The sequence below is a fragment of the Micromonospora sp. NPDC005173 genome, assembly GCF_040608515.1.
Classification (GTDB): domain Bacteria; phylum Actinomycetota; class Actinomycetes; order Mycobacteriales; family Micromonosporaceae; genus Micromonospora.
This window is the reverse complement of sequence record NZ_JBEXIK010000055.1, coordinates 1-43,139: the sequence shown is the minus strand read 5'-3', so window position 1 is coordinate 43,139 and position 43,139 is coordinate 1. Positions and strand designations below refer to the sequence as shown.

Here is a 43,139-nt window from a genome sequence, read left to right as displayed (position 1 = left end):
CTCGCGAGTGCGGCGATGACGACTGGGACGACGTGGCGCGTGATGCGTGGGAAACGGGCTGGGACTCGGGTTACCCGCATGGGGGCCTCCTCGGCGCTGGGTGGACGGCAACCGTCTCCGACGATCATGTCCATCGATGGGCGTGTTTGTGAAGGGGTGAGGAAGCACCTACGAAACTTCGAAGCGCTTCGTTGGCCTGCGGGCGCGAGCTAGGCGGACCCCGGCGGGAGCTCGTCCCGCCTCTCGTTGTGCATACCGCCATCGAGCGTTCGGCATCTTCCAGCGAGACCCCCGTGCGCCCCTCAACCATGAGAGCGGAGGTGAGCGAGATTCGGTTTCGATGTCGTGGGTCGGTCCTGCGGTGACTCCAGCCCGCCGGCGTGTCGGCACCACCGAGGGGCTGCGTCCGCCGCTCACGCCGATGCTGGCGAAGGCCGTCGAGGCTGTACCTGAGGCATCGGATCTGGCTTACGAGCCGAAGTGGGACGGCTGGCGGGCACTGGCCTTCCGCCGGCCCGACGGGGTGTACCTGCAATCCCGAGCCGGCCGGGGCGTCACCAGCTACTTTCCCGACATCACCCGGGCTATCACCGAAGCCGTCGAGCCGGGTGCCGTCCTCGACGGTGAGCTGGTGGTGTGGGAAGGCGAGCGAACCAACTTTGCCCACCTGCAGCGACGAGTTACCGCCGGCGCGCAGCTTCCCGACATCGCCCGACGGCACCCCGCTCACTACGTCGTCTTCGACCTGCTCAGCGCTCCACCGGGTCGACCACTGCTGGACCGGCCGCTGCACGAGCGACGTGCCCTGCTCACAGCGCTGCTCGCCGACGCACCCGCTCAACTCACGCTGTCCCCACAGACGAGCGACCTCGACCAGGCCGCCGAATGGTTGACCACCTGGACCGCCGCGGGCATTGAGGGCGTCGTGATCAAACGCCTCGACGGGCGCTACGAGCCGGGTCGACGTGGCTGGCAGAAAGTCCGGGCCTACCGCACCACTGAAGCAATCATCGGCGGCGTCTCCCCCAGCATCGACGATGCCGAGACCCTTCTGCTCGGCCGTTGCGACCAGCACGGACGGCTCCGCTACACCGGCCGAACCAACCCTCTACGACCGGGACAGCGCGCCGAACTGGCCGCCCTGCTCACGCCCATGAACCCGGACGGGGCACACCCGTGGCCGCAACCTCTCCCCGCCGCGTGGACCGGACAACTTGACCGGCCCCAACCCCTTCCGTACAGCCCCGTGATCCCCACCATCGTTGCGGAAATCGACGTCGACACCGCCTACGAACATCACCGGTGGCGACACCGCGTCCGCTACCTACGCCCCCGCCTTGACCTCTCTCCCGCCGACGTGCCAGCGGCCAACGGCGAACGTTGACGGTGCGAGGACCACCTGCATCCGAATATCGCAACAGACAAAGTGCCGTTCCGGTTTTCGCAGTCCGCCCTCACCTGGAACAGGCTGACCGGTCGCCACACCAGTTGCCTGGGAACCACTACCGTCGCTTGAGTGGACGTGTTGCTGCGCGGCGTGCCGGGTGATGGCCAAGTGGTCCGGATGCCCTGGTATTTGTGCCAGCCCTGCCAGGCAGCCGCGCGCCGTCGATCTCGGCGAGCGCGGCGAGCGCGGCCAACGGCAGGGTACAGATCCTCCGGCTGGATACACGGGCCAGGAGCATGGAACCAGAAGAGCTGTCTCGGGTTGCGGATGCTGCCGGTGACGCCGCCGATGATCGCCTCCGTGGTGGCACGGGCCCGGGAACTTCGCCCACCCTCGCTGGCCAGGCTCATATCGGCTGTCGGTGCGTCTAATCAGAACCTCTTCGACGCCGGCCCCGGTCCAGGTGGTCAGCCATTCGCTGATCTCGGTGACGTTGGGGCTCTGCGGGGTGGCCGCCAGCTGCGGCGGAGCACCGTACCAGCTGGGCCCGACGCTCGATCAGTGGAGCGTCGAGCATCGGCTCTCCGCCAGCATCGAACTGAATTCCAGTGCTACGGCTAGGTGGGTTTCACACGGGCGGGTCGAGGCCGATGCGTTCGGCGACCATCGCCTGGAAGTGCGCGCATCGGGTGATGTCATCGTGATCGCAGGCGAGTGCGCAGTCGATCAGTTCCAGTGATGCCTGGGCTTGCGCGATGCGCTGGGCCAGCTCGGCTCGGTGCCGCCGAAGGGTTGCTGTGCGCTGGGTCGGACTGTGTGCGACGAACATCTGCCGGGTGTCGTGCAGGGCGATCCCGGCCTCCTTCGCGCGCAGGATTACCGCGATCTGGTAAAGGTGGTCCGGGCCGTAGCGGCGACGGCCGGCCACCGCACGCGACGGCAACAACAGCCCTACGGACTCCCAGTACGCCACTGAGTGGTTGCGATCCTCGCCCGGTCCGGGGACCGGGCGCAGCACGACACCGTGGCCCTGTCCGTCACCGCCATCGAGACGTTGCGATCCTTGCCCGGTCCGGGGACCGGGCGCAGCGCTCCCGGGGCGGTCGCGCCTGGCATCGGCAGCATGATGTTGCGATCCTCGCCCGGTCCGGGGACCGGGCGCAGCGTCCCGGCGACGGTTCACGATGATGTTCGACTGCAACTGTTGCGATCCTCGCCCGGTCCAGGACCGGGCGCAGCGGGGGCCATGACGGTCAAGGCCGCTTCCACGCCCTTGTTGCGATCCTCGCCCGGTCCAGGGACCGGGCGCAGCGCGGTCGTAGTCCGCCTGATCACCCCGCCGAACGTGTTGCGATCTTCGCCCGGTCCAGGGACCGGGCGCAGCGGGGTGGTCTGGCAGCAGACCGCCCACGCCTACGCCGTTGCGATCCTCGCCCGGTCCAGGGACCGGGCGCAGCGCCATGGGCGGCGCATCAGCTCCAGGCCGTCGCCGTGGTTGCGATCCTCGCCCGGTCGAGGGACCGGGCGCAGCACCACGACCCGGCGCCGTACACGATCCGGTTGCCGAAGTTGCGATCCTCGCCCGGTCCAGGGACCGGGCGCAGCCTCGCCGAGCTGGAGGCCAACGGGGGAAAAGCCCCGACGTTGCGATCCTCGCCCGGTCCAGGGACCGGGCGCAGCCGCCCGCCTGGTCCGGCGGGATCGACTCATCGGCGGTGTTGCGATCCTCGCCCGGTCCAGGGACCGGGCGCAGCAAGCGGCGCGGCTGGACGGAGTACCGGCCGGTGGAGTTGCGATCCTCGCCCGGTCCAGGGACCGGGCGCAGCAAGCGGCGCGGCTGGACGGAGTACCGGCCGGTGGAGTTGCGATCCTCGCCCGGTGCATGACTTGTTGGAGACTGGCGGCCGAGATCGTAATGGCCGATTTTTGTCTCTTTCGAGGTTCGGAACATCAGGGCGTTCGGTGGCCGCTGGGGGTTCCTAGATCACGAATGGGCCGCGTGGGTCGACGTGTCGTGGCAGCCCCAGGTGTTCGACCCTGTCGAGTGCGTTGGCCGGGAGGCCGTAGATGCGGATGCTGTCGCGTGCGGGATCGATGGCAGCCTGCAGGGCTGCGACGAGTTTCACTTTGTCGGCGTCGCGGCAGACGACCTCGAAGACGGACTTCTGAACGCGGTGCCCGTACGCTTCACAGATTTTGGCGATCTTCCTCAGCCGCCTCTGGCCCGCTGGGGTGACGGTCTCGACGTCGTAGGTGATGAGGATGTCCACGTCAGTTAACCGTCCAGGGACGGTAGTTGGCGAGGTCGCCTCGAAGGTGACGGGCGAGCAGACGTGCTTGCACGAGCGGGAGAACGGCGCCTTCGATTTCGCGGTTGAGTTGGGCGTGTGGCCAGAGGCGTCGTCGGGCGGTCTGCCATGCGTTCAGGGTGCTCTTTCGGCCGGATTCAGTGAGCCGGTATACGCCGTTCGGGAGTAGCTCGAAGTCGTCGGTGGCGAGTTCGCGTCGGTTGAGCAGGGTGCAGGCGAGCCGATCGGCGAGGAGGGGGCGGAACTCCTCCATCATGTCGAGTGCGAGTGCCGGCTTGGCAGGGCGGGCGCCGTGGAGGAATCCGATGTAGGGGTCGAGGCCGACTTGTTCGAGTGCGCCGTGCACGGCGACTCGGAGCATGCCGTAGAGGAAGGACAGGAGGCAGTTGACGGGGTCGGTGGGTGGTCGCTTGGTCCGGCCGGTGCCGCACCATTGTTTGTCGGTGACCAAATTTGGCAGAGCGGCGAAGTAGTCGCGGGCAGCGATGCCTTCTACGCCGAGCACTCCGTCGATGTTCTCGGCGCTCTTGAGCAGTTCGAGTCGTTGGGCGATGAGTTCTGCGGATGCCCGCAGAGCTGTCTGGCGGTGGCCGGATGTGTCGCGGCCGGCGCGGAGCAGGACCTGGCGGTAGTTGTGTATCTTGCCGGCGACCATGGCGGTGGCGATGCTGATGCGGTGCTCGTGGCTGTCTACAGCGCGGTGTTGGGCTTGCCGAAGCAGTGGGTTGCCGCTGGTGGGGCCGGCGACGCGGGCTCTGAAGCGGCCCATGCCGGTGAGCCAGCTGACGGATCGACCGTCGTCGGCGCAGCGCAGAAGCAGGTCGTCGGTGATGGTCACGCCGGCGAAGAGCACCAGGTGGTCGACTCGGGTCAGGGGCAGCAGGCGCCGCCCGGTCTGTTCCGGGTGATAGACGCCTACGGTGTCGCCGTCGAGGTGCAGGCTGGTCCCGGGTGTTTGCACATAGAGGGTGTTGAGTAGTTCAGTCACGCCACTGTCCCAAAGGTCTTGGGGTGAATGGGTCGGCGGCCGGTCGGACCTGTCGACCGTCGGTCACGTCCGGTAGGCAGTCGTCGCGTAGTGAGCATTTGCGGCAGCGGGTGTCGTTGCGCGCGGCGGGTAGGCGTTGGGACGCGAGGAGGCGCCGGATGGCTTCGGCCGCGTGCACCACTTGGGCAGGAGGTCGGGGTTGATGGTGACCGGGTGGCGGCGGCGTTCGGCGACGGAGTAGATGTATCCGACGGACACGTCGAACCCGGATTCAAGGAGGCAGAGGGCCTGACCGGCGAGTTGCAGGTCAGCGGGCCCGTCTGGCTGGTAGCGGCCGACTTTGTACTCCACCGGGGTAGCAGTGGTACCCACGAATTCAACGACGTCGCAGATGCCTCTGAGTCCGTGATCGCCACTGGACACGGGTAGGGAGCGGATGATGGTGAGACCTGCCCGCCGTGTCAGGCCGGGCAGGTCCACCAGCCGATGGCTCAGATCTCCGCGTACCGTCTGAGCGCTGTCACCCCAGATGCCCTCGATGTGAATGAGCGCGGTCTGCCGGTGGCAGTAGGCGTAGTGCTCGAGAGCGGAGAGCGGGATCTCGACACGCGCGCCATCGCCGTCGGTCGTCGGGGTCACGGCCAGAGATTCACCAGTGGGCTGAACTCGACGCCCTCGGGCAGGTTGTGGGTGGCGAGGTTCAACTGGTAGTCCAGGTGGTGCCGGGCGGGCTTCTCCGTGTCGGCGCGGTCGAGGGATACCCGGCCGGTGAGGCTGGCCGCTGGAGCGACACCGAGAGCGTCGGGGTGGCTGAAGACGTACAGACCGCAGAGTTTCATCTCGCCGCGGGTGGCAGATCGGTCGTGGTCGAACATCAGGGTGATTGCCCGCCAGAAGACCGCGAGGTCGTCGGAGGTGACGCCAGTCTTGGCGGCCCGGGGGGCAGAGTAGAAGATGCGCGCTTGGTAGAGGCCGTAGGGCACGGTCCACTTCGAGCCCATCTCGGTCCGCTCGCCTTTGTCGATGTCGTCCTGGCGGGTTTGGGTTACCCGGGTGATCGCGTGATCGGTGGGTAGGACCGCTTCGATGCTGCGGGCGAAGGTGAGCTGCAGAGGGCCGCGTACCTGCCCAGCGCCACCCTTCGTGGTGCCGGTGCTGAGCACGGCGCCGAACATGCGGATGTCGAAGTAGTGCTCGCGGAGCCAACGCTGTGCCTCGTCGGCGCGACCGGGGTTGGCTTTGAGGCCCTCCTCGATGCGGGTGTTCAACGCATGGCCCGCCTCGACGAAGATCCCGTACCTCGGGTCGTCGCCGCGAATCAGGGCGACGGTGTCGCGGATCTTGCGTTTGATGGCGACGTCAGTGACCAGGCCCTGACCGGTTTCGTCGTCGGTTCGCGGCTGGTTACCGCCGTCGGGGTCACCGTTAGGGTTGCCGTCGGTAACGTCGAACAGGAGCACGGCGTCATGGCGGCGGGACGGGTCGAGGTGGGCGTCGCTCATTCGGCGTCTCCTTCGGTGGTGGGCTGGTCGTCCGAGGCGGGCGGCAGATCGGTGCTCTTCTTCTTGGCGGCGGCCTCGATGCGCTCGGCGCGCATGGCGGCGCGTTGCTGGTGGTAGCCGAGGACAAACTGGGCCTTCTGCGCCAGGACGGCGGTGCTCGGGATCGAGTCCCGGCTCGTGTCGATCTGGGCGAAGATGTCGTCGAGACGGTTGGCGTATGCCTTGGCCCAACCCGGTTTGCGCAGCGGTCCGCGTAGCCGGCGTAGCCAGGCGGTCGAGGTCCGCTGGCCGTTGACCAGGACCACTCTCGGGTTGGTGATCGCGCGGCCCATGTACCGCTCGGCGAAGGTGGTGTTCAGCGTCTGGCCGGCGGCGCGGGAGACCGCCTGTTGGAGGTCATCGAGTACGGCAAAGGCCCGGCCGGACAGGTAGGCGGGGTCCTTGTTGTCCAGGTTCAACGTCGGTGTCAGCCTCTCTAGCTTGTCGGTTTGGCCTGGGCTTCGGGTGGGATAGCTGGCGGGTTACCCGGATCAGAGTTGTCCCCGACTGGCGGGTTGGCCACGCCGGCGAGCCGGGCGATCGCCGTCCGATTTGCGGACTCCCCGGCAACGGGCGGCGCAGCGGCCTGCCGGACCGCCGTCGATTCCCCGACCAGCGGCCGCGGCGGGTTGGTCCGCAGGGTGAACGCCGCCGTCTCGCGGCTGTTGACGACAAGCCGGCACGCCGCCCGGTAGGCGTCCAGGTGCGACAGGTCGTGCTCGTCGAGCTCTGGCATCGTGTGCCGGGCCAACTGGTGGGCGTCCTCGGGAGCGCAGGAGAAGAACACCTTGTTGCGGGCGTTCGCGGAGATGGCCAGTTGCGTGTCCCGCGGCATCTGCGACAGGTTCTGGTGGGCCAGGACGAGGCCGAAGTGGTAGCCGCGGGCCTCGGCGAGCATGTCGCCGACGGAGCCCGGCAGGTTGAGGAAGTTGTGGGCTTCGTCGATGTAGGCGAAGGAGTCGCGGCGATCCGCTTCGGGTAACCGGGCTCGGCCGGTGGCGGTCTGCCAGGCGGAGGCGAGGACGAAGCTGCCCATCAGCCGGGCCGTCTCCTCACCGATCTGCCCCTTGGGCAGACGGGCCAGCAGGATGCCGCCGTCGAGGACACGGCGCATGTCGAAGCTCGACTGCGGCGCGCCGAGGGTGCGGCGGACGAAGTCGCGGAGCAAGAAGGCGCGCAGCCGGGAGAGCACCGGGCCGATGACCTGGGCCCGCAGCGGCGGCGGGGTCGACTCGAACCATTCCCAGTAGCCGCGCAGACCCTCCGGGTCGTCGAGGTCCTGGGTGAACGCGTGGCGGAACTTTTTGTCGTTGAGCAGCGGTGGGATCAGCGTCAGCGTGGCGTTGGCCTTGCGGAGCAGGGTCAGGCATGCGACGCGCAGTGTGTCGTCGATGCGGGGTCCCCAGTGCTTGGCGAAGATCCGCCCGAAGATCGACACGATGTTGTCGACGACCAGATCGTGATCGTCGCCCTGCAGTGGGTTGAGGGTGGTGCCGGCGGGCTGGTTCGGGTCGATGATGGTCAGCCGGTTGGCGTGGCTGGTGGGGATCCGGTCAAGGAGGTCGAGGACCAGGTCGCCTTTGGGGTCGATGACGACGACGCCGCGGCGGGCGTGGATGTCGTCGAGGATCATGTTGAGCAGCAGGGTGCTCTTGCCGGAGCCGGTGGAGCCGAGCACGTGGAGGTGCTGGCGGGCGTCGGTGACGTTCACGGCCACGGAGTGGCCGCCGACGTCGGCGCGGCCGAGGACCTTCGTGCCGCGTCCTCCGGCGGGGACGGCGACGGGTGCGGGCATCGGCTTGGCGCGGGCCCGGTCCAGACCGGGTACGGCGATGTCCTGCGGCAGTGCCGCGATCGTGGCCAACTCGGCGGCGGAGAGCAGGAATCCGCGACGCAGCACCCGGGCGGCCAGGACGCGGGCCGGATGTTTCATGGACAGCCGACGCAGCCGGTTGCGGCCGGTCCAGGATCCGAACGCCGACGCGACGCCGTGGGAGACAGTGACCAGCCGGGGCATGAGGTTGCCGGGGTCGTTGCCGCGGGGGTTGGTGTGCGCGACACCGAAGCGCAGCGCGACCTCCCACTGGCTGCTGGCGAGCTTGTCGATGCCGGCGCGGCCGTCACGCTCGCGCCGCGGGTCGCTGCCCAGTGTGGGTGTGTGCGGTGCACTTGCCGAGGGGCGCCGGCCCGTGGTGAACAGCTCCAGGCTGAGGTCGAGGACGGCGCGCAGCCAGGTGGCGGGGTCGAGCAGGTCGCGCGGTGCCCGCCCGGTACGCAGGCTCTGCACGCCGCGGCGCAGGACTCGGATCTGCCGAGCGGTGGCGGGTCGGGCCAGGACTTGCACGCAGGCTGACTCGACGGCGCGCAGGCTGGACGCGGCGGCGATCAGGGTACGCAGCGGGTCGTTGTCGTGATCGGTGTGCAGGGGGTACCAGGGCGGCAGGGTGGGGGCGAGGGCGCCGCCGACGTCGAGCGCGTCCAGGGGCAGCGGCGGGGTGGTGTCGGTGACGGTGCACGCCGCGCCAGGCCAGGCGCCGCGGATCGCGGTCTGGATCGGCGCGTGGTGGATGGTGCGGGGCACCCAGAGTGCGATGGTGAGTTCCCGGCCGTTCCACCGGTACTCGATGGCGATGTGCGGGCGGCCCTCGCGTAGCCGGCGTCGCCAGCCCGTGTGCAGGACCTCGGCGAGGGTGGCCCAGAGCGTGGCGGCGCCGTCCGGGTCGACCTGCGGCGGCGGGATGATGGTGATCAGCTGGGCGTGCCGGGCCATCTGGGCGTGCCGGCGGCCGGCCACGACGGCCCGCGCGGCGTAGCCGGCGGGGATGAGCAGCACGGCGACCAGCGCGAGCCAGGGTCGGTCCCGGCACCAGTCGACGGCAGTGGCGGCGACGTCTTGTAGCCACTGCGACGGGCCGGGCAGCGGCGGGGCCGGTGGTGAGGTGGGAGCGGGCGCGAATGTGGCGGTGGGAACGAATACGGGGATGAGCGCGAAGACGAAGCTTGTTGTCATCGATCGGATCCCTCTGAGAGCTTGGAAAGAAGGGCCGGGCGCCGCCGTTGCTGGCTGGCGGCCCGCGGGCCCCTCGGATGGGTGGTCGTGTCGCGGCCGGTCCAGGCCGGTCGGGTGTCACTCGTCGTCGGGCAACTCCAGGTCTCCGATGCACAGTCGGTGCTCCTGCTGGGAGGCCACCGCTTGGAAACCCACTCGGTGGGTGCCCGAGATCAGCAGGCCTTCGCCGCGGCGGGCGCCGAGCAGTATCCGGGCTTCGCCTGCGGTCAGGCCGAACACGTCGGCGATGATGTCGATCGCCTGAGGTGCCTGCCGCAGCAGCACCTGGGTGGCGGCGTTCGCGATGACGACCTGCCCGAGTTCGGAGCCGAGCAGGTCCCCGACGTCCTGGGTGATGACCGCCAGCCCGGCCCGACGTTTGCGGGCGGACTTCGCGAGGCGGGACAGGAACCTGGCGCCCTCACCGTCGCGCAGCAGGGTCCAGGCTTCGTCGACGACGACGAGCCGCCGGGGCGTTTGCGCGGACCGGATGGCCGGGGTGTCGACCTCACGCCAGATAGCGTCCAGCGCGAGGAGCATGCCGGGGGCGCGGAGTTCGTCGGCGAGGTGCCGGGTTGACCAGCACACCAGCTGTCCGCTCGGGACGGTGGTGGTGGGGCCGTCAAAGAGGTCCTTAAACGATCCAGTGGTCCACGGCGTCAGCCGGGCGGCGAGGGTGTCGGCGGCGTCGGTGCGCTGGTCGGTGAGCGCGGCGGCGACGTCGCGGAGCAGCGGAGCTTGCCGGCGCCAGGTGTCGGGGTCGTTGGAGATGCCGGCCTGGTGGTAGGCGTCGTTGATCGCCTTGTCCAACGCGGCTCGCTCCGACGGCGGTGGTTGCTGTCCCAGCAGCACCGCGATCAGGGTGTGCAGGAACAGCGCCCGATGGGTGCGCGCCTGCGGGCGGCGGTCCTCGGGTGGAATGTCGAGGGGGTTGAGCCGGACCCCGCCGACGCCGAGGGCGATCGTGACGCCGCCGACGGCGTCGGCGAGGCGGATGTACTCGTTGTCGGGGTCGATCACCGCGACGTGCACGCCGTCGGCGAGGGAGCGGAGCACTTCGAGCTTGACGAAGTAGCTCTTGCCGGCCCCGGATCTGGCGAGGACGACGCTGTTGGCGTTGTGTTGCGCCCATCGGTCCCACCAGACGATGCCGTTGCTGGCGGGGTTGAGGCCGTAGAGCATGCCGCCGGTGGCGCCGGGTTCACCGGGCAGCGGCGCTGGCAGGTCCGCCGAGGCGAGGGGGAACGCCGAGGCGATCGCGTCGGTGTCCATCACCCGCCGCATGTTGAGTCCGTCGGTCGCCAGGGGCAGGGTGGTGGTCCAGCCTTGCAGTTGCCGCCACGTCGCCGGCTGGGTGTCGAGCAGGAGGGAAGCGGCGGTGGCCCTGACGTGCGCGACTGCTTCGTCGAGGTCGTCGAGGGTGGTGGCGTGCACGCACAGGTACAGGCCGACGCGGAATAGTTTGCTGTGGCCGCGGGCGATTCGGTCGGCCAGCTCCGCGGCGTCGTCGGCGGCGGCGTCGGCGATCGGGTCGGTCAGGCGGCCCTTTTCGGCGTCGGTGCGCCGGTTGGATTCCAGCCGAGCCCGCTGCTTGCGCAGCCGGGCGGCGGCGGTCTGCGGCGCCAGCGGGTCGATGTAGACGACGACGTCGAGCCGGCCCGGCCAGGCCAGCAGCGGATCCAACCAGGCCGGTCCGACTTCGGCGGGGTAACCGGTCACGATCAGCGTGGCCACGTACCCGTCACCGATGCGCAGGTAGCGGGGCGTGTTCTCGATTCCGGCCGGGCCCAGAACGGCCGCGAGCCCGGCCGATTCGGCCGGGCTCGCGTCAGCGGTGGTGGGCTTACGCCGTTGCAGTGGGGGCATGTCAGTCTCCTGCTCCGGTGATGGCCGCGTCAGGCAGGGCACGGGCCCAGGTGACGTCGGCCGGGGTGTAGGGGTCGGTGGCGCAGGTCAGCACCGCTGCGGTTCGACCGCCATCGAGGACGGTGGTCTGTGCCCCGAGCGCGGACAGCGCCGACGCGGCGTGCGCCGTGCGGCGCAGGACCTCGGTGTCGCGGCCCTTGTCGCCGGTCGCGGTGACCGCCACGGTGACGGTGCGCCACAGCGGGTCCCGTCGTGCGGCGAGGTCGTCGAGGAAGCCGGCGTAGTCCCGAGCCGCGCCGGCCAGTGCCGGGTTCGCGATCGTCTCGGTGTTGTCGGCGATGCGTTGGGCGTGGCTGGACAGATCGACCCGCTGCGCGGAGATCACGATTTGCACCGGCCCGGACAGCGAGTTGAGCCACCGTCCGTAGCTGCCGATCAGGGCGGCCTGCTCCTCGCCGGTGCGCAGCCCGATGTTCACGGTGGTGCAGGCGACCAGCGCCACCGCGTGCGTCCCCACGTCGACGACACCCGTGCCGCTGATTGCCGTCGCCGGCAGCCGTAGCAGCGGCACCGCGGCGCTGGGTGTCTCGGTGGCCGGCGCCCAGGCCGGCACCGTGGCCGGTCGACCGGCCGCGGCCGGGGCCAGCCGCTTGGAACTGCGGGTGTGCCGCACCGCCGCCATCAGCCAGGCGTCCATGGACAGGCCGTCGCGGCGTCCCAGGGCCAGCACGATCGCCGCACCGGCGAGCGGGGTGAGGACCGCGATCAGGACCGGCTGCGGCAGCAGCGTCCCCACCGTACGAACGATGCCGTAGCCGAGCACTGCGGCCACAGCCAGGATGGCCAACTGCCGCGCGGTCAACCCGTAGACGATCTTGTCCGGGGTGTCGACGTCAGCGGGAATGCGGGCGTGCGGGGTGGCGTCGTCACTCGGGCGCATCGTGGTTCCCCTGTTGTCTGGTGCCAGCGGCGCGGGCCTTCATCGCCTGGGTGTAGAGGTCCACGCCGTCGGCGATCTCAGCGGCGGTGTATCGGTAAATCGGCCGACCAGTGGGCCAGGCGATGGCGACGACGGTGGACGTGTCGAGGGCAGCGTGGGATGGGTCGGTGACCTCGGCGGCCGGACGCGAGACATGGTGGGTGGTGGTCATCAGGGTGCCTTTCGAGAGGGCGAGGCGGCGCGGGCCTTCATCGAGCGGGTGTAGAGATCAACACCGCCGGCGATGTCGTCGCGGCTGTACGGACGCACGGAGCGGCCCGTTGGATAGGCGGTACCGGCGCGGCCGGGACCGGCGCCAGACGGACGCGGTAGCGGTCGAGGTGCGGATCCGCCGAAGTACGGTGATGCGGACGACGCGGCGGGGCGAAGTCGAGCTCCTCCTCCCCCACCTGAGCTCACCGGCCACGGCCGGGTAGCCGCGCCCGCCCCGCCCACGCCCGGGCCGCCGCCTCTTCCGCCGACGGCGCGGGCGGCCCCGCCTCTGGAGCCGACCGCGCGGGACAGGCCCCGGGTCAGTTGCTGCACGAGCACGACCCGCAGGACCGTGCCCATCGGGTTCGGTCGGCTCTGCGTGACGTACCGCCTCATCAGCGCGGGGATCTTGACCACGCCCCAGAGCAGGCAGACGACGATGAGCAGGTTCATCACCGCGCCGGGATCGCCGGGCAAACCGAGGACCGGAAGGTTCGCGTCCGGGGCCAGGAAGATCCTCAACGTGGTGTGCAGGGCAACGGCCTGCAGGGTGACCGTCCCCAGACAACCGAGCAGGGTCCGCCACCACAGCTTCGCCGCGCCCTCAGTCTGTGCAGTGCCATGCAGGGCCAAGGCGATCGGGGCGATGCCCACGGTGATGACCAGCAACCCCAACCGGATGATCCACTGCATGACGAGCATGCCGAGAAGGACCGTGATGAGCAGTCCGATCAGGATGAGGAGGAACCCGACTGGGCTCATTCCCGTCTGCCCGGTCAGCGCGGCGGCCGTGATGGCGCGCAGCTGCTGCAGCGAGCCGGGCGCGGTGATGTCCTGCCCGGTCAGGGCCGCGGTGAGTGCGTTGACCAGCTGGATCGCGGTGGAGCAGATCGGGATGGCGAAGTTGGCCGCGATCAGACCGATGACCAGCCGAGGGATGAGTTCCCCTGGCCCCACCCGGGACTGGATGGTGTCGCGGCCCATCACCAGGACCGCCATCCACAGGAACGCCAGCACGTAGCAGGTGTTCACGATGGCCAGCGACGTGTCAGCGAACGCCGTGACCTGCGGCAGCTGCGTGACGTCGGGGCTGACGAACACCGTGGCGGCCAGCAGGTCCCACAGAACGTTCAGCGCGCCGAGGATGGTCTCGGCAAACCACCCGATGACGGGGTTAATGAATTGACTGACGAGCCAGTCGTCCACCTCAGCCCCCGACCCAGCCCTGCACGATGGCAAGCAGGATGGGCGCGAGCACGGCCAGGGCGTAACCGATCAGCGCGCTCTTGAGCGCGGACTTGGCCTTGTCCACCTCGGTCGGGTCCCCGCCTGCCGCGAGGTAGCGAAGCCCGCCGATGGTCAGGAACAGGGTGGCGACGCCGATGAGGATCCCGACGATCCAGGTGGTGATGTTGCTGATGACCACGGGCAGCGAGTTGGCGGCCAGGATGTGCGGCTCGGCCGCATACGCCGGGGCCGAGCCGGTCACGGTCGCGAGGAACGCGACCATGACCGCGATGGTGCGATAGAGGATGCGGCGGACCATGGTGAGCACCTCCCGCCCCGCATCTGCGGGGCTCGATTGGGGTTGAGGTGCGCCACCGGGGATCGGGACGGGCCGTGGGAGCATCGCTCCTTCCAGCCGTGAGGTGATCGGGTGCGAACACGGCCACTCAGGCCGGCCGCGCCCCGATCCCTGGGGCGCCGACACCGGCCGACTCTCGGTCCGATGTCTTACCCACTAAGGCCCGCTGTTGGGTGGCCAACACGGCGTCCGCCGCGTCGCTGCGACCCAACAGCGACCCAACAGGCCGTCCCTGTTGGGTCGCACCCGCGGCAACGACTCGTTGTTGGGCGAGGGCCGTGCGCTGGTCGGTCGTGGCGACCTGACGTTGAGTCGCGGAGGCCGTGGGAGTGACGCGCTGTTGGGCGGCGGTCATGCGTTCGTGAATGGCAGCGACCCGCTGTTGAGTCGCGGCGACCCGGTGGTGCGTCACGGCAGCGCTGTGGCGCCGGCCAGGCCGCAGCGACACGAACGCGAGGTCGCCCGCGCGGATCGCTTCCAGAAGTCGGCGTTCGGCCTTCAACCGCCACGACGAGGCCAGGCTGGCGGTGATACCGAGGCGTGCCGCTGCCTGCGTGAGCGTGGCGCTCTCCAAGCGAGTCGCGGCGATCAGGTTCGCCTCGTCGGCGTCGATGACCCCGGCCGCGACGGCCCTGGCCAGGACCAGGTCCGGGTGATCCCACGGCTGCACAGGCGCGATCGGCCCGGTCGCGTCGATGTGGATGAGCTGGGCATCGGAGTCTGCGTCGCGGGCCTTGCGGGCGGCGCGCAGACCAGCGTCGATGAGCCGACCGACCACCCGCGGCGGTTCCACGTCGATGGTCGTGAGTCGTTCGATGAACCCGACCAGCAGCTCCGCGTCCAGGTCACGGGTGTCCCCGCGCCACCCCGACGCGAGGAGTCCGGCGATGTGGCGTAGGCCCGGCAGGGCAATGCCGACTGCGGCCACGACCCAGGCTGGGCCGTCCCGGCGAGCGCGGATGACCAGCTCACGCCACACCGCGTCGCGGACCTCGACGGTGGTCCGCGGCTCCAGCAGCAGCGCGCGGAGCCGTTCCAGCGGCAGGATCTCGTCCGGCAGGCCGTCGAATCCTCGACCATCGAATCCGACATGGGTGGGCGGCTGGACCAGCAGGGTGAAGGCACGGGCGGCCGCGGACAGCGGCGACGACGGCCAGGATCGAGCAGACATGGCATCCCTTGCGAGGCGCTCGGGCACCGCACCGTGACGGCGGCGCGAGACCTCTATCCGCGCACGGCTACCGAACAGTCCACGATCACACGAGCGCGGGCGGGAGCCTGTTGCGCCTGCTCACAGGGCATCTCTACCCAACACCCAACAGGAGGCGCAGGCCGGCGTCGGCAGAGTAACGGCACCCCACCAGCCCAGCTCACGGTCCTGTTGTGTGCTGTTGGCCAGGAAAGATCCGCGAGTCGCCGACGACCCAACCGGGCCTCGGGAGGTGCCCATGGGGTGATTCGGAGCATGCTCGGCGTCGGCCCAACAGGTCCGAACGCTGTTGGGTGCCGTTGGGTAACCGACCCCGTTACCGGGTGCTCTGAGCCGGCCCGGCGAGGCCATTCGTAGACGCGAACACGGCCAGTCAGCGCGGGAGCCACCCGCACATGACTGCTTCACCTGACCCCACCCCGAACGGCTGGACCCACCCGAACCCGTTGCACTGCGAGGCACGACAGCACACCGACGAGGCGGTCCTCGTCGGTGCTGATGTCCCGATCGCCGTCTGGCGCCTCGACGACCGCGACGACACCGAACCCGCCGCCCTCCCGGGCAGCCGGCTTGCGTCGCGCCTGGCGCAGCGACTCATCCTCGTGTACACCCAACGCGGCGACACGATCGTCGACTTCGACAGCGACCCGCAACTGGAGAACGCCAGCTGCCGCACGTCCCGCACGTACCTGCCCATCACCGATCCCACCGCAGTCGCCGACCTCGACGCGCTCACCGACCCGATCAGCCTCGTCGTCCTGCGATGGCCGCCACGGCATAACGTTCGGACACCGGCCAGCATCAGCGACCTGTTCGCCGCCTGCCGGCTCATCATGACCGCCGACACCTGCGCCATCGCCGCCGTCAGCTCCGCGGCACCCGGCCAGCCAGGCACGACGCACGCCGAACACATGAGCGAGCTCCTGCCCGCCGCCCGCGCCGCGGGCCTCACCCACATCCTGCACATTGTCGCGGTCACGGGACCCGGCGACCACGACGAGTTCCTCTACTACACGACGCGGGCCGAAGCCGAGGCGGCACGGCGGGGCTGGCCGACCGGCGACAACGAATCGAGCTACGGCGTCGACCTCCTGGTCTTCACCAACGGGAGTCGTCATGGCTGACCGCGACTCGAGTCAGCATGCGGTGCTCCTCTCCCTGGCAGAGGGTTGGATGAGCGAGAGGTCGGCGTCCCCGGCCCGCCTGCTCGGCGCGTCTGGTGTCGCCCACGCCGGCCGTTCGCAGGGTCAGTTCCGGTTGTCGGTGGCGATCACGGTGCGGCCCGGCTCGACCGGCGTGACGACGAGCCGCCCGTCGGCCACGGAGCTGCGCGGCGGCCGCCCCTCGGAGCGCACGTGCAGTGCCCGGGCGTCGGCCACGCCCAGTTGGACCAGGTCGAGTTCGATGCGTCCGGACACGTTCGGGGGAAGAGTGACGGCCAACTGGAGCCCGTCCCGCCGGTCGAGGGCGACCTCGACCGGTCCGCGCACCGTGGGCACCTTCGACCGCAACCACTGCAGCGGTCCGGGTTGCGGGGCGACCAGCACCTCGCGGGCGCCGGGTGCGAGCGGCCGGACACCGGCGACGAACCGGGGCACGATGTTGGCCGGCGCCGATCCCCAGGCGTGGGAGAACGTCGTGTTGGGCTTGATCGAGGGGTCCCAGGCCTCCATGACGATGGTGGCGCCGAGGTCGTCCATCATGTGCAGCCAGGAGAACTGTTCCCGGCTGGTCAGCAGGCCGTGGGCAGCGTGGCCCAGCCCAGCACGGTAGAGCGCCTCGAGCAGGAACTGGGCGCCGTAGACACTGACCCGCATGCCCCTTGCGGAGAGCCACTCGCCGAGTGCGCGCACGTCGCGGTCCTCTGCCACGCCGAGCGCCAACGGGAACGCGGTCGCGTGCTGGGCGTGGTGGTCGGTGCCCACCCCGTCGCGGTATGCGCCCGCGACGGGGTCGAGCAGTTGGGCGTTGAGTGCCGCGCGGAGCCGGGCGGCCAGTTCGGCGTACCGTTGCTCGTCGGCGGCGCGGCCGAGCACCCCGGCGATGCGCGACAGGGCACCGAACGCTGCGTACTGCCAGGCGTTGATGACGGTGTTGACCCGGGTGAAGACGTAGCCGTCGCGGTTGCTGGTCGGCCAGTCGACGAGGTCGGCGTTGCTCTGGCTGGAGCTGCCGGGATTCTTTTCCACCAGGCCGGAGGCGTTGAGCGCCTCGTCGAGCTGCCGGTTGACGAAGAAGTCGTAGTCGGCCGCGAGGTTCGACGGGTCACCGGTCGCGAGATAGTCCTCCCAGGCGGTGATGACCGTCTGCAGCCGATACTCGGCGGGCCAGGTCGGGCGGCGGGCCAGGTACGACGTGGAGTACCGGGCCAGCGCGAAGGACCGCTGCGTGCCGTACTCCGAGAGCTGGTTGATGATGGCGTCGCCCTCGTAGGGGCCCCGCTCGCGGGTGGGCGTGTCCTGGTAGAGGTCCTGGCGGGTCGCCTCGATGGAGTACCGGCACATCTCCCAGACCCTGTCCAGGTCGGGGTCCGAACTCTCGAATGCGGCATCGTCGTCGTTCCAGGGCAGCTTGAGCACCGCCGCCTCGACGGCGTCGCTGAGGTCCAGCGTCGGGTCGGCGACGAGTTCGACCCACCGGAAGGCCCTGTAGCCCCAGTGCTCGAGCTGCTGCTGGCCGTCGCGCAGCGTCCAGACTTCGCGGTAGGTCTGCCCGGCCCGCAGGTTGTAGCGGGCGCCGGTGGGAGTGCGTTCCTCCCCGAGCCGGACCTCCACCGTCTGGCCCGCGGTGCCGGTGACCGAGAGCCGGATGCCGCCGACGACAGCGCGGCCGAGGTCGAGCAGCCACCGGCCCGGTCCGAGCTGCTCGACCGCGGTTGGGCGCAGGTAGGTGTAGGCCATGTTCGTGACCCACGCGGGTTCGAGCCGGCGGGTCAGCGACCCGGCCGCTGCCGGTTCCCAGCCGCGATCGTCGAAGCCGGGTCCGGTCCAGCCGACCGGTTCCTGCCGAGCGTCGATGTACTCCTGCGGCGCCTGGTAGTAGCCGCCCCCGGTGAAGCCGGCGGGCGGCCGCCAGCCACCTGCCCTCCTGGTTCGCCAGCCGTCGCCGGTCGCGACCACCTGGCGGGTGCCGTCGGCGAACACGACGACCAGTTGGGCGAGGAAGCTGCGCTCCTGCGGCGAATAGCACAGCGCCGCGAGCGCGTTACGCCCCGGTACGAGCAGGCCGGTCACGTCGTGGGTCTGGTATCGGGCCTCGCCGGCCATTGCCCGGACCGGACCCACGCCCGCGACCGTGTCGTTGAGCCACAGCTTGTAGACGTACTGCCGGGTCGGCTCGGGTGACTGGGCGGTGGCATAGACGAGCGCGGCGGCGACCGGTTTGTCGGGCAGGACCAACTCGGTACGCAGCAGTGCCCAGTCGTTGCTCTCCCCGAGCGTCGCCAGCAGCGACTGGCCGCGGTCGAGGACGAGGTCTCCGCCCTGGACCGTGCCGCTGGTGAACACCCCCGGACCGGAGGAGAAGTCCTCGTCGATGACTCGTGTGCCGCTAAGGTCGGTGAAGGACGCCGAGTGGAACCGCTGCGACTCGGTGCCGCCGTTGCGGAATCCGACGCCGCCGGATGCGTACGTGGCATCGACGGTCGTGTCGACCAGGGTGTCGCCGAGGTAGGTCCGGATGGTGGAGCCAGCGAGTTCGATTCGCACTCTGAGCTCGGTACCGGTCGCCAGGGGCAACCCGATCGACCGCTCATTCAGGACGGTGTAGGTGCCGTTGCGCTGGACGTGGGTCTTCAGCACGCCTGGTGAACCGGCACGGAGTTGCCAGAGGTAGTTGTTGGCCGCGTTCTGCGCCCGGAACCACAGGCTCGCGGCGACCGAGGCGATGGTGACCGACACCTCGAAGGTGCCGTCACCGAGCGTCCTGGTGCCGTCCTGCGCCCAGATGGGCTCGGAGATCCACGTGTCGCCCGCCTCGGTGACAACGGCCTGCGGCGCCGACCAGTGCGAGACGAGGCCCGGCGTCATCCAGGTGCGGACCCGCCAGTGGTAGAGCGACGCGGGCTGCAGCGGCGGACCGGCGTACTCCACCGCGGTCGAGTCGCTGGAGGCGACCCGACCGCTGTCCCAGACCAGGCCACCCCTGGTGAGCAGCTCGTCCCGGGTATGCGCGACCTGCACCTGGTAGGCGACCTGCCGGGGTGCCGGGCCGAGCGCCGGCACGATCCAGCTGAGCCGGGGCCGGTCCGGGGTCACCCCCAGCGGGGTGTCCAGCAGGGACGTCAGCAGGCCGTCAGGTATGGGACTCCCCGCCGGTACCGCCGCCGCGGGCGTTCCGGGGACGGCGAGCCCGGCCGCGGACGAGGCGGCACCGAGCGCGACGGCGCCGCTCGCGGTGATGAAACGCCGCCGGGAGAGACCCGCGGCGGGGCTGGCGACAGGTTTGCTCACACCGGCACCTCCGGTCTGAATCGTTTCAGGCAGGCTACACCCGGGATACGTCCACGTGAAGACAGTCGCCGTGGCCGGATCCGGTCCCGGTCAACCGATGGCAGCCTTCCTGCACTGTGGGCCCGGGCTGCCAGCCCGGGCCTATTCCACGGCGATGCCACGCCAAGCGGAAGGCGCGCGCGTCCGGCCGCGGTGCTCAACCCGTCGACCACGAACCGGCGCACCACGCTCATCGCCCCATCGGTGTCCCACACCGCCCGGTTCAACAACCGCTGCACACGATCCGGCTACGGTCCCCGACGTACTCGGCGATCGTCCACCCGTTGCGCTTCGGCAGGTCACTGGCCAACGCGGACACATACTTCGACGCCTGCTGCCAAGTCTGCGTCCGCACGAAACACGACCGCAGCCGCTCCACCAGCCCGGCCCGCAACCGCTGCACCCGCCCAGCCGCTATCCTGGCAGCCGCAGCCGCCCTCGATTTTGTTGTCTTCACACACACATGATCATCAGGGCGGCTGCACCCGTTCACCCGCCCCACCCGCAGTGTCCACGCTGGTCAGACCGCTAATGGCGGCTGCCGTACTAGCGAGGGTGCTGTCAACGGCGTCCCGTTAGGATGACCGCTACCGGACAACCTACGGGGAAAGGGTGCAGGCATGTCGGCGATCCTCCTGGGTTGGAACCCGCAGCGGTGGGCTTGGGCCGATTACGACGAGTGGGCCGCGCAGGTGCGGCGCGATGGGACGAGACGCGACACATGGAGCGTGGGTCGACGGGTCAACATCGCTGCAGGATCTGACGCGTGGTTGCTGCTGCAGGGTAAGCACCGCGGTCTGATCGGACGTGCCATCGTCCGGTCCGAGCCGTACGAGGGCCGGCATTTCTCGGATCCGGCGAAGACCGCCAACTATGTAGAGATCGACTGGCTGAGCCTGCTGCCGATCCCGGATCGAATCCCCCCGTTCGTGCTGAACACAGAGGCTCCGGGTGTGCCGTGGGACCACGTCTACGAATCTGGAAGATCGGTCCCCGCCGAGTCTGAAGCGGCCGTTCACGCCTTGTGGGAGCGTTTCGGCCCGCAGCACGAGGCCCGTGACCCAAGCGAGCTCCCCCAGGGTCTGTTCCCAGAGGGCGCGGTACGGACCATCATCGTCAATCGTTACGAACGCGATCCACGTGCCCGCGCGGCGTGCGTCGAGCACTGGGGCTTGGCCTGCGTAGCGTGCGGGCTCGACTTTGCGTCCGTCTACGGCGAGCTGGGCAAGGGGTTCACCCACGTCCACCATCTCACGCCGGTGTCACAGCTCGGACCCGACTACCAGGTTGACCCGATCGCGGACCTACGGCCGCTATGCCCCAACTGCCACGCGATGGTCCATACCCAAGACCCGCCGATGTCACCAGATGATCTGGCCGCCAGGATCCGGGCATCGCGGACAAGCGTCGGCTTGAGACGGACCGTGCCCAACGTGACTTCACCAGCGTCCACCTGCCCTGACTGTGGTCGGCCTGGCGTACCGATCATGTACGGGGAGCCTGGCCCGGAAATGATCGCCGCGGCGAAGGAGGGGCGGATCGCACTCGGTGGGTGCGTTCTCTACGACGGTCAACCAAGTTCGACCTGTTCTGAGGGGCACGAGTGGCGCGTAGATGAGTCTGCGCGGACGTAGGTGATCTTGCTGTCGCCGGACGCGCGGATGGGGGCCACCCCAGGTGAGTCTTCCGCTGATCGGGCTCACGACATCCGGTCGTGCAGAATGGAGTGTGACAGAGCTTCTGTAGCTCCAGCTGGCGGTGGACGGCCATCCTCCCGCCACTCCATCCGCTACGCCGCTTCTTCGCCCGGGCTGAGAGCCCAGTCCTGCCAGGTAACAGGGGCTGGGAGGCCCCGGCACCACCCAACATTCGCTGGATCTCGTTGGCGCTACGTAGCGCGTCGCGGCGGCGAGCAACGTCAAAGACATCACCAAGGCGCCGGGCCGGCGCGAGCGCCTGGCGGCGAGCTGGAAATGTCGGACCCCCGTTTTAAGGTCGGCCACGAAGGTGCCCGGCGGTGCTGCGAACACCCCGGGCTTGGCCGACTGTAGGGGTCGACATGACGAAGCCCAACGGCTTGTTGCCGGTTGAGCGCCTTCGGATAGATTTGAAACTTGTTGGGTACGGGCCATGCTCGAACTGTCGCGGACCTGTCCGTCAGACCGTCGACGGGCACCAGGTCCGCTGCCGCCGGCGCAGCTGCCAAGATATCCCGTTCGCCGCGTGTGTCTTCCCGGGCTGCGAGCAAGAGCGCAACGGTGGCTTCTTGTGCAGCAGCCATGACAACCAGCATCGCAAGGGACGCGGCCTTACCCAGCTGCGTGCCAAAGCTTCCAGCGCTGCGCTAACGGCTCGCGATCAGAGCGGACGCAAGCGGTGCGCGAGGTGCAGCCGGTGGCTTCCGGTGGACGTCTTCCAGAAGCGGATGACGGCGGCCGGCGGCCTCAGCTCCACGTGCCGCGACTGCCTCTCTCTGGCGAGGGTGACCAAAGCCCACAACCTGCCTGTGATCGCTTATCTGGATCTTCTCGCGAGCCAGGGCGGCGTCTGCGCAATCTGCAAGGAGCCTCCGGGCGCCAGTACGCGACTGGTCGTCGACCATCGCCACTCGTGCTGCCCGACCAGGAACAGCTCCTGCGGCAAGTGTGTACGCGGGCTTCTGTGCGGAACCTGTAACGCTGCGATTGGCCTGTTCCGCGAGGATCCCGAAATCTTCCGCCGAGCCATCGCGTACAAGCAGCAGTGGTCGGCGCCGCGCGGTGGCTAAGGCGACATGCGTTCTCTGCGCCGATCCCCACGTCGCCTTGGGCCTGTGCTACACGCACTACTGGCGCTACAGAGCCATCGGAGATCCGCTCTGGGAAGAAGATCTCTGTTCCGGCTGCGGGAAGCGGCGCGGTCTGCGAAACGGCGAGCTTCTCCGCTGCAGGTTTTGTCCAGGTGTGGCACGAGAAGAGTGTACGTTCGGAGGCTGCTCGGAGCCGGTGCGCTGGAACAGGCTCTGCAATGGGCACGCACAGCAGTTCCGCAAGCGCAAAGGGTCGGGTCGGCCGCTGGAGCCCTTGCGGCCGCGCCGGCGCAACCCTTCGGGCGTGGGCACTCGCGATATCGCTGGGCGAAAGCGGTGCGTAACCTGCGAGCAGTGGAAGTCCGAATCGGAGTTCTCTCGGCAGGCACTGGTTTCCGACGGGCTCGATCCGCGGTGCCGGACCTGTGCGAACCGACGCGAGGTTGAGCTGAAGTACAAGATGCCGGAGGGCGGCTACGTGGCCATGGTCGCGGCTCAGAACGGACGCTGCGCCATCTGTGCCAGCCCTCCGGCCCAGGGTGCGGGACTGGTCGTAGATCACGATCACTCCTGCTGTCCGTACGGCGTCCGGCGTACGTGCGGCCGATGCGTACGGGGCTTGCTATGCGGCGCCTGCAACAGTGCGCTCGGCATGCTTCGCGAGGACGTCGCGATGATCGCGCGCGCGAGCGTGTACGTCTCGGGCGGTCCAGCAACTAAGACCCAGACCAGCCGCGAGTCTTGTCCGGGGGTCGGTCGCCCGACCAAAGCCCCAAGTAGCCGCCGTCCATTAGAACACGCTCACCAGTGGGACAGGTGACCTCGCCGAGCACAACCTGTTCTGCCATGGGCGCGGAGTCTACGGCCAACGGCCGTTGTGATTGGCCGCTACACATCGCCGCATGCGCCTCGCGCCAAGCTCACTGATCTGCCGCCGAGCGCGCGGTCGGTGGCCATGGTGCGGTTACCGCAGACTCGAAGTGACGGTGACCGAAACCAGCGACGGCTGAGCGTGTGGGGCACACTCGCTGCATGGAGGAGATCGTGTTGTCGGTGCCCGGCTACGGCAGCGCGCGTGGCGTTGTGGCGCCCGTGGCGGGTGGCACAGTGTCCGTAGAGATCGTGGACGGCTCGGTTGAGATCTGCGGCGACCGAGCCGGGCTGCGGGATCTCGCACGATGGTGCCTCGCCCTTTCCGACGAGCGGGCACCGTCTGGGGCCCACATCCATCTCGACGCAGGGACCCTCCCGCTGAGTCTTGACTCGGCCCCTTTGATGCTGGCCCGCGACCCGCGGGAGGGCTATTAGGAGGATCGGTCCGACGGCAGCGGGCGGCGAGCCACCCCCACTGGCTCGCCGCCCGCTTGGCTGCGCGGCCCCCTACCTCCCGGCGGCCGTCAGCTCGTCGACGCCGAGGAAATCCCCGACGATCTGCCGCACCGGTTCGTGGTGCCGGCGGGTCGCGTGCACGTAGACGTTCATCGTCGTCGACACGCTCGCGTGCCCGGCCATCGTCCGCAGCGCCGCCAGGTCCACGCCCTCCGTCGCCAGCAGCGTCAGCAGCGAGTGCCGCAGCCCGTGCATCGTCATCCGGCGCGGCAGGCCCTTCTCGCGTCAGCCGATCCAGTCCGCCCCTGATCAGCTGCGCGTGGCCAGATCGCGGATCTTCACCCACCGGTCCGTGTAGAAGTCCTCGTACCGCCAGTGGTTCCCGCGCGGCGCCACGAACACGAACTCGCGCCCCGGCTCCCGGCTGGCCGCCGCCACCCGGTCGGCGATCATCCGCATCACCTCGGCGGTCAGCGGCACCTCTCGGTAGCCCTGCTTCGTCTTCGGCTTGGGCTCGACCACCCACCGCCGGTTCACCTTCCGCAGCACCTGCACGATCGACAGGGTGCCCCGGGCGACGCTCACCGCCCGAGGCGGCAGTGCCGACACCTCGCCCCAGCGCAGCCCGGTGGACAGCTTGCACAGCAGCAGGTCCGCCGCCTCCGGGTCCACCTCGTACGCCGCCGCCAGGAACAGCGTCGCCTCGTCGGGGCTCTCCAGGATGTCCCGCTCGGCGCGCGGACCCTCCGGCAGCGGCAGCCCATCCATCGGGTTGTACATCCGCACCGCCGGCTCCTCATCCTCGCCCGGCCGGCACGCCGCCTTGAAGATCGGCACCACGCTCTCGCCCCGGATGTTGGCGATCGTCTTCGCCGACAGCCCGGCGTCGCGCAGGCCCCGCTGCCACTCGCGCATCTCCCGCCGGGTGATCTCGGCGATCGGCCGGTCGCCCAGCCGCGGAAACACGTGCTTCTCCATCCGCTCCCGGTACTTGCGCACCGTCTCCGGGTGCGGCCTCACCAGCTGGCCCAGCCACTCCTCGGCGTAGGCGCGAAACGTCAGCTTCTTCTGCGCCGGCTCCGGTGCCGGGGCGGCCACGCCGGCGGGCACGAGCTGGGCGAAGCCGTGGGCGACCAGTTGCTCCGGCGTCGGCATCTGCTGCCCGGCCGCGTCGACGAGCGTCTTGAACCGCTTCGCGTCCGCCTGGTAGTCGAACGTGCGGCTGTCGAACCCGTTCTCGCGGCGGCCGCCCTCCCGCCACTTCACCCGCCACCGGGTGCTCTTGCCGTCCTTCGTCGTCCTCTTCTCGACTGACGCCACGGTTCCTACACGCGAACGTGGCGGCCTCGACCCGGTGTCTGCGGGCTCTGCCGCCGACGCACCTGTATGCGCAACAGTGGGACCGTAACCGTCTCGCCCGCCGGGCACAAGATCGCGCCACCCGCTGGCGCGGACGACCCGACTCCGAGCCCGTGTTCCCACGGTGTTCCCACGGCGGATCTTGCCCGAGAAACGATGAAGGCCGCCGACCTGAGTAATACCAGGTCAGCGGCCCAATGCCTGCGTCGTTCTGCTGGTGTCCGAGGGGGGACTTGAACCCCCACGCCCTATACGGGCACTAGCACCTCAAGCTAGCGCGTCTGCCATTCCGCCACCCGGACCTGCACGTTCAGCCTACCTCGCCGACCTGGATGATCTTGACACCCGAGGGTCGGCCCAGCGGGCCGCACGGGGAGTTACTGTACACGGCACTCGTGGATCATGCACATCGCCTTCCGACCCCTCCTTGAAGGCGCTCCCACCGCTGCTCAGACCGCCTCACCAGCCGTCTCCGAAGCACCGCCGGAGGCGTGTCCGGGTAGCGTGCGGCGGCCCTCTGGCGGCAGCATTGCCACGTGCCCCAACCCTCTCCCCTGGCAGCCGCCCAACAGCGGGCCCTCGCCCTGCGTACCGCTGGCGACCTCAGCTCCGCCCGGCAGCTGCTCGCGGAGGCCGTCGGTTCCGCCCGCCCGCCGTACGGCCAGGACCACCCCGAGGTGCTGCACACCGCGCACCTGCTGGCCCGCCTGCACCGGGAGGCGGAGGACCCGCTCGCCGCCCGTCGGGTGCTGGAGGAGGCGTTCGCGGCGGGCGAGCGGCGCTGGGAACACTCCGACCCGGTGATGCTCGCGCTCGCCTTCGAGCTCGCCGAGGTCGCCGAGGAGTTGGGCAATCGGCACGAGGCCCGCCGCAACTACACCCGCGTCGCCACCGCGGGGCCCGCCGCACTCGGGGAGCACCACCCGGCGGTACGTGCCGCCCGCCACTACCTCGGTGAGGCTGCACCAGGGCCGGCCGAGCGGCACGGCTCGCCGCCGACGCCCCACCCGGTCCCGGCCACCGCCGCGACTGATTCCGGCACCCGGTCAGCGCTGTCCGGCCCGACCCTGTCTCTGGCGACCCTGGCCGCGATGCGGCCGGGAGCGGGCGGCCCGGCCGCCGCGTCACCGTGGGCTCCGCCGCAACAGCCGCCCACGCCCCGGTCAACCCCACCGGTGGTACGCGCGCCCGCCGCGTCCACCGGCGCCGGCGCACCATCGGCAGCGGCTCCCGCCCCCCGGGTTGCGCCGGCCCAGCCGCCGGTGCGGTCAGTGTCGACCTCCGTCGCGCCACCGCAGCCCGGCCCGCCACCCACGCCGCCCGCACCTCCCGTGCCGCCGCGCCAGCGCGCCGTGGAGCAGCAGCCCCGGCCGGCGGTAGATCCAGCACCCCGGCCACAGGCGGAGGGCCAGCCGACGAAGCCGGCGTACCAGGTCGGACAACAGCCGCCACCTCGGCAGCCGTCCGGCTCGGCGATGCCGCCGCGTCAACGGACAGGCGACCAACCGACCCACTCAACGGTCGACGCGCCGCCGTCCCCGCCGCCGACGTCCTCCGCCCAAGCGTCAGCCGCCGCACCGCCGGGTCCGGCGCCCCGCTGGGACAACCCGACGATCCGGGTCCGGCAGATCGAACCGCTGCTGGCCGAGGAGGCCGCTCGCATCGCGGCCATCCGCGTCGACGCGAGCGGGTCGGGCGGCGCAAGCAACACCGGGGCGGCACTGCCCCAGCAAATCCAGCCCGTCTCCGCACCGCCCGGGCACCCCTACCCGGTCTCCGGACCGCCGGCCCAGCTCTACCCGGTATCGGGGCCTCCTGGCTACGCCCAACCCGTCTCCGCACCACCCGGGCACCCCTACCCGGTGTCCGGACCGCCGGCCCAGCCTCACCCGGTGTCGGGGCCACCTGGCTACGGTCACCCCGTCTCCGCGCCACCCGGCCAGCCGTACCCGGTCTCCGGACCGCCGGCCCAGCCCTACCCGGTGTCGGCGGCGCCAGCTCAGCCCTATCCGGTGTCGGGGCCTCCCGGCTACGCCCAACCCGTCTCCGCACCGCCCGGGTACCCGTACCCGGTGTCCGCGCCGCCCGGCTACGGCCAGCCAGTCTCTGGAGCAGGCCACCCCTATCCCGTGTCCGGACCGCCGGGCCAGTCCTATCCGGTGTCGGGGCCGCCCGGTTACGGTCACCCGGTCTCCGCGCCCCCGGTGAGCGCGCCGCCCGTACCGCCCTGGGGGTTGACCGCGCCGCCGTGGAGCCGCACCGCGCCGTCGCAACCACTGCCCACAGCGGACGGCGAACGGGCCGGCCGGTCCCCCATGGACACGGACGGGACCGACGGTGAGGTCGAGCCCGGCACGGTAGCTCCGGCGAGCGCGCCGCCGCACCAGGCGGGCGTCGACCCTGCCCAGAGCGAGGTGTTCCCGCCCGTCCGGTCGTTCAGCAGCGACCCGGCCAGACCAGACGTAGGCCCGGGCCAGCCGACCGCCGCCCCGTCGAACCAGGCCGTCCGGCAGCCCGGCCCCGTCGCGGCTCCGGCCGAGTCGGCACCGTCGTCCTGGCCGCCGGGCGCCGACCCGGCCCCGATGACGCCGACCGCACCAGGCCCCGGGGGGTACGCCGAGCCGGTGTCGACTCCACCGGCGGCCACGGGGCCTCCCCCGGGTCCGTTCACGTCACCTGCCGACGCAGCCTCGCCCTACCCTCTGCCGCCGACCGCCCCGGCGTCCCGACCGACCCCAGAGCCCTATCCACCTCAGGAGCAGTACCCGGCCCAGGAGCCATACCCAGGCCAGCTGTACCACCCCGGCCAGGAGGCGTATCCGGCCCAGCAGTACCAGCCGGGTCAGCAGTACCAGCCAGGCCAGCAGTACCAGCCGGGTCAGGACGGGTACCGGTCGGCGGCGTACACCGATGAGGGCGGGTCGACGGGCCGCAGCCGGGCGACGCTGATCGCCGCGGTGGTGGCGGCCGGTGTGGCCGTGGTGGGCGTGGCCGGCCTGGGCGCGCTGGTCCTGACCCGCGACGACTCGCCACCCTCGACCGGGACCGCGCCGGCGGCCACAGCTCCGGCGCCGGCCGGGCCTCCGCCGGGCGACCTGAAGCTGCGGGACGACTCCGTCACGATCACGCTGAGCTGGACGGACCCGTCCGGCGGCTCGGTGCCGTTCATGGTTGCCGGTGGTCGGGCGGGGCAGGCGCTGGGAGTGATGGCCACCGTGGACCCGGGCCGGCTCAGTTACACGGTCAACGGGCTGAACTCTCGGGTGGACTACTGCTTCACCGTGCTGGCGGTCTACTCCACCGACAACTTCGCCACCTCGGGACAGGTCTGCACCCAGCGGGAGCGCGCCACCCCAACGAGCTGACCAAGCCAGACCGGCCGTCACCGAGCTGAGCTGGGAGTCCACAACGCACACGCTCGGTATCCACAGGGGTGACCGTGCGGGTTCCCCCGTCACCGGCAGAGCCATATGATGGCACCCGGCTCAGGGGAGGGGTCGCCGCGAGGCGCGCCACCTGCCACGACTCAGGGGAGGCAGCCGGCTGTGGCCAGCATCGACGATGCCGTGGAGACCGACACCCCCCGTTCGCGGTCCAGGCTGCGCGGCGGGCTGGTGACAGTTGGCACGGTGACCGCGCTGCTGGCCGCCATGGGGCTGACCGTCCTCGGGCTGGGCGCGGCCGACAACGCGGTCGCCAACTACGACGCGAGTTCCTGGCTGTGGAGCGCGGCGCGCAGCGAGCTGGCCCGGGTCAACGGGGTCACCGCCCGGGTCGACACCCGCACCGAGGTCGCCGGTGCCCGTCGGCACCCGATGCAGGTCACCCAGACCGACCGGCTGCTGATCCTGCGTGACCTGCAGACCGGGCAGGTCAGCTCACTGGACCTGGCCACCCTGCAGCTCACCGCGACCACCCGGACCACTCCCGGCCTGGGCGTGAGTGTCGCGCTGCACGAGGACGCGGCGTTCGTCGTCGACGCCGTGCAGGGCATCGTGCGGCAGCTCGATCCGCGTTCTCTGACGCCGGTCGGCGAGCCGGTGCGCTATCCCCCGGGCATCACCGGCGGCACCTTCGACGGGGAGGGCCGGCTCTGGATCGCGGTGCCCAGCGAGGGCACCGTGTCTGCGGTCACCGCCGCGAAGCTGCCGTCCGCGCCGGCCTCGGCCGCGCCCGCCGGCGGCGGGCTCAGCCCGGAGCGGGTCGAGACGTACGAGGTCGCGGAGGCCAGCCACGATCTGGTGGTCTCCACGCTGGACGATGGGGTGGCGGTGCTCGATCGCACCGCCGGGAAGCTGGTGCGGGTGCAGCGCGGCGAGGTGCGCCCGACGCCGCTGACGTTGACCGGGCCGGCGGCTCTGCCGGCCCGCACCAGCGGGCCCCGCATCCCGGTCACCGTGCCGGCCGAGCGGCGGGTGCTGGTGGTGGGCGATGCCGGCGAGGAGCGGGCGTTCACCGTGCCGGGCACCGGCGAGCGGCTCAGCCCGGCGGTGGCCTGGGCGGACCGCTTCTACTGCGCCGACGAGGCCACCGGCACCATCTACTCCTTCGACGCGGCCGGCCAACTGGTCGACACCGTCCGCGGTCGGGCGAACGGGCCGCTGGAGCTGGAGGTACGGGAGAACCACCTGTTCATCAACTCCCCCGACTCAGCGACGGCGCGGGTGGTGGACGACAAGCACCAGGTGCGCGAGGTCAACAAGTACGCCAACGACGTGCTCGGCGGTGACCCGCCGCCGACTCCCCCACCGCCGCCTCCGCCGAAGAAGCCCCGGGTGGGCAAGCCGAGCGCGCCGCGCAGCGTCACCGCCGCCGCCGGCAACGCCCAGGCTCGGGTGAGCTGGCGGCCGGCCGCCGCGAACGGCGCCGAGATCATCAAGTACGTGGTGCAGGGTGCCGGCCAACGCCTGGAGGTGGGCGCCAACCAGCGTGCGGTGGAGGTCAAGGGTCTGACCAACGGCGAGACGTACCGGTTCGCGGTGCACGCCGTCAACGCCAAGGGCGACGGCCCGTCGCGCAGCAGCAACCCGGTGACGCCGACGGCGGCGGTGCCCGACGCGCCGGCCAGCGTCACCGCCCAGGAGCGGCCGGACGGCACGGTGCTGGTGAAGTGGCCGGCCGCGAACGGGCAGGGCAACAAGATCGCGAAGTACGCGGTGACGGCCAGCTCGGCGGGGACGAACGCGCCGGCCGGTGAATCGACGAAGACGGAGCTGGTGGTGCCCGCCGGGGAGCTGGAGTTCGGCACCCAGTACGCGTTCACCGTGGTGGCGGTCAACGACAAGGGCGCCGGCTCGGCGGCCTCGCCGGTCAGCAACACGGTGGTGCCGTTCGCGGCACCCGGACGGCCGGTCGACCTGCAGGCCGGCACGGTCGCCAACCAGCCGGGCGCGGTCACGGTGCAGTGGGCGCCGGCCGAGGCGAACGGCCGACCGGTGACCAAGTACCTGGTGGACGTCGGTGGGCGCAGCAGCGAGGTGACCGACACCAGCACCACCGTCACCGGGCTGGGCAACGGCCAGAACGTCACGGTGAAGGTGAAGGCGGTCAACGAGGCCGGGCCCGGCCCGGAGGCGACCGCCACGGCCCGCACGGTCGCCGAACCACGGGTCACGGTGACCGGCTCGTCGGCGACCGCCACCTCGGCGACGGTCACGTTCACCGTGGACGCTGGCGGCGGTCAGGCCACCTGTTCGGTGAGCACGCCGGGCGAGCCGGCGAAGGCCGGGGCGTGCTCCAGCATCACGGTGCCGGGCCTGACGCCGGGCACGGCGTACACGTTCACGGTGACCGCGAGCAACGCCGCCGGCAAGGGCACCGCGACCAGGGCGCAGGGCACCGACGCGCTGTACGGGATCGCGACCTGCAACAACGGGCCGAGCGGCGACCAGCGGACCTACTGCGACAGGGAGGTCGACGGCCGCAACGGCAACGAGATCTTCAGGGTCACCCGGCAGGACAACGACCAGCAGGAGGGTTGGGCGAAGCCTGGCACCCGGCTGAGGGCGTACTGCAAGAAGTCCGGTGAGAACGTCGACTCCTGGATCTACAACAACCAGAAGCAGAGCACCTGGTGGGTGCAGGTCGAGTACAGCGGAAAGAACTACATCCCCTGGGCCTGGCTCAACCTGGAGGGCGGCGACAACATCAACGTCCTGCCCACCTGCTGAACCAGCCAGGCAAGGAGCACCACCAACCGTGAACACCCACGAGCCGCTCACCCAGCCGGAGGTGCAGGGCTTCGCCGCCCTGGCCGCCCGGCTGGCCGAGAACATCAACGCGGTGGTGCTCGGCAAGCCGCAGGTGGTCCGGCTGGCGCTGACCGCGCTCTTCGCTCAGGGTCACGTGCTCCTGGAGGACGTGCCCGGCGTCGGCAAGACGACCCTGGCGCGGGCCATCGCCGCCACCGTGAAGGGTCAGTGGCGCCGGATCCAGTTCACCCCCGACCTGCTCCCCTCGGACGTGTCCGGGGTGACCATCTTCAACCAGGCGACCCGTGACTTCGAGTTCCACCCGGGGCCGGTCTTCGCCAACATCGTCATCGCCGACGAGATCAACCGGGCGTCGCCGAAGACCCAGTCGGCGCTGCTGGAGGTGATGGAGGAGCGCACGGTCACCGTGGACGGGGTCCGGCACCCGGTGCCGGAGCCATTCCTGGTGGTGGCCACCCAGAACCCGGTGGAGATGGACGGCACCTACCGGCTGCCCGAGGCGCAGTTGGACCGCTTCCTGGTCAAGCTCTCCATCGGCTACCCGGACGAGGCGGTCGAGGTGGAGGTGCTGCGCGGCGCGACCGTCCGCTCCCCCGAGGCGCTGACTCCGGTCACCGACACCGCGACCGTCGGGGAGATGGTGCGGATGGCCCGCCGGGTGCACATCGCCGAGCCGCTCTACGCGTACGCGGTCCGGTTGGCCGCCGCCACCCGCACCCACCAGCACGTGCGGGTCGGGGTGAGTCCCCGGGGCGTGATCGCGCTGACCCGCGCGGCGTGCGCGTACGCGCTGATCGACGGACGGGGTTGGATCATGCCGGAGGATCTGAAGGCGCTCGCCGAATCGGTGTTCGCGCACCGGCTGCTGCTCACCCCGGACGCCCAGGTGCGCGGGTTGACCGCCGTGGAGGTGCTGCGCCAGGCCATCGCCTCGGTGCCGGTGCCGCTGCCGTCGGGGCAGCCGGCGCCGGTGCAGGGCTGACCGGCGGCAGCGCCATGGGGATCACCGCCCGCGGGGTCGGGCTGCTCGCCTCTGCCGTCGTGCTGCTGGGCGTGGGTTTCCGGTTCGCGTACCCCGAGTTGACGCTGCTCGGCGCGGCGGCCGGCGCGGCCGTCGGCTACGCCGCGCTGACGGCGGCCTGGCGGCCCCGGCTGACGGTGACCCGTCGGGCCGACCCGGACCGGGTGGCCCGTGGCGAGGCGGCGAGCATGACGCTGACCGTCCGCAACACCGGCCGGCTGCGCTCGGCGAACCTGCTGGCCGAGGACCGGTGCGGGGCCCGCACGGTGCCGGTGCCGCTGCTGCGCCTGCGACCCGGCCGGGACACGGAGGTCCGCTACGAGGTGCCGACACATCGCCGTGGGGTCGTGCCGGTCGGGCCGCTGCGGGTGACCCGGCGCGACCCGCTGGGCCTGGTGGCGCTGGCCCGCCCGTACGGTGCGACGGCACCGGTCTGGGTGCACCCCCGGATCCACCCGCTGACGGCGGTGCCGACCGGCGCGGGGCGCAGCCTCGACGGCCGGGTGGACGGGGTACCGCACGGGTCGATCACGTTCGACTCGCTGCGGGAGTACGTGGTGGGCGACGACCTACGCCGGATTCACTGGCGGACCAGCGCCCGGGTCGGCGAGCTGATGGTGCGGGAGAACGTGGACACCAGCCTGCCCCGCCTGGTTGTGCTGCTGGACAATCGCGCCGCCGCACACCAGCGGCGGGTGGATGGGGTGGCGGAGTCGTTCGAGTCGGCGTGCGAGGCGGCAGCCTCGGTCGTCACCGCCGCGCACCGCGCGGACCTGCCGGTGCTGTTGCTGCTGGTCGCCCCGGAACCGGCCACCCCGGCCGAGCGGGGGCACGGCGACCGGACCGGCGATGAGACGGGCGAGGACCCGGGCGGCGGGCACCCGCTCGGGCCGCTGGACCGGCTCGCCGCCGCCGAGCTCTCCGGCGACGACGACGCGCTGCGCGCGGCCACCACCCGGCTGCGGCAGGACCGGCTCGGCGACACGTTGATCTTCCTGACCGGGCCGGGTGGTCGGGGCGAGTTGGGCCACGTCGGCGCGCTGCGCGGCGCGTACCCCTCGGTGGTGGTCGGGGTGTTCGGCGCGACGGAGCCGACGCCGGCCGGCGCGTCCGGCCTGGTGGTGGTTGACGCGGCCGACGGGGCGCAGTTCGCCGCCGAGTGGGACGGGGTGCGCAGGTGGTGACGGACGTCGGCCAGCAGCGGCACGGTGGTGCGAGCACCGTCGGCCCGGGGGGCCCTGCCACGAGCCCGGAGCCGGGCGCACCGCAGCGGAACGCCGGGCGGGTGTTGCGGGTGCTGCGGGCGTCCGTCGTCCCGCTGGCGTTGATCGGCCTGACCGCGCTGGCCGGGGTGGTGCTCGGCCGGGTGTACGCCGGCGACCTGCTGACCCGGCTGGTGATCGGTGCCGCGGCCGGGTCGGTGCTGGTCAGCGTTGCCGCCCGGCGGCTGCCGTCCTGGCTGGTGGCGCCACTGTCGGTGGCCGCGATGGCCGGCTGGACGCTGTGGTCGCTGCGGCTGGCCGCCGCTCGGGCGGATCTGCCTGGCGGCCTGCTGGAGGTGACGGCGGATGCCGCGCGCAACGGCATCCCCCGGCTGCTCACCGCGATGATCCCGGTGGAGCCCACGCCGGACACGGTGCTGGTGCCGGTGGTCGCCGCCTGGCTGGCCGGGCTGGCCGGCGCGGAGGTGGCGCTGCGCACCGGCCGGGTGCTGCTGGGCTACCTGCCGGCAGCGGGGCTCTACGCCGCCGCCCTCTACGTGGTCGGCCCGAACGCCGAACCGGCGATCGGGGTGACGCTGGCGTTCGTCGCGGTCGCGGCGGTCGGCCTGGCGACGCCCACCGGTGTACCGGCGGCCGGGGGTGATCCGAGCGCTGACCTCGCCCCCCGGGTACGCGCGGCGGTGCGGGTCCGGCTCGCCATCACCGCGACGCTCGGGGTGGCGCTGGTGGTCGGGCTGGTCGCGCTGCTCGGCCCGGTGCTAGCCGGTCAGGTCGACGGCCGGCCGGTGGACCCCCGCCGGTACGTGGAGCCGCCGCAGGTGCAGACGCTGGACGAGAACCCATTGATCCGGATCTCCGGTTGGGCGCTGCACCCGGAACAGAAACTGCTCGACGTGAGCACGGTTCGTTCCGGCGCCCCGACACCGCCGGTCGGTGGCGTCACGCCGAGCGCCGACAGCACCGGGCCGGACGGCGGCACCGAGGACGGGCCGGAGGCGGCGGACGGCGCCGGGGGCAGCGTGCGGATCCGGCTGGCGGTGCTCAGCGACTACGACGGGGTGACCTGGCGGGTTGGCGCGACGTACCGCAACGCCGGTCGGATCCTGCCAGCCTCGACGCCGGCCCGGGACAGCGTGGTGGAGACCGTCCGGCAGCAGATCACCGTGGCTGAGCTGAGCGGCCAGTTGCTGCCCGCCGTGGCCACGCCCCGTGAGGTCAGCGGCGCCCGGGTGGCGTACGACCCGGCGACCGGGACGCTGATCCGGCCGGAGGGGCTGACGCCGGGGCTGCGATACACGGTGGCCTCGGCCCGGGAGCGCCCGGACGCCAACCTGCTGGCGACCGCGAACGTGCCGGCCGGTGCGGAGGTGGCCCGGGTGCTGCGGGTCGCCGACGGGGTGCCCGACCCGCTGCGACGGCTGGCCGCACAGCTCGCCGAGGAGAACGGCGCCCCGTACGCGCGGGCCACGGCGATCGAACAGTTCCTGGCCGAGCACTACCGGGTGGCGGCGGACGCGCCGAGCGGGCACGCGTACCCGAACCTGGGCTTCTTCCTCTTCGGACCACGCAACGGCGGCGGGCAGGAGGGCACCTCGGAGCAGTTCGCCGCGGCGTTCGCGGTGCTCGGGCGGCTCTCCGGGCTGCCCACCCGGGTGGTGGTGGGCTTCGAGTCCAGCGGGCAGGGGCCGGTACGGGCCGGCGACGCGTACGCCTGGCCGGAGGTGCTCTTCGACGGCCTGGGCTGGGTGGCGTTCGACCCGATGCCCCGCCCGGACAACGAGCCGAGGCCGGTGGAGGAGGACTTCCGCCCGACGCCGGAGGATCCGCCGCCGTCAGAGGCCCCGGCACCCACCGTGGAGCCGACAGCGTCGCCGGAGCCGGCCGCCGCCCCCGGCGGGTCGAGCGACCAGGGCGGTGTGTCCACCCCGGTGCTGGTGGCCGGCGGCAGCGGTGGCCTGCTGCTGCTGGTGGGGGCGCTGCTGCTCACCCTGCTGGCGATGCGCCGTTCGCTCACCCGCGCCCGGCTCGGCCGGGGTGACCCTGGCCAGCGCATCGCAGGCGCCTGGCGGGAGGTTACCGACGCGTTGCGGCTGGCTGGTCGGCCGGTCGGCGACGACCTGGCGGCCACCGAGGTCGCCGGGCAGGCCCGGCAGGCCCTCGTCGACGCCCGCACCGAAAGGGCCGGCGGCGAACAGACGGGCGACGCGCCCACCCCAGACGACACCGCGACCGGCACCGGCGCCACCGAAACCGGCGTCGACGAGTTGGCCGACCTGCTCAACCGGGTGGCCTTCGCCCCCGGCGCGGCGACCCCGGACCAGGCGGCCCGGGCCGCCGAGGTATCCACCGCCTACGTGTCGAGCCTGCGCTCCGCCCGCCCCTGGTGGCGCCGCATCATCTGGTCGACCCATCCCGCACCCCTGCGCCGCCGCACGGCGACCGACCCACCCCGGTGATCAAGAGGTTTGCGTCACCTCAGGTCCGTTTCCTGACGCGAACCTCTTGATCACCAACGGATAGGCCGGGGTGGAAGGGGAAGGGGGTCAGGCCGTTAGGCGGCGGACGAGCTTGCGGAGGCCGGCCTGCCAACCGTCCGGGTCCTCGGCGCGGCGGCGCGCGTAGTCGGCGACCTCCGGGTGCGGCAGGATCAGGAAGCGCTCCTCGGCCAACCCGGCGATGGCCGCGTCGGCGACCTGGTCCGGGGTGAGCACCGCGCCGGAGGCGGCGATCACCCGGGCGCCCAGGTGACCCTCGACGATCCCGCCGGCGAGCATCGGGGTGTCCACTCCCTGCGGGCAGAGGGCGCTGACCCGGATGCCCCGGTCCCGGTAGGTGATGGCCAGCCATTCGGCGAACCCCACCGAGGCGTGCTTCGTCGCGGTGTACGCGGCGTCGCCCACCGCGGTCAGCACGCCCGCCGCCGAGCAGGTGTGCAGCAGGTGGCCGCCGCCGCGGGCGAGCATCCCGGGCAGCACCGCGCGGGCCGAGTAGACGTGGGCGAGCACGTTGACCCGCCACGCCCGGTCCCAGCCGGCGTCGTCGACCTCCACTCCCCCGCCGGTGGTCACTCCCGCGTTGGCGCAGAACAGGTCGATCCGGCCGTACCGTCGCTCGGTGTCGTCGACCAGCGCGCGGACCTGATCCTCGTCGGTGACGTCGAGTGTGGTGGCGTGCGCGACCGGGCCGATGCCCTCGGCGACCGCGCGGGCCGCGTCGCCGTCCAGGTCGGCGATCACCACGGCGGCGGCGCCTTCGGCGGCGAACCGGCGGGACAGTGCCGCACCGATGCCGCCAGCGCCGCCGGTGACCACCACGATCCGGTCGGTGAGGTTCACGCGGACGCTCCTACGGGGTCGGTGCCCAACTGGGCGATGAGGGTGGTCAGTGCGGCCGCCCCGCCGGCGGTCACCTCGGGGGTGGGCAGCAGCGCGAACACCGGCACCTCCACGCCGGCGTCGGCGTAGCGGCGCACCTGGGCGCGGCACTGCTCCGGTGAGCCGTGCAGCACCAGCGCGTCGACCACCTCGTCCGGCACCGCCGCGCTGGCGCCACGCCGGTCACCGGCGGCCCAGGCCTCCCACATGGGCGCCAGCACCTCGTCGCGGCCGAGCCAGCGGTGGAACTCGGCGTACGCCGGGACGGTGAGGTAGCTGGTGATCAGCCGGCGGCCGAGCGTCCGGGCGTACCCGGCGTCCTCGGTGGGGCAGACGAAGATCCGGGCGGCCACCTCGAAGCCGGCGCGGCGCTCGCCCAGCTCGGCCAGGGCGCGGGGCACGTCGTCGGCGCTGAGCCAGTTGAGGATGACCCCGTCGGCCTCGGCGCCGGCCAGCCGGAGCATCCCCGGGCGCAGCGCGGCGAGCAGGATCGGCGGCGGCACCGCGAGCGGCCTTTCCAGGGTGAACCGGCGCACGGTGAAGGTGTCGTAGACCTCGTCCACGGTCTCGCCACGCAGCGCGGCGCGCAGGAAGCGCAGGACGTCGCGGGTCCGCCGGAACGGCTCGTCGAACCGCACCGCGTTCCAGTCCCGCACCAGCACCGGCGACGACGCGCCGATGCCGAGCGAGAACCGGCCCGGCGCGGCCTCGGCCAGCGCCGCCGCGCTCATCGCCAGCAACCCGGGCCCCCGGGTGAAGACCGGGGCGATCGCGGTGCCCAACCGCAGCCGGGGCTGCCAGGCCGCGGCGAGCGCCAGCGGGGTGAACGCGTCGGTCCCCGCGACCTCGGACGACCACACGTCGGTGAACCCGGCACGGTCGAGCGTCGCGTAGACCGCGGCGTGGTCGGCCAGCGGGATGCCACTCAACGGCACCGTCATGCCCCATCGATTCGTCACCGATCGATCGTGCCCGTTGACGGGGCCTGCGAGCAAGATCCCCGAACCGGGCGGATTTGCCGGTATCGGGCCGCAAGGGCTGTCGCCTGGTGCTACGACTGCCAGGTGGACCGGACCGACGGCGCAGGCCGCTGACCGTGGATTCCAGGGGAGTGGGACGCCTGGAGCCGATGCCCGCGGCGGCCGCCCCCAACCGGGCGACCATCCTGGAGCTCTTCTTCGACCTGGTCTTCGTCTTCGCGCTCACCCGGATCTCCACTCGCGCGTTCGAGGATCTGAGCCACGATCTGGATCGGGTGCAAGGCTGGGGGGCGGTCACCGGGGCCGGCAAGACGCTGCTGTTGCTGCTCGCCCTCTATGCGGTCTGGCAGGGCACCGCGTGGACGACCAGCCGCTACGACCCGTACCGGTTGCCTCTGCAGACCGTGGTGATGATCGCGCTGGTGTGCAGCATGGTGATGGGGGTGGCGATCCCCCGGGCGTTCAGTCTGACCGGGATGATGTTCGCGGTGGCGTACGTGGTCGCGCAGGTCTCCCGGCCGCTGATCCTGGCGATCGCGCTGGGACCGAATCCGCACCGCCGGCTGAAGGTGCGGATGGTGGTGGTGTTCTCGGTCAGCGGGGTGTTCTGGATCGCTGGGGCGATGCTGCACACCAACGGGACGGTGATGCTCTGGACGGTGGCGCTGCTCATCGAGTACCTGGCCGCCCGGGCTGGTTGGCCGGTGCCGGGGCTGGGCCGGTCGACGGTCTCGAAGTGGGACATCGCCGGGGAACACCTGGCCGAGCGCTATCAGCAGTTCTTCCTCGTCGCGCTGGGCGAGACGATCCTGGTGGCCGGCCTCGCCTACAGCAAAGGGCCGTACCGGGCTTGGCACGCGTGGGCGTTCGCGCTGGCGCTGGCCACGTCGATCCTGCTGTGGCGGATCTACATCCAGCGCGCCGGGCAGATCCTGGGCGAGGCCGTCGCGCAGGCCCGGCACCCGGCCAGCATCGGCCGGTCCGCGGCGGACACCCACCTGCTGATGGTGATCGGCCTGGCCGCCACCGCGGTCGGCTACGAGCTGATCATCGAGCATCCGCTGGTCCGGATCCCCGGGTCATGGCTGACCATGGTGATCGGTGGGCCGGCGCTGTTCCTGGCCGGCCGGGCCCGCTTCGAGTACGAGGTGTTCGGGCGCGTCTCCCCGTCCCGGTGGATCGCCATCCTGGTGCTGGCGGCAGGGTCGGTGCCGCTGCTGTTCCTGCCCGGTCTGGTCGCCGCCGCCGGCGGAGCGCTGGTGCTGGCCGCCGTCGCGGTCAGCGACGCCCGCCGGGCGCACGGTGCCCCCCCGGAGCCCGCCGCGACGCCGTTCTGAGCCATCCGCGGAGGGCAATGTGATGCCGGCGCGGCAGGTTAGTCTCGGAGGGTGACCTTCTCCCTCGTCGCACGCTCCGCCGACGACCGCCTGCACGGCGTCGTCGTGGCCAGCAAGTTCCTCGCCGCCGGGGCGCTGGTGCCGGCCGCGGCGGCCGAGGTCGGCGCGCTGGCCACCCAGGCGCACGTCAACCTCGCCTACGGTCCGCAGGGGCTGACCCTGCTGCGCACCGGCGTGGCCGCCGCCGACGTGGTGGCCGGCCTGATCGCCGCCGACCCCGAGCGGGAGCACCGCCAGCTCGGCGTGGTGGGCACCAGCGGTCCGGGCGCCAGCTGGACCGGGCCGGCCTGCCACCCGTGGGCCGGCGGGCGGACCGGCGACGGTTGGGCCGCGCAGGGCAACGTGCTCACCGGCCCGGAGGTCGTCGACGCGCTGGGTGACGCGTGGCTGGCCGGGTCCGCGCTGCCGTTCGCCGAGCGGCTGGTCGCCGCGCTGCGCGCCGGCGACGAGGCCGGTGGCGACCGGCGGGGCCGGCAGAGCGCCGGCCTGCTGGTGGTCGAGCGAGGCGGCGGGTACGGCGGCCGCAGCGACGTGCTGGTCGACCTGCGGGTCGACGACCACGCCGACCCGGTCGCCGAGCTGGGCCGGCTGCTCGCCGTGCACACCCTGCTGTTCAGCCGGCCCGACCCGGCCACCCTGCTCGACCTCAGCGGCGCCGTCGCCGACGAGGTGGCGGCGCTGCTCAGCGCGCTGGGCCACCCGGTGGCCGACGACGGGCCGGAGGCGGCACTGATCTCATGGGCCGGTTTGGAGAACCTGGAGGAGCGGCTGGTGCCGGGGCGGATCGACCCGGTGGTGCTGACGCACCTGCGCGGCGTCGCCCCGCATGTGCCCGCGCCCCGCTCGGCCAGCTGACCGGAGTCAGCGGCCAAAGGCGAGCCAGCGGAAACTGGCGGCGTCGATCGCGGCCCGTTCCGGGCCGGTCAACGCCACCCGCCCCGTGGTCTTGCGGATCAGGGTCAGTCGATCCCAGCGCAACTCGGCCGGCACCGGTCGCCCGCCGGTGAGCAGGTCGGCGATGACCGTCGCCGCCTGCGGGGTGAGCCACGGCGGCCGGTCCAGCGCGGCGGCCAGGTCCAGGCCGTGCACGCCCACCTCGAGCACCCGGGTCCGCAGAAACTCGGTGACGCGCATCGCGTCGCCGTGCCGGGTCCGGACCACCCGCCCGGACGGGGCTGCGGCGACCGCCGCGTCGGCGACCCGCCAGGCCCGGTCGAACTCGGTCGGCAGCGCCGCCCGGTCCACCTGCCGAGCATCCCGCCGGCCGCCGGAGATCCGACCGGCGTCCACCTCGGGGGTGAACTTCGCCGCGCCGAAGTAGCCGGCGGCGTCCACCTCGGCGCGCGGCGGGGCTGGCGCGGCGAGCATGTCGGTCAGCCGGCCGGCGCCGGTACGCACGTGCGCGATCAACTCTCGAACCGTCCACGGCGGGCAGTCGGTCACCCGGTCGAGGTCGGCGTCGTCCAGCTCGGCCAGGATCTCGGTGAGCCGTGCGCACTCGGCGCGGAACGCCGCTCGGACCGGATCCACTCGTCCGCTCAGCCCTTGACCCGGGGCACCAGCCGGTGCACGACGGTCAGCACCAACGCCATCACCACGGCCATCGTGCCGGCGATGCCGGCGGCGCTGCCGGCGTACCCGGTAAACAGCGGCCGGCGGGCCAGCTCGTCCGGGCCGGTGCCGCGCAGGTCGACGAGCCAGGACAGGGCCAGCCCGCAGGCGATCAGGGCGATCGCGCCGGCCGCCCCGAGCAGCAGCGCGGCGAGTCGGTGCGCGTCGCCGGGGGCGACCTCGGCCTGCTCCCGCTGGGTGATCAGCAGGAGCAGCCCGGCCAGCGCCGCCCAGACGCCCACCACCAGGTAGGCGGCGACCGCGTCGCTGGGTCGGTGCCAGCCAGCGGAGAGGGTGGCCACCCCGGCGACGGCGGCGTAGCCGGCAGCGAGGAAGGCACCGACGGCCCGCACCTTGGGCGGCAGCACGAGCACCAGCGCGACCGCCACCGACGCGGCCACCGTGGTGTGGCCGCTGGGCAGGCTGTTTCCCACCGCCGCACGTTCCGGATCGAGGCCGTAGTCCGGCCGGCTCAGCCCGTACTTGAGCAGTTGGGTGGAGACGTTCGCCCCGGCGATCAGCAGGGTGGCGGTGATGGCCAGGGCGATCCGCCCCCGGATGAGGGCGATGAACCCGATCATCGCGGTGGCGGCCAGCAGGGAGACCACCGACATCGCGTTGAGGAGCTTGTCCACCGGGCCGTCGATGCGATCCTGGCCGATCCGGTTGCCGGTCAGCGCGACGGTGTCGATCCACTGTCCGATCTCGGTGTGCACGGCCACCCGCCAGACGGCGACGAAGACGACCGTCTGGACAAGGGCCAGCGCGACCAACCAGACCGCCGTCCAACCCCTTGCCGTCGCACGCATCCGCACACCGTAGCGGCCGGTGTCGGCCGATCGGCCAGTGGCCCACCGACGGCTGGCGGCTACGTTGGGACGGATGGCGAGGAGGTGGCGGTGGGCGGCACACCGGAACGGGACGCCGGCCAGGCCGCGCCCGACGCGGCCAGGCGGACTGGGGTCGACGCGGACCCTGACGGGCCGGCTCGGGCCGAGTCGTTGGCGGACCTGCTGGGCGGCCGGCGCGGCGCCATCGATGCCACCCTTCCGCCGCTGGCGTTCGCGGCGGGCTGGCTGCTCGGCGGCGAGTCGCTGGGAGCCGGGGTCGGCGCGGCGGTGGCCGTCGGCGCCGTGGTGGCCGGCGTACGGCTGCGTCGGGGTGACCGGCCGCGCTCGGTGCTGATCGGGTTGCTCGCCGTCTGCGTCGCGGCGTTGATCGCGGTGCGTACCGGCCGGGCCGAGAACTTCTTTCTGATCCAGGTGCTCTCCAACGCCGCCAGCGCGCTGGCCTGGTCGGTCAGCATCGTGGTGCGGTGGCCGCTACTCGGGGTGCTGGTCGGTGCCGTGTTGGGCCAGCGGGCGCGGTGGCGGCGCGACCCGGCGCTGCTGCGCGGGTACGGCCGGGCCAGCTGGGTGTGGACGGCAACCTACCTGCTGCGGTTGGCGGTGTTCGTGCCGCTGTTCCTGAGTGGACAGGTGCTCGCGCTGGTGGTGGCCCGGGTCGCGCTGACCTGGCCGCTCGTCGCGTCGGCGCTGGCGCTGAGCTGGATGGTGCTGCGCCGGTCCCTGCCGGCCGGGCACCCGGGGTTGCGTCACCCGGTCACCGCGAAGTCTGCCGCGCCGCCCGCCTGAGCGGACCCGGCAGGGGCGTCGGTGGGTATAAAAAGAGGAGAGGCCGCCACGGGGGGAGCGGCCTCTCCGGTGACGTACGTTACTCCGTCGCGGTCTCCGGCGTGATCCCGTGACGGCCCGAATTTCTGGGCTTTTTCGCGACAGCCTCCAGTCCGGGCGGTGGGGTGGGCCGGCCGATCCGCTGCGTTGGCCGGATGGCCGGCCCACCCCGGCCTGACCGTGGGTGTCAGGCCGTCCGCCGGCCGGGTCCCGTCGTTCCCCCGGACCCGGCCGGAACCCGGGGTGGGCGGGGCACGCTGCCCACACCAGGGGTGCTGTCAGCCGTTCGGGAACGGGTTGCCGTAGTCGGCGTACATGGCGACGTCGCTGCGCACAGAACCGGTGGTAGGTCAGCTTCTGGGCCCTAGAGGACCGAGCTTGCGGATCGTGAGGCCGTGCTGGGTGCACGGGTCACGCCGCGTTCGGCAGGCTGACGGCTGCCCAGCCCGTAACACCGCGGGCGGCGATGTTGCGGGCTGCGTTCCGGTCGGCGTGCTCAGCGAAGCCGCACGACCGGCAGTGGAAGGTGGATTGGTTGGGCCGGTTGGCCTTGGC

The 43,139-nt window shown here is 71.6% G+C and carries 36 protein-coding genes, 1 tRNA gene and 1 CRISPR repeat array; of the genes, 14 read left to right on the top strand and 23 right to left on the bottom strand.

The window, feature by feature from the left end:
• Positions 1-361: 361 nt before the first annotated feature.
• A complete protein-coding gene (locus ABZV00_RS33390; RefSeq protein WP_355613617.1) occupies positions 362-1,384 on the top strand; it encodes an ATP-dependent DNA ligase in 1,023 nt (340 codons plus the stop codon).
• 631 nt (positions 1,385-2,015) lie between these two features.
• Here ABZV00_RS33390 and ABZV00_RS33385 read toward each other — a convergent pair.
• The 13 genes from ABZV00_RS33385 to ABZV00_RS33325 all read right to left on the bottom strand — a co-directional run bounded on the left by ABZV00_RS33385 (position 2,016) and on the right by ABZV00_RS33325 (position 15,088).
• A complete protein-coding gene (locus ABZV00_RS33385) occupies positions 2,016-2,360 on the bottom strand; it encodes a MerR family transcriptional regulator (protein ID WP_355613615.1) in 345 nt (114 codons plus the stop codon).
• Between the two features lie 6 nt (positions 2,361-2,366).
• Positions 2,367-3,285: a CRISPR direct-repeat array (repeat unit 37 nt; unit sequence GTTGCGATCCTCGCCCGGTCCAGGGACCGGGCGCAGC).
• A gap of 81 nt (positions 3,286-3,366) precedes the next feature.
• Positions 3,367-3,657: a CRISPR-associated endonuclease Cas2 gene (gene cas2, locus ABZV00_RS33380; RefSeq protein ID WP_355613613.1), complete on the bottom strand. Its 291-nt coding sequence runs from the start codon at positions 3,655-3,657 to the stop codon at positions 3,367-3,369.
• 1 nt (position 3,658) lies between these two features.
• A complete protein-coding gene (cas1c, locus tag ABZV00_RS33375) occupies positions 3,659-4,684 on the bottom strand; it encodes a type I-C CRISPR-associated endonuclease Cas1c (RefSeq protein ID WP_355613611.1) in 1,026 nt (341 codons plus the stop codon).
• A gap of 63 nt (positions 4,685-4,747) precedes the next feature.
• Positions 4,748-5,323: a Dna2/Cas4 domain-containing protein gene (locus ABZV00_RS33370; RefSeq protein WP_355613609.1), complete on the bottom strand. Its 576-nt coding sequence runs from the start codon at positions 5,321-5,323 to the stop codon at positions 4,748-4,750.
• Positions 5,320-6,186 (bottom strand): type I-C CRISPR-associated protein Cas7/Csd2, encoded by an 867-nt coding sequence (gene cas7c / locus ABZV00_RS33365; protein ID WP_355613607.1) that lies wholly within the window; start codon positions 6,184-6,186, stop codon positions 5,320-5,322. The genes ABZV00_RS33370 and cas7c overlap by 4 nt, the downstream gene beginning before the upstream one ends.
• The gene (locus ABZV00_RS33360) at positions 6,183-6,656 is read right to left on the bottom strand and encodes a type I-C CRISPR-associated protein Cas8c/Csd1 (RefSeq protein ID WP_355613629.1); all 474 of its coding nucleotides are present in this window, start codon (positions 6,654-6,656) and stop codon (positions 6,183-6,185) included. The genes cas7c and ABZV00_RS33360 overlap by 4 nt, the downstream gene beginning before the upstream one ends.
• Positions 6,657-6,661: 5 nt before the next feature.
• Positions 6,662-9,235 (bottom strand): DUF87 domain-containing protein, encoded by a 2,574-nt coding sequence (locus tag ABZV00_RS33355; protein WP_355613605.1) that lies wholly within the window; start codon positions 9,233-9,235, stop codon positions 6,662-6,664.
• 117 nt (positions 9,236-9,352) lie between these two features.
• Positions 9,353-11,140 carry a DUF87 domain-containing protein gene (locus ABZV00_RS33350; RefSeq protein ID WP_355613603.1) on the bottom strand — a complete coding sequence of 596 codons (1,788 nt, stop codon included), beginning with the start codon at positions 11,138-11,140 and terminating at the stop codon, positions 9,353-9,355.
• Between the two features lies 1 nt (position 11,141).
• The gene (locus ABZV00_RS33345) at positions 11,142-12,080 is read right to left on the bottom strand and encodes a PrgI family protein (protein WP_355613601.1); all 939 of its coding nucleotides are present in this window, start codon (positions 12,078-12,080) and stop codon (positions 11,142-11,144) included.
• Complete coding sequence (locus ABZV00_RS33340; RefSeq protein WP_355613599.1) at positions 12,067-12,291, bottom strand: hypothetical protein; 225 nt, start codon at positions 12,289-12,291, stop codon at positions 12,067-12,069. Before ABZV00_RS33340 ends, ABZV00_RS33345 begins: the two co-directional genes overlap by 14 nt.
• The gene (locus ABZV00_RS33335; RefSeq protein WP_355613597.1) at positions 12,291-13,538 is read right to left on the bottom strand and encodes a hypothetical protein; all 1,248 of its coding nucleotides are present in this window, start codon (positions 13,536-13,538) and stop codon (positions 12,291-12,293) included. The genes ABZV00_RS33340 and ABZV00_RS33335 overlap by 1 nt, the downstream gene beginning before the upstream one ends.
• Position 13,539: 1 nt before the next feature.
• Positions 13,540-13,842, bottom strand: coding sequence for a pilin (locus ABZV00_RS33330; RefSeq protein WP_355613627.1), 303 nt, complete (start codon positions 13,840-13,842; stop codon positions 13,540-13,542).
• Positions 13,843-14,005: 163 nt separating this feature from the next.
• Positions 14,006-15,088, bottom strand: coding sequence for a hypothetical protein (locus ABZV00_RS33325; RefSeq protein WP_355613595.1), 1,083 nt, complete (start codon positions 15,086-15,088; stop codon positions 14,006-14,008).
• A gap of 434 nt (positions 15,089-15,522) precedes the next feature.
• Here ABZV00_RS33325 and ABZV00_RS33320 point away from each other — a divergent pair, with 434 nt between their 5' ends.
• Positions 15,523-16,251, top strand: coding sequence for a hypothetical protein (locus ABZV00_RS33320; protein ID WP_355613593.1), 729 nt, complete (start codon positions 15,523-15,525; stop codon positions 16,249-16,251).
• A 123-nt stretch (positions 16,252-16,374) separates the two neighbouring features.
• On the opposite strand, the gene ABZV00_RS33315 is transcribed toward ABZV00_RS33320, so the two are convergent.
• Positions 16,375-19,578, bottom strand: coding sequence for a family 78 glycoside hydrolase catalytic domain (locus ABZV00_RS33315; protein WP_355613591.1), 3,204 nt, complete (start codon positions 19,576-19,578; stop codon positions 16,375-16,377).
• A gap of 262 nt (positions 19,579-19,840) precedes the next feature.
• Positions 19,841-19,972: a hypothetical protein gene (locus tag ABZV00_RS33310; protein ID WP_355613589.1), complete on the bottom strand. Its 132-nt coding sequence runs from the start codon at positions 19,970-19,972 to the stop codon at positions 19,841-19,843.
• A 265-nt stretch (positions 19,973-20,237) separates the two neighbouring features.
• Here ABZV00_RS33310 and ABZV00_RS33305 point away from each other — a divergent pair, with 265 nt between their 5' ends.
• The 4 genes from ABZV00_RS33305 to ABZV00_RS33290 all read left to right on the top strand — a co-directional run bounded on the left by ABZV00_RS33305 (position 20,238) and on the right by ABZV00_RS33290 (position 23,713).
• Positions 20,238-21,251 carry an HNH endonuclease gene (locus ABZV00_RS33305; RefSeq protein ID WP_355613587.1) on the top strand — a complete coding sequence of 338 codons (1,014 nt, stop codon included), beginning with the start codon at positions 20,238-20,240 and terminating at the stop codon, positions 21,249-21,251.
• Positions 21,252-22,021: 770 nt separating this feature from the next.
• Positions 22,022-22,384 (top strand): endonuclease VII domain-containing protein, encoded by a 363-nt coding sequence (locus ABZV00_RS33300; protein ID WP_355613585.1) that lies wholly within the window; start codon positions 22,022-22,024, stop codon positions 22,382-22,384.
• A complete protein-coding gene (locus ABZV00_RS33295; RefSeq protein WP_355613583.1) occupies positions 22,377-23,225 on the top strand; it encodes an endonuclease domain-containing protein in 849 nt (282 codons plus the stop codon). The genes ABZV00_RS33300 and ABZV00_RS33295 overlap by 8 nt, the downstream gene beginning before the upstream one ends.
• Positions 23,226-23,437: 212 nt before the next feature.
• Entirely contained in the window at positions 23,438-23,713 is a 276-nt protein-coding gene (locus ABZV00_RS33290; RefSeq protein WP_355613581.1) for a hypothetical protein, read from the top strand.
• 72 nt (positions 23,714-23,785) lie between these two features.
• On the opposite strand, the gene ABZV00_RS33285 is transcribed toward ABZV00_RS33290, so the two are convergent.
• From ABZV00_RS33285 to ABZV00_RS33275, 3 genes are all read right to left on the bottom strand, one after another.
• Entirely contained in the window at positions 23,786-24,007 is a 222-nt protein-coding gene (locus ABZV00_RS33285; protein ID WP_355613625.1) for a tyrosine-type recombinase/integrase, read from the bottom strand.
• A 36-nt stretch (positions 24,008-24,043) separates the two neighbouring features.
• Complete coding sequence (locus ABZV00_RS33280) at positions 24,044-25,054, bottom strand: site-specific integrase (RefSeq protein WP_355613579.1); 1,011 nt, start codon at positions 25,052-25,054, stop codon at positions 24,044-24,046.
• 254 nt (positions 25,055-25,308) lie between these two features.
• Positions 25,309-25,395 (bottom strand) — tRNA-Leu (locus ABZV00_RS33275).
• A gap of 234 nt (positions 25,396-25,629) precedes the next feature.
• On the opposite strand from ABZV00_RS33275, the gene ABZV00_RS33270 reads away from it, so the two are divergent.
• The 5 genes from ABZV00_RS33270 (at position 25,630) to ABZV00_RS33250 (ending at position 36,005) form a co-directional block, all read left to right on the top strand.
• Complete coding sequence (locus ABZV00_RS33270) at positions 25,630-28,458, top strand: tetratricopeptide repeat protein (RefSeq protein ID WP_355613577.1); 2,829 nt, start codon at positions 25,630-25,632, stop codon at positions 28,456-28,458.
• 180 nt (positions 28,459-28,638) lie between these two features.
• Positions 28,639-31,263 (top strand): fibronectin type III domain-containing protein, encoded by a 2,625-nt coding sequence (locus ABZV00_RS33265; RefSeq protein ID WP_355613575.1) that lies wholly within the window; start codon positions 28,639-28,641, stop codon positions 31,261-31,263.
• Between the two features lie 28 nt (positions 31,264-31,291).
• Positions 31,292-32,287 carry a MoxR family ATPase gene (locus ABZV00_RS33260; RefSeq protein WP_328418601.1) on the top strand — a complete coding sequence of 332 codons (996 nt, stop codon included), beginning with the start codon at positions 31,292-31,294 and terminating at the stop codon, positions 32,285-32,287.
• Between the two features lie 14 nt (positions 32,288-32,301).
• The gene (locus ABZV00_RS33255) at positions 32,302-33,510 is read left to right on the top strand and encodes a DUF58 domain-containing protein (protein ID WP_355613573.1); all 1,209 of its coding nucleotides are present in this window, start codon (positions 32,302-32,304) and stop codon (positions 33,508-33,510) included.
• A 101-nt stretch (positions 33,511-33,611) separates the two neighbouring features.
• A complete protein-coding gene (locus ABZV00_RS33250) occupies positions 33,612-36,005 on the top strand; it encodes a transglutaminaseTgpA domain-containing protein (RefSeq protein WP_355613623.1) in 2,394 nt (797 codons plus the stop codon).
• A gap of 87 nt (positions 36,006-36,092) precedes the next feature.
• Here the strand turns inward: ABZV00_RS33250 and ABZV00_RS33245 are convergent, their stop codons facing one another.
• Both ABZV00_RS33245 and ABZV00_RS33240 read right to left on the bottom strand, forming a co-directional pair.
• Positions 36,093-36,884, bottom strand: a complete 792-nt coding sequence (locus tag ABZV00_RS33245; protein WP_328418603.1) for an SDR family oxidoreductase — start codon at positions 36,882-36,884, stop codon at positions 36,093-36,095.
• Entirely contained in the window at positions 36,881-37,864 is a 984-nt protein-coding gene (locus ABZV00_RS33240) for an LLM class F420-dependent oxidoreductase (protein WP_355613622.1), read from the bottom strand. Before ABZV00_RS33240 ends, ABZV00_RS33245 begins: the two co-directional genes overlap by 4 nt.
• 170 nt (positions 37,865-38,034) lie before the next feature.
• On the opposite strand from ABZV00_RS33240, the gene ABZV00_RS33235 reads away from it, so the two are divergent.
• Together ABZV00_RS33235 and ABZV00_RS33230 are read left to right on the top strand one after the other, a co-directional pair.
• Positions 38,035-39,240, top strand: a complete 1,206-nt coding sequence (locus ABZV00_RS33235) for a low temperature requirement protein A (RefSeq protein ID WP_355613571.1) — start codon at positions 38,035-38,037, stop codon at positions 39,238-39,240.
• Positions 39,241-39,291: 51 nt separating this feature from the next.
• Positions 39,292-40,155, top strand: a complete 864-nt coding sequence (locus tag ABZV00_RS33230; protein WP_355613569.1) for a DUF1028 domain-containing protein — start codon at positions 39,292-39,294, stop codon at positions 40,153-40,155.
• Between the two features lie 6 nt (positions 40,156-40,161).
• Here the strand turns inward: ABZV00_RS33230 and ABZV00_RS33225 are convergent, their stop codons facing one another.
• Positions 40,162-40,830: a maleylpyruvate isomerase N-terminal domain-containing protein gene (locus ABZV00_RS33225; RefSeq protein WP_355613567.1), complete on the bottom strand. Its 669-nt coding sequence runs from the start codon at positions 40,828-40,830 to the stop codon at positions 40,162-40,164.
• Positions 40,831-40,838: 8 nt separating this feature from the next.
• On the bottom strand, positions 40,839-41,726 hold the full coding sequence (locus ABZV00_RS33220; RefSeq protein WP_355613565.1) for a phosphatase PAP2 family protein: 888 nt from the start codon (positions 41,724-41,726) through the stop codon (positions 40,839-40,841).
• 186 nt (positions 41,727-41,912) lie between these two features.
• Between ABZV00_RS33220 and ABZV00_RS33215 the strand changes: the two genes are divergently transcribed.
• Complete coding sequence (locus ABZV00_RS33215; RefSeq protein WP_355613621.1) at positions 41,913-42,545, top strand: DUF3159 domain-containing protein; 633 nt, start codon at positions 41,913-41,915, stop codon at positions 42,543-42,545.
• Between the two features lie 450 nt (positions 42,546-42,995).
• On the opposite strand, the gene ABZV00_RS33210 is transcribed toward ABZV00_RS33215, so the two are convergent.
• The coding region (locus tag ABZV00_RS33210; protein WP_355613619.1) for a zinc ribbon domain-containing protein at positions 42,996-43,139 on the bottom strand (144 nt) is incomplete at its 5' end.

Bases quoted from the DNA above. Each gene is read 5' to 3' on its own strand.
- ABZV00_RS33240 (WP_355613622.1), bottom strand. From the start codon at position 37,864: ATGACGGTGCCGTTGAGTGGCATCCCGCTGGCCGACCACGCCGCGGTC.
- ABZV00_RS33355 (WP_355613605.1), bottom strand. From the start codon at position 9,235: ATGACAACAAGCTTCGTCTTCGCGCTCATCCCCGTATTCGTTCCCACC.
- ABZV00_RS33340 (WP_355613599.1), bottom strand. From the start codon at position 12,291: ATGACCACCACCCACCATGTCTCGCGTCCGGCCGCCGAGGTCACCGAC.
- ABZV00_RS33255 (WP_355613573.1), top strand. From the start codon at position 32,302: ATGGGGATCACCGCCCGCGGGGTCGGGCTGCTCGCCTCTGCCGTCGTG.
- ABZV00_RS33350 (WP_355613603.1), bottom strand. From the start codon at position 11,140: ATGCCCCCACTGCAACGGCGTAAGCCCACCACCGCTGACGCGAGCCCG.
- ABZV00_RS33345 (WP_355613601.1), bottom strand. From the start codon at position 12,080: ATGCGCCCGAGTGACGACGCCACCCCGCACGCCCGCATTCCCGCTGAC.
- cas7c (WP_355613607.1), bottom strand. From the start codon at position 6,186: ATGAGCGACGCCCACCTCGACCCGTCCCGCCGCCATGACGCCGTGCTC.
- ABZV00_RS33330 (WP_355613627.1), bottom strand. From the start codon at position 13,842: ATGGTCGCGTTCCTCGCGACCGTGACCGGCTCGGCCCCGGCGTATGCG.
- ABZV00_RS33325 (WP_355613595.1), bottom strand. From the start codon at position 15,088: ATGTCTGCTCGATCCTGGCCGTCGTCGCCGCTGTCCGCGGCCGCCCGT.
- ABZV00_RS33320 (WP_355613593.1), top strand. From the start codon at position 15,523: ATGACTGCTTCACCTGACCCCACCCCGAACGGCTGGACCCACCCGAAC.
- ABZV00_RS33290 (WP_355613581.1), top strand. From the start codon at position 23,438: ATGGAGGAGATCGTGTTGTCGGTGCCCGGCTACGGCAGCGCGCGTGGC.
- ABZV00_RS33305 (WP_355613587.1), top strand. From the start codon at position 20,238: ATGTCGGCGATCCTCCTGGGTTGGAACCCGCAGCGGTGGGCTTGGGCC.